The sequence below is a fragment of the Paracoccus sanguinis genome, from assembly GCF_900106665.1.
GTDB classification, from domain to species: domain Bacteria; phylum Pseudomonadota; class Alphaproteobacteria; order Rhodobacterales; family Rhodobacteraceae; genus Paracoccus; species Paracoccus panacisoli.
In genome coordinates this window covers 1-55266 of the sequence record NZ_FNNA01000007.1, presented here as the reverse complement: position 1 = coordinate 55266, position 55266 = coordinate 1, and the positions used below count along the sequence as shown (strand labels likewise).

The window sequence follows — 55266 nt, the reverse complement described above, 5'->3', positions numbered from 1 at the left end:
TGCCGCTGGAGCTGCTGGCCGAACTCGGCTGCGACCGGCTGATCCTGACCAACGCCGCCGGCAGCCTGCGCGAGGACATTCCGCCGGGCGAATTGATGCTGCTCTCGGACCACATCGCCTTTGCCGGGACCAACCCGCTGATCGGAGAGCGCGACGAGCGCCGCTTCGTCCCCCTGACCGACGCCCACGACCCCGGCATCCGCGCCGACCTGCGCGCCGCCGCCGCGGCCGAGGGGGTGGCGCTGCCCGAGGGGGTCTATGCCTGGTTCTCGGGCCCGTCGTTCGAGACGCCGGCGGAGATCCGCGCCGCCCGCGTCCTCGGCGCCGACGCGGTGGGGATGTCCACGGTGCCCGAAATCATCCTCGGCCGCTTCCTCGGCCTGCGCTGCGCGGCAGTGTCGGTGATCACCAACATGGGGGCGGGGCTCTCGACCGAGCGGATCAGCCACGACCACACCAAGCAGATGGCCCCGATCGGGGCGGAGAAGCTCGAACGGGTGCTGCGGCGGTTCCTGCGGGACTGAGCGCGGCGCGGGGTGGCGCGCGCCTGCCGCCGTCGACACCCCGACCGGACGGCGCCGTGACGCCGGACGGATGGGGGGCGCGTGGGCAGAAGCCCACCAAATCCTGTGTCATTGCGTGACATTGGCGGGGGCGGTCGCTATATGATGCGGGTCAATCGCAGGATACCAGACGCATGACCGCAGTCCCCGCGGCGCAGCCCGAATACGGCGCCGATTCCATCAAGGTTCTCAAGGGTCTCGAGGCCGTCCGCAAGCGGCCCGGGATGTATATCGGGGACACCGACGACGGCTCTGGCCTGCACCACATGGTATATGAGGTCGTGGACAACGGCATCGACGAGGCGCTGGCCGGCCACGCCGACGTCGTCTCGGTCAAGATCCACGCCGACAGCAGCGTGAGCGTGCGCGACAACGGTCGCGGCATCCCGGTCGACAAGCACCCCACCGAAGGCGTCAGCGCCGCCGAGGTCATCATGACCCAGCTTCATGCCGGCGGGAAGTTCGACCAGAACAGCTACAAGGTCTCGGGCGGCTTGCACGGGGTCGGCGTCTCGGTGGTCAACGCGCTGAGCGACTGGCTCGAGCTGCGCATCTGGCGGGGCGGCAAGGAACACTACGCCCGCTTCGAGCACGGCGACACGGTCGAGCATCTGCGCGTCGTGGGCGACGCGGCGCCGGGCGAAAAGGGGACCGAGGTGCGCTTCCTCGCCAGCTCGCGCGAGCATGGCGGGACGGGCACGTTCTCGAACCTCGACTACAGCTTCAAGACGCTGGAAAACCGGCTGCGGGAACTCGCGTTCCTCAACTCGGGCGTCCGCATCGTGCTTGAGGACGAGCGCCCGGCCGAGCCGCTGCGGACCGAGCTGTTCTACGAGGGCGGGGTGCGTGAGTTCGTCCGCTACCTCGACCGCTCGAAGAACCCGGTGCTGCCCGACCCGATCTTCATCACCGGCGAGCGCGGCGGGATCGGGGTCGAGATCGCCATGTGGTGGAACGACAGCTACCACGAGACGGTCCTGCCCTTCACCAACAACATCCCCCAGCGCGACGGCGGCACGCACCTTGCGGGCTTCCGCGGCGCGCTGACGCGGGTCATCAACGCCTATGCCCAGTCCTCGGGCATCGCCAAGCGCGAGAAGGTGGACTTCACCGGCGACGACGCCCGCGAGGGGCTGACCTGCGTGCTGTCGGTCAAGGTGCCCGACCCCAAGTTCTCGAGCCAGACCAAGGACAAGCTGGTCTCGTCCGAGGTGCGGCCGGCGGTCGAGACGCTGATGAACGAGAAGCTGGCCGAGTGGTTCGAGGAGAACCCGACCGAGGCCAAGGCCATCGTCGGCAAGATCGTCGAGGCGGCGCTGGCGCGCGAGGCGGCGCGCAAGGCGCGCGAGCTGACCCGACGCAAGACGGCGATGGACGTGGCGAGCCTGCCCGGCAAGCTCGCCGACTGTCAGGAGAAGGACCCGGCGCTGGCCGAGCTGTTCATCGTCGAGGGTGACAGCGCCGGCGGCTCGGCCAAGCAGGGCCGGTCGCGCCAGAACCAGGCGGTGCTGCCGCTCCGCGGCAAGATCCTGAACGTCGAGCGGGCGCGCTTCGACCGGATGCTGTCCTCCGAGATGATCGGCACGCTGATCACCGCGCTCGGCACCGGCATCGGGCGCGACGAGTTCAACCTCGGCAAGCTGCGCTACCACAAGATCGTCATCATGACCGACGCCGACGTGGACGGCGCGCATATCCGCACGCTGCTGCTCACGTTCTTCTTCCGGCAGATGCCGCAGCTGATCGAGGCCGGCCACCTCTACATCGCCCAGCCGCCGCTTTACAAAGTCGCGCGCGGCCGGTCCGAGGTCTATCTCAAGGACCAGCAGGCGCTTGAGGATTACCTGATCGCGCAGGGGATCGAGGGCGCCAGCCTGCGCCTCGGCTCGGGCGAAGAGATCACCGGCGCGGACCTCGCGCGGGTGGTGGACGAGGCGCGGCTCGCGCGGCGGGTGCTCAGGGCCTATCCGACCCACTACCCGGCGCACATCACCGAGCAGGCGGCGATCGCGGGCGCGATGGTCGCCGGCGCGCTCGAGGCGGATGCGGGTGCGGTGGGCGCCGCGGTGGCCGAGCGGCTGGACATGGTAGCCGAGGAGTATGAGCGCGGCTGGGCGGCCCGGCCGACGCAGGACGGCGGCCTGCGGCTGGCGCGGATGCTGCGCGGGGTCGAGGAGAGCCGGCTGCTCGACGGGCCGATGCTGCGCTCGGGCGAAAGCCGGCGGCTGGGGCAGATGACCGACGCGCTGCGAGAGGTCTATGGCCAGCGCGCGACGCTGGTGCGCAAGGACCGCGAGCTGCCGATCATGGGCCCGCTGTCGCTGCTGGACGCGATCTTCGCCGAGGGCGAGAAGGGCCTGAACCTGCAGCGCTACAAGGGTCTGGGCGAGATGAATCCCGAGCAGCTGTGGGAGACGACGCTCGACCCCGAGGCGCGCACCATGCTGCAGGTGCGGATCGAGGACGTGGCCGAGGCCGACGACATCTTCACCAAGCTGATGGGCGACGTGGTCGAGCCGCGGCGCGACTTCATTCAGCAGAACGCGCTGAGCGTGGAGAACCTCGACGCCTGACGGCGCGTCGGGGGCTGGGCGGGACGCAGGCGGCCGTCCCCCACGTCGGACGGCGCCGACCGGTTGCATTTTAGCAACGGCGCGCTGTTTCCGCAGCCGCTGATCGTGTAATCCGAAACCGCGCCATCTATGCGGCGTTATCCACAAGTTCGTGTCCCGCGCCGTCGCTCCCTTCAGAATCGGGGGGATGTATGGCATGGGGTGTTTACGACCATCGCAGCGATCCCGGATCTCTGCTGTCAGTTTCAGGAGTCGACCATGCGCCACGCCCTTCCCCTCGTCACCGGGTTTGCCCTTCTCGCCACCGGCGCCGCGCAGGCGGGCGGTTTCGCCGCCCCCGTGGTCGAGGTCGAGCCGGTCGTCGCCGTCACCCCGGCCCCTGCGCCGGCCTGGCAGGGCGGCTATGCCGGTGTGGCGCTCGGGTATGCGTTCAACGGCGACGACCGGATCGGCCGCCGCGGCGCCGGGCTTGACGATTCGATCGGCACCGCCGAGCTGTCGGGTGTGAACCTGTCGCTGCGCGCCGGCTATCGCTGGCAGCGCAACAACTGGGTGGTGGGGCCGGAACTGTCGTACACCGCCGGCGACATCAAGGACGGCTTCGACTTCGGCGCCGGCGGCTCGTTCGAGTCGAAGGTGAACAACCTCTTCGCGGTCAAGCTGAAGACCGGCTACCTCGCGCGTCCCGACACGCTCGTCTACGGCATCGCCGGGTGGCAGACGGGTGATTTCACCTACAACTACAACGGCACCGACATCGACTATGACGCCGACGGCTATGTGCTGGGCCTCGGGGCAGAAAAGATGATCACCGACCGGATCTCGGTCACCGGTGAGTACGAGTACTCGAACTTCGGCAAGACCACGGTGGACCTGGGCGGCGGCGTCATCTCGAAGGCGACGCCCGAGCACTCGAACGTCAAGCTGGGCCTGAACTTCAAGTTCTGAGGTCGCCCGCATTGCACAAAGGGCCGTCGGCGTGAGCCGGCGGCCTTTTCGCATGAGCCGTCAGGCGCTCATCCGGCGCGGCAGCGGCACCGGCAGGGCGCGGTGGACGCAGGCCACGGCAAAGCCCTCGGCCACCCAGGCCCGCAGCGCCGGGTCGGCTGCGTCGAGGCCCCCGGTGTAGGCGCCGAACGCCGGCAGGATCATGTGATCGGGGCCGACCAGCAGCGCACGGCGACGGGCGCCGGCCAGCCGCAGGACCGGGTGGAAATGCCCGGCGATGTCCGGGCCCTCGCCTTCGGGCTGGTGGCGCAGCACCGCCCCGCCCAGCACCGCCTCGGGCGCGCAGCGCCCGGGCAGCCGCCCCGCCGCCGGACGCGGGTCGTGGTTGCCCGCGATCCACAGCCAGTCGCGCCCCACCGCCAGCGCCGCGATCCCCGCCCTCACCTCGGGCTCGAGCGCCTCGGCGGCGGCATCGTCGTCGAACCCGTCGCCCAGGCTGACCACGCAGGCGGGGTCGAGCGCCGCGACCTCCTCGGAGAGCCGCCGCAGCGTCTCGCGCCCCTCATAAGGCGGCAGCAGCGCGCCGCCGCGGCGGGCCATGCGCTCGGACTTGCCGAGGTGCAGGTCGGCCACGATGAGCCGGCGGCCCTCGGGCCACCACAGCGCGCCGGAACAGCGCGCCTCGAGCACCAGCCCGTGCCAGCGGAAGGGGAACCCCGTCACGGCCTGCCCTCAGTGCGCCCGCGGCACCGTGGCCGGGCGCGGGCCGCGCCGGGGCCGGCGCGGCGCCTCCGGGTCGCGCGACTTCAGCCCGGTCGCGGGGCGGTTCACCCCGTCGCCGATCCCGGCCATCCTTGCCGCCTCGGCCGGGTCGGCCGACAGCGTCAGCCCCGCATCTGCCATCATCGCCTCTGCCTCTGCCTCGGCGAGCCGCATCCGGCCCTGCCCGTCGATCCTGACCCGCCCCATCTCGAGCATGAGCGGCGCGGCCAGCGGCGATACCCGGTCCAGCATCCGGTGGTCAAGCCGGGGCGAGCGGTCCAGCATCTCCTCGATCCGGCCGAAGTCCACGAGGCCGCGGCCCGCCTCGATCGCGGTGATCCTGAGCAGCAGGTGGTCGGGGTCGTGGCGGCGCAGCGTGTCATACAGGATGTCGCTGGAAAACGTCGCCTGCTTGCCCGAGCGCCGCCCGCCCGGCAGGTTGCGCTGGATCAGCCCGGCGACGATGGCCACGTTGCGGAAGGTCCGCTTCATCACCGCGTTGCCGCCGAGCCAGTCGCCCAACCCCTCGCGCAGCGCGGCGCGGTCGAGCAGCGTTTCGGTCTCGGTCACCGGGTCCACCGACCAGATCAGCAGCGCGTAATCGGTGGCGAGGAACCCGAGCGGGCCCAGCCCCGCCAGCTCCATCGTCCGGGTCATCAACAGCCCCAGCGTCTGCAGCGCGTTGCGCCCGGCAAAGCCGTAGAGCGCGAAGTGCCAGCGCCCGTCATAGCGGAAGCTTTCCGACAGGAGCGTGCCGGGCTGCGGCAGCGCCGACTGCTCGGCCTGCAGCGCCAGCCAGTCGCGGGTGTCGGGGGGCAGCGCCGACCAGCGCGCGGGGTCCCCGATCAGCGCCAGCACCCGGTGGCTGAGCTCGGTCGAGGTCGCCAGCTTCAGCCCGTTGAAGGTGGCGATGCGCGGCTCCTTGTGGGGGTTCGGCGTGACCTCGATGCTGAGTTCGCGCAGCCCCTCGTACCGCACCGTCTGGCCGCCGATGAGGAAAGTGTCGCCGGGGACGAGGGTGGCGGCGAACCCCTCCTCGATCTCGCCCAGAAGGCCCTTGCCGCGCTGCCAGCGGACCTTCAGCGTCTCGGGGTCGATGATCGTGCCGATGTTCATGCGCAGGTCGCGGGCGGCGCGGGGATCGCGCAGGCCCCACAACCCGCCGCGCTGGACGAGCCGCTGCCAGCGGTCATAGGCGCGCAGGGCATAGCCGCCGGTGGCGCAGAAGTTGAGGCAATCATCGAAATCGGCGCGGGTCAGCGTGGCGTAGGGGCCGGCGCCCGCGACCTCGGCATAAAGCGCGTCGGCGTCGAAGGGCGCGGCGCAGGCGGTCAGCAGGATGTGCTGGCAGAGCACGTCGAGCGGCCCCGGCCCGCGCGGATCGCCGTCCAGATCGCGGGCCCGCACGGCCTCCAGCGCGGCGATGCACTCGATCACCTCGAAGCGGTTGGCGGGCACGATGCGGGCGACCGAGGGGGCGTTGTAGCGGTGGTTGGCACGCCCGATCCGCTGCACCAGCCGCTTGACGTTCTTCGGCGCGCCGACCTGGATCACCAGATCGACGCCGCCCCAGTCGATCCCGAGATCGAGGCTGCCCGTCGCCACCACGGCGCGCAGCGCACCGGCGGCCATCGCCGCCTCGACCTTCTGGCGGGCCTCGCGCGAGAGGCTGCCGTGGTGCAGGCCGATCGGCAGGTTGTCCTCGTTCGCGGCCCAGAGCTGCTGGAAATAGAGCTCGGCCTGGGCGCGGGTGTTGATGAAGACGATGGTGGTGTTGGCCCCCCGGATCGCCGCGAGCACCTCGGGCACCGCGTAATGGCCGTTGCCGCCGGCCCAGGGGGCGGGGCGGGCGGTGGGGAGCATGGCGATGTCGGGATCGGGGCCGGGGTCGGCGTGGATCACCTCGGCCCCGCCCATGAACCGGGCGAGCGCGGCGGGGTCCTCGACCGTGGCGCTGAGGCCCGTGGCGCGCAGGCCCGGGGACAGCGTCCTGAGCCGTGCGAGGCCGAGCATCAGCTGGTCGCCGCGCTTCGATTCGGCCAGCGCGTGCAGCTCGTCCAGCACCACCCGGCGCACGCTGCCGAATATCTTCGGCGCCTCGGGGTAGCTGAGCATCAGCGCAAGGCTTTCCGGCGTGGTCAGCAGAATCTGCGGCGGGTCGGTGCGCTGCCGGGCGCGGGCAGCGGACTTGGTGTCGCCGGTCCGGTCCTCGACCCGGATCGGCAGGCCGAGCTCGGCCACCGGACGCGCGAGGTTGCGCCCGATGTCGGCGGTCAGCGCCTTGAGCGGCGAGACATAGAGCGTGTGCAGCCCCGTATGCCCCCCGGCGAGTTCCACCAGCGACGGCAGGAACCCGGCGAGCGTCTTGCCGCCCCCGGTCGGCGCGACCAGCAGGCTGTCGCCCGTCGTCTCGAGCAGCGCGAGCTGGTGCGGGTGCGGCGCCCAGCCCTGGCGCGCGAACCAGTCTTCAAAGGCGGGGGGCAGGCTGGTCACGCCGCGCCCCCGTCATCCGCCGGACCGGGGGCTTTGCGCCCCCGGACCCCCGCAGGATATTTGTCGTCAGGAGAACTTGGGGCGTCCGCGCGCCCCGCGGACCGTTCCGCACCGTCTGTCTGACCCAACTCGGGCACCTCCGCCCCTCCGGGCGGCTGGGCCTCGTCGCGGCGCTTCTTGCGGCCGTGGCGGGTGCCGGCGCGGGCGGTCTCGGCGTCGAAGGCGTTGGGCGTGTCGATCATCGCGGCCAGCGTCTCGAGCCGGTCGGCCTCGGCCGCGGGCTTGTCCCAGCGGATGCGGCTGATGCGGGGAAAGCGCATCGCCACGCCGGACTTGTGCCGGGCCGAGCTGTTCACCCCCTCGAACGCGACCTCGAGCACCAGCTTCGGCGCCACCGCCCGCACCGGGCCGAAGCGCTCGGTGGTGTGGTTGCGCACGAAGCGGTCGAGCTCGCGCAGCTCCTCGTCGGTGAAGCCGAAATAGGCCTTGCCGACCGGCACCAGCATCTCGCCGTCCCAGAGCCCGAAGGTGAAGTCCGAGTAGAACCCCGAGCGCTTGCCGTGCCCGCGCTGCGCATACATCAGCACCGCGTCCACCACCCTCGGGTCGCGCTTCCACTTGAACCACGGCCCGCGGGGGCGGCCGCCCACATAAAGCGAATCGCGGCGCTTGATCATCACGCCCTCGATCACCGCGTCGGGCGGATCGGCCCTGAGCGCGGCCAGGTCGTCCCACGTCTCGAACGACAGCAGCCCCGACAGGTCGATCCGGTCCGAGCCGAAATCCGCGCCCTCGAGCACCGCGCGACGCTCGGTGAAGGGAAGGCCGCGCAGGTCGCGGCCCTGCCAGATCAGCGCGTCATAGATCCGCAGCCCCGCCGGGTGGCTGGCCAGCATCGCCCGGCCCACCCCCTTGCGGTTCAGCCGCTGCTGCAGGTCGTTGAAGCTGGCCACCGCGCCGTCGCGGCGCACCACCAACTCGCCGTCCAGTGCGCCGTCATAGTTCATCGCCGCGATCACGTCCGGGAAGGCGGCCGAGATGTCCTCGCCCGTCCGCGAATAGAGGCGCCGCACGCCGCCGTCGCTGACCGCCTGCACGCGGATGCCGTCCCATTTCCACTCGGCGGCGTGCTCGGCCGGGTCGAGCGCGCGCAGCTCGTCGAGGTCGGTCGGGGTGGACAGCATCACCGGCCGGAACGGCGCCAGCGCCGCCTGTTCGGGGCGCGGGCCGCCCTCGATCCAGGCGAAAAGCTCGGTGAAGGGCGGGGTCAGGCCGTGCCACAGCTCCTCGATCTCGGCGAGGCCCGGCCCGCCCATCTGCGCCAGCGCCGTCCGCGCCAGCCGCCCCGAGAGCCCGATCCGCAGGTTGCCAGTGGCGAGCTTGAGGAACGCGAGCCGTTCCGACGCGCCGAGCCGGTCCAGCACCCCGGCGATGGCCGCGGGCAACCCCGCCTTGCCGGTGGTTTCCAGCAGATGCACCGCGTCGGTGACGCTGAGCGTGGCGCCGCCCTCGCCCTCCCACAAGAGCGCGATGGTCTCGGCGAGGTCACCGACGAAGTCGTAGCTGAGCGCGAACAGCTCGTCGTCGAAGCGCTCGACCGCCAGCCCGCGCAGCAGCGAGGGGGTGACGGTCCGCAGCTTCAGGTCGCCGGTCAGCGCGGCGAAGGCATAGCCGCGGTCGGGGTCCGGGGTGCGTTCGAGGTAATGCTGCAGAAGTTGCAGCTTGGCGTTGCGCGAGGGCGTGAACGCCAGCCGCTCGAGCAGGTCGGCGAACCCCTTCATTCCGCCTCGTCCTCATAGCCCACCAGCCGCAGCGGCCGGGCGCGCATCTGGTTCAGCGCGCACCAGCGCAGCACCCCCTCCTCGGCGCCGTGGGTGACCCAGACCTCTTCGGGGCGCAGCTCCTGCAGGGTCTGGGTGAGTTGCGGCCAGTCGACGTGATCCGAGATCACCAGCGGCAGCTCGACCCCGCGCTGGCGGGCGCGGGCGCGCACCGTCATCCAGCCCGAGGCGAAGCCGATCACCGGGTCGCGGAAGCGCTGCACCCAAGGCGAGGCGAACGCCGAGGGCGGGGCGATCACCACCTGCCCCTCGATGTCCTTCGGCGTGGTGGCCGGGCGCAGGTCGCCCAGCGCGATGCCTTGGGCCACGTGATACTCGGTCAGCCGCTGCGCCGCGCCGTGCAGGTGGATAGGGGCGTCATAGCCCTCGGCCCTGAGCAGCGCGATCACCCGCTGCGCCTTGCCCAGCGCATAGGCGCCGATCAGGTGCTTGCGGTCGGGAAACTCGGCCATACTGGCGAGCAGGCGGCGCGTCTCGGCGGCGGGGTCGGGGTGGCGGAAGACCGGCAGGCCGAAGGTCGCCTCGGTCACGAAGATGTCGCAGGCGACCGGCTCCCACGGGGCGCAGACGGGGTTCGGGGTGCGGCAATAGTCGCCCGAGACGACGATCACCGGCCCGTTCGCACAGCCGAGGCGGATCTGCGCCGAGCCGAGGATGTGGCCGGCGGGGTGAAAGCTCACCTCGACGCCGCCCAGCCGCAGGGGGCCGTCCGCGACCTGCCGCTGCGCCGTGAAGTCCTCGCCATAGCGGATCGCCATGATGTCGAGCGTCTGCGCAGTGGCCAGCACCGCGCCGTGGCCCGAACGGGCGTGGTCGCCGTGGCCGTGGGTGATCAGCGCGCGCGGCACCGGGCGCACCGGGTCGATGAAGAAATCGCCCAGCGGGCAGTAAAGCCCGGCATCGGTGGGATAAAGGCAGTCGTCGGCGCGCAGCATCCCGCCCAACGCCGGTGCGGCGGCTTGGTTCACCTATCGTTCACCCGCCCGGCGGGTCGGCAGCGGGCGGTCGGCGAAGATCGTCTCCATGCTGAACATCCCGGTGACGCGCTCGAGGTCCAGCCCCTCGATCAGCGCCTTGTAGACCCGGTCATACCCCGCCATCGAGCCGGTCGAGACCTGCGCGAGATAGTCCCACTCGCCGCCGATGCGGTGAAAGGCGGTGATCTCGGGGATCGACTCCGCCCGGCGGCGGATGCGGTCGGCCCAGCGGTCGTCGTGGTGGCGGGTGCGGATCAGCACGAACACCGTCAGCCCCAGCCCGACCGCGGGGGCGTCGATCACCGCGCGGCTGCCGCGCAGGACCCCCGCCGCGCGCAACTGCCCGATCCGCCGCCAACAGGCGTTCTGCGACAGCCCCAGCCGCTCGGCGAGTTCCCGCTGCGAGAGGCTTGCGTCGGCCTGAAGCTCGGCGAGGATGCGGTGGTCGGTTTCGTCAAGTCTGGGCGTTGAGGCGATCATATGACAACCAAACAGCTCTGCGAGTTATGACATTGATGATGATCCATCGCGTGGCATGGGTCAAACTGGATCGCATGACCCAGCCTGATCTCTTCACCCGCTTTCGCGCCGCGCTCGGCCCCGACCCGGCCCCTGCCCTTCACGCCGGGCTGATCGGCCACGGCGTCCCGGTGGACGGCCCGTTCGGCCCGCACCCGCTGGTCTATGCCGATTACGTCGCCTCGGGACGCGCGCTGCGGCAGGTCGAGCGGTTCGTCATGGACGAGATCCTGCCGTGGTACGCCAACAGCCACACCGAGGCCTCGGCCTGCGGGGCGGCGATGACCCGCGCCCGCCGGGCCGCGCGGGCCGAGATCCTGCGTTGCTGCCACGGCGACGACGCCCACGCGGTGATCTTTGCCGGGTCGGGTGCCACGGCGGGGATCAACCGGCTGGTGCATCTGATGGGCGTCGGGCCGGGGACGACGGTGATCCTCGGGCCCTACGAGCATCACTCGAACATCCTGCCGTGGCGCGAATCGGGCGCCACGGTGGTCGAGCTGCCCGAAGCGGCCTGCGGCGGCCCCTGCCCCGACGCGCTCGAGGCGGCGCTGGTGCCCGACACGGTGGTGGCGCTGTCGGCCTGTTCCAACGTCACCGGCATCACCTGCGACGTGGCGGCGCTGACCGCGCAGGTCCACGCGGCGGGCGCACGAGTGGTCTGGGACTACGCCGGCGGCGCCCCCTACCTGCCCATCGACCTGAGCCTGGGGATGGAGGCGGTGGTCGCCTCGCCCCACAAGTTCGTCGGCGGGCCGGGCGCCTCGGGCGTGCTGATCGTCCGCCGCGACGCGGTGCGCGCGGACCGGCCGAGCAGCCCCGGCGGCGGCACGGTGCGTTTCGTCTCGCCGCACGGCCACGACTATGCCGCGGGCGTCGAGGCGCGCGAGGAGGCCGGCACCCCCAACGTCATCGGCGACATCCGCGCGGCGCTGGCGTTTGCGGTCAAGGACGCCGTCGGGCAGGCGGCGATCGACGCGGCGCACGCGCGCTGGTGGGCGATGGCGCGGGCGCGGCTGGCCCGCGACCCCCGGATCGAGCTGCTGGGCAATCTCGACTGCCCGCGGGTGCCGATCCTGTCGTTTCGCCTGCGCGACGGGCAGGGCGGCCATGTCCACCAGCAGCTTGCCACCCGGATGCTGAGCGACCTGCACGGGGTGCAGGCGCGCGGCGGCTGCGCCTGCGCGGGGCCTTACGTGCACCGGCTGCTCGGGCTGGACCGCGATGCCTCGGACCGGCTGCGGGCCGCGATCCTCGCGGGGCACGAGGTCGAGAAGCCCGGCTTCGTGCGGCTCAACCTCTGCTGGCTCGCGCCTGAGGCCGAGGTCCGCTTCATCCTCGACGCCATCGCCGACGTGGCGGCCCGCGCCCCCGGCCTCGCCCCGCGCTACGCCTGCGACGAGAGCCGGGCGATCTTCTCGCCCGCTGCCTGAGGGGCCCGGTCGCGGGTCTTGCGCGAATCGGCGGGCCGCCCCACTCTTCACGGAAACGTGAGGCCGCGGCCCCTGCCCGGTGCGCCACCTTGAAGGTGACCGATGCCCCGCTTTTCCCTCTGTCTCGCGCTGGCGCTCGCCCTCGCCACCCCGGCCACCGCCCAGGTGACCGAAGAGGACGTGTGCGAGGTCGCGGGCGACCTGATGCACATCGCCGTCACCCAGCGCGAGGGCGGCGCCACCCAGCGCCAGGCCGCCCGCTACATCGCCGCCGGCATCGGCGAGGCGGCGAGCAACCAGTCCGGCAGCCGCGCCGACCGCCAGCACGTCGCCAACCTGCTGGGCGGGATGGCCACGACGCTGCTGCGGATCGCCTATTCGCTCGACCTCGACCCGCGCATCGACAACGCGCAGGTGGCCGCGCGCACCGTCTATGCGATGTGTCTAAAGGGCGAGCTTTAGGCCCCCGACCCCTCACCGCGCCGCTCACACATCCGCTGGGCCACGTAGTCGCGCAGCAGCGCCACCCGGCGCGGGCGAAAGCTGGTGCCGCCTGGGGACAGGCGCTCGATCCGCGGGATGTGGAAGATGCGGAAATCCATCCGCAGCCGGCAATGCGCCAGCAGCATGAGCGAGCGGTCGGCGTGGCTGATCCCCAGCGGCCAGACCTCGCGCTCGGTCACCGCGTCGTTCAGGTCACGGTAGCGGATCACGAGGCTGGTCTCGTCCCAGCACGCCTGCCGGATCGCGCCGAGGTCGAGATGCGGCGGCACAAGCTCGTTCGGCGCCGGGGTCCAGACGCGGGCCACCGCGTGCAGCGCCATCTGCGCCTGCCGCTCGGGCAGGGTGGCGATGATCCGCGCCAGCGCATCCTCGCCCGCCCGCGTCAGCGCCGGGTCGCCCAGCCGCGGCAACTGCGCCACCGCCAGCCGCAGCGCCTCGATCTCGAGCCGGTCGAAGCTCTGCGGCGGCAAGGCCGGGTCCTCGGTCAGGCGATAGCCCACCCCCGCCGCACCGTCGATCAGCGCCCCGCCGGCGCGCAGGCTGGCGATGTCGCGGTAAAGCTGGCGCAGCGAGACGCCGGTTTCCGCGGCCAGCCGCTGCGCGGTGACCGGCGCCGGCAGGCGGCGCAGCGCGTCCATCAGGCGCATCAGGCGGTCCGAGCGGGCCATGCCGCGACCTTCGGTGAGCGGACGGCGCCGCGCAAGCCGCCCGCCCGGCGGGCTGCTGCCCGATCCTGTCAGCAGCCCCGTGCGATGACGGGGCGAACCAACCTCAAGAGGCCCCGATGCTCACCCTCTACCACGCCCCGAACTCGCGCTCGACCTCGGTCGTGCAGCTCCTCCACGAACTCGGCATCACCGACCAAGTGACGGTGCGCGAGGTCACCATCCCGCGCCAGGACGGCACCGGCGGCCGTGATCCGGCCAATCCCCACCCCGAGGGCAAGGTGCCCTATCTGACCGACGGCACCGACCATGTGCGCGAGCGCGGGGCGATCATCCTCTATCTCGCCGACCGCTTCCCGGCCGAGGGGATCGGCCGCCCGGTCGGCGACCCGCAGCGCGGCGCGTTGCTGTCGTGGCTCTTCTGGTATCAGGGCGTGTTCGAGCCGCTGGCGATCCTGCACTGGGCCGGCATCGACCACCCGGCGATCGCCGCCAGCCTGCGCGACTTCGACACCGCGATCCGGCGGCTTGATGAGGTTCTCAGCCGCCAGCCCTATCTGCTGGGCGCCGGCTTCAGCGCCGCCGACCTGCTCTGCGCGGCGCCGTTCGCGTGGTTCGGCGACCGGCTGCCCGCGACCCCGGCGATCCGCGACTGGGCGGCGCGCTGTCAGGACCGCCCGTCGGTCCGCGCGGTGGGCGAGCGCTGAGCGGCGGGCGTCACCCGCGCCAGCTGCACCATCAGGATGCCGGCCGCGACGATGAGCGAGCCGATCACGTCCGACCAGCCGAAGCGCTCGCCCAGCGCGAGCGCCGCGATCGTGACCCCCAGCGGCGGCGACAGGAAATGGAACGCCGCCGCCCGCACCGCCCCGATCCGGGTGACCAGCCGAAACCAGATGAAGGTGGCGAGAATCCCGGGAATGAAGATCGAGAACGCCAGCGCCCCCACCAGCCGCGGCGTCCACCGCACCGGCTCGCCCCATTCGAGCAGCAACGAGGGAAGGGCCAGCGCCACCGCGCCGACCGCCATCTGCCAGCCGACGATGGCCATCAAGTTCGACCCGCCGCCGGTGCCGCGCACGACCAGCGTGGCGACGGTCAGCGCCACCACCGCCACAAGGCACATGGCGACCCCCACGAGGTCGAGCCCGTGGCGCAGCCGCACGCTCATGATGACGACGACGCCCGTCACCCCCAGCAGCAGGCCGAGGGCCGCCTGCGGGCGCAGCGGCTCGCGCCCCGCGGCCCAGCCGAAGAACGCCACCAGCAGCGGCATCATCGAGGCGATGATCGCGGCGGCGGACGCCTCGACCCGCTGCATCGCCATCCAGTTCAGCCCGAGGTAGAGGGCGTTCTGGCAGAGGCCGAAGATCACCACCGTCCGCGCCTCGTCCCGCGTCAGCCGCAGCGACTGGCCCATCGCCCGGGCGAGCCCGAGCGCGATCACCGCCGAGATGGCGAAGCGTACCACCAGCGCGAAGAGCGGCGGCATCTCGACCACGACGATCCGCGTCGCGGTGAAGGCCGAGGCCCAGATCGCCGCGAAGGCGAGGCCCATGAGGACGGACTTCAGGTCCATGCGGTCTCCTCACCCACGGCGAGGCGGCGGCGGGCCTCGGCCAGGTCCTCGGGGGTGTTGATGTTGAAGAAGGGGGCCGCGCCCGCAAAGGCGACGCGGGCGGCGCCGAGCGCCTCCATCACGCTGCGCATCCGCCGCTCGCCCTGCATCAGCGCGTCGCGCAGGGGCGCGCGCAGGGAGGTGTCCCAGGCGGCGAAGGCGGGGTGGTCGCGCCCGTCGTGGGTGGCGAGCGCCACGGGCGCCGGATCGGCGGCGAGCCGGGCGGCGAGGTCCGGGGGGAAGAACGGCGTGTCCCCGGCCGCGGTGACGACCCGGGCGTGCCCCTGAGCCGCCGCCCAGTCGAGCGCGGCGAGGACGCCGGCGAGCGGGCCGGGAAAGTCGGGCAGCGAATCGGGAAGGATCGGCAGGCCGAAGGCGGCGAGGCGCGCAGGGTCTCCGTTCGCGCTGATCGCCTGCGCGCAGCCCAGCCGGGCGAGGACATGGGCGAGAATCGGCCGCCCGCCGAGATCGAGCAGCGGCTTGTCGCCGCCCCCCATCCGCTGCGCGCGCCCCCCCGCCAGCACGACGCCGACCGGCGCGCCCCGGTCGGGCGCGGCGTCGGGGTGGGCAGGGGTAGAGGTCGGGCGCATGAGCGGCACCATGCGTTGCGCCCAAGCCCGCCGCAAGCGCCCCGCCCTCGGCGCCCCCCTCCGGTAGGCGCCCCGCGCTCGCTCGCCGGTTGTGCGCCGCTGCGGCCGATCCCCTGCGGCGGTCGGCTGCGGCAATGCTGTCCTTTACGCCGGCGGGGGCGAGCCGCTAGGGTGGTCCCATGCTCGGCTATGTGATCCACGAGGACCGCGGGGACCCCAACGCGCGCATGGCCGAGATCGCCATGTCGCTGATGGCGGACGGATTCCGGCTGGCCGGGGCGGTGCAGGCGAACCTCGACCCCCGCCACCGCCACGAGTGCGACGTCGAGCTGACGATCCTCGGCGCCTCGAGCGCGCCGCTGCGGATCTCGCAGTCGCTGGGGCGCGGCTCGCACGGCTGCCGGCTGGACAGCGACGCGCTTGAACGGGCGGTGGCGATGGTGGCGGCGCGGCTGACCCGGACGACCGACCTGCTGATCATCAACAAGTTCGGCAAGCAGGAGGCCTCGGGCCGCGGCTTCCGCGACCTGATCGGGCTGGCACTGTCCGAGGGCGTGCCGGTCCTGACCGCGGTGCCGCCCGCCTATTTGCCCGCGTTCCTCGAGTTTGCCGACGGCATGGCCGTGCGCCTCGACTGGGACGGCGCGACCGACTGGGCCCGCGGAAAGCGCCCGGCCGCCGCATGAGCGCCCCCGACGAGGCCGCCACCGCCACGGACGCAGTGGCCGAGATCGACGCCCGCCACCTGCTCTGCCCCCTGCCGGTCCTGCGGCTGCGCAAGGCGCTGCTGCCGCTGCCCCCCGGCGCCCGCGTGGCGCTCGTGGCGACCGACCCCGCGGCGGTGCTGGACGTGCCGCATTTCTGCGCCGAGGGCGGGCATCAGTTGCTCAGCACCACGCCGCTCTCCTGCGGGGCGCGGCGCTATCTGGTGCAACGCGGCTGAGACCCCGACCTTGCGCCCGCGCGCGCAGAGTGGTTCTGTCCCCGGCGGGAGGCGGATCTAGGGGGGGACGCCCATGCTGGCGATCTTTCTCAAGACGCTGCCGTTCTTTGCGCTGATCGGCACCGGCTGGCTGGCCGGGCGGCTGCGGCTCTTTTCGGCCGAGGCGACCGCGGCGCTGACCAACTTCGTCTTCTACTTCGCGCTGTCGGCGATGCTGTTCGGCTTTGCCGCGCGCCTCGACCTCGGCGCGCTTTTCGACCTGCGCTTCGTGCTGGCCTATCTCGCCGGGTCGCTGGCCGTCTGGGCGGTGGTCTTCGCCGTCGCCCGCAGCCGCGGCAGCGGGGCGGCCGAGGCGGCGATGCTGGCCCACACCGGGATGATCGGGAACACCGGCTTCCTGGGCGTGCCGATGCTGGTGGTGATCCTGGGCGAGGTCGCCATCGGCCCGGTGCTGATGGTGCTGACGCTGGACATGCTGGTGTTTTCCACCCTCATCACCCTGATCATCGCGGCCGTGCGGCACGGGCGCATCGGCCCCTCGACGCTCAGGCCGGTGCTGCGCGGGATCGTCGCCAACCCGATGATCGTGGCGATGCTCGCCGGCCTCGCCTGGGCGGGGCTCGACCTGCCGCTGCCCGCGCCCGCGGCCGAGTTCCTGTCGCTGCTGGGCGCCGCCGCCACCCCCGGCGCGCTCTTCGCCATCGGCGCCTCGCTGGCGCTGCGCCCGGCCCGGCGCGTCGGCCCGGCGCTGGCGCTGAGCGGGGTCAAGCTGGTCCTGCACCCGCTGGCCGTCGGCCTCGCGGCGCTGGCGTTCGCCGTCGACCCGGTCGCGGCCGGCGTCATGGTCGCCGCCGCGGCCCTGCCGGTGGCGGGCAACGTCTACATCCTCGCCCACCACTTCGGCATCGCCGAGGAACGGGTGTCGGCGGCGATCCTGATCTCGACCGCGCTCAGCGTGGCGACCCTTCCCCTTGTCATCCACCTGATCCCGAAAGGCTGATCCATGAAGAAGATCTCGCAACTCTCGCTCGAGAACGTGGTGCTGGACGTGGACGAGGACGGCATCGCCACCGTCACGCTGAACCGCCCCGCCAAGCGCAACGCGCTGGACGCGGCCACCATCGACGAGCTGATCGAGGTCTTCGCCACCCTGCCCCGCGCCGGCGTGCGCGCCTGCGTGCTGCGCGGCGAGGGCACGCATTTCAGCGCCGGGCTGGACCTGGTCGAGCACTACCACGCGGACCGCTCGGCCGCCGACTTCATGCACGTCTGCCTGCGCTGGCACGAGGCGTTCAACAAGATGGAGTACGGCGGCGTGCCGGTGATCGCGGCGCTGAAAGGCGCGGTGGTGGGCGGCGGGCTGGAGCTCGCCTCGGCGGCCCATATCCGGGTCGCCGACGAGACCACCTATTTCGGCCTGCCCGAGGGGCAGCGCGGCCTCTTCACCGGCGGCGGGGCGACGATCCGGGTCGCCGACCTGATCGGCAAGGCGCGGATGATCGACATGATGCTGTCCGGCCGCCTCTACCGCGGGCAAGAGGCGGTGGACGTGGGCCTGGCGCAGTATCTGGTGCCCGACTCCGAGGCCAAGGCCTACGAGATCGCCCGCGCGGCGGCGCAGAACCCGCCCTTGTCGAACTTCGCCATCTGTTCGGCCATCAGCCACATGCAGAACATGAGCGCGCTGGACGCGGCCTATGCCGAGGCGGTCGTCGCCGGCGTGGTCAACACGCAGGAGGCCGCGAAGGCCCGGCTCGAGGCCTTCGCCAAGGGCACCGCGGCGAAGGTGAAGCCGGAATGAGCGACCGGGTCGAGCAGATCACGGACTGGGACGACGCCTATGCCAACGTCGCCCACATCCCCGGCGGCGAGGACTTCGCCCCCCGGTGGGAAGGCGAGGCCGAGGCCTTCCGCGCCGCACACCCGCCCGAGACAGTGGGGCGCGGCGAGCTCTACCTTCCCGCCGGCACGCCCAGGGGCCTCGCCGTGTTCATCCACGGCGGCTACTGGCTGCGCTTCGGGCCCCGCTGGTTCTCGCACCACGCGGGCGGCGCGCTGGCGCGGGGCTGGGCGGTGCTGCTGCCCGGCTATCCGCTCGCGCCCGCCGCCAGCCTGCGGCAGATGCGCGACGCCGTGGCGGGCCAGATCGACGCTGCCGCCGAGCGGGTGGCGGGGCCGATCACGCTGAGCGGACACTCGGCGGGTGGGCATTTGGCCGCGCGAATGATCTGCGACGACACCCCGCTCAGGTCGCTCAGCCGGGTGGCGCGCTGCCTGCCAATCTCGGGCCTTTTCGACCTGCGCCCGTTGCAGCGCACGGCGATGGCGGGCGACCTCGGGCTGGACGACGCGACCGCGGCGGCGGAAAGCCCGCTCTTCCACCTGCCCGCGGCCCATGTCGATCTGCACGTCTGGGTCGGCGCCGACGAGCGCCCGGTGTTCCTGCGCCAGTCCCGCCTCATCGCCGACGCTTGGGCCGGGATGCCGCGCGCGACGCGGCTGACGGTGGAACCGGGCCGGCACCACATGGACGTGATCGCCGGGCTTACGCAGGCCGATGCGCCGCTGACCGAGGCGCTGGTTGGGGCGCTCTAGGAACCGGCGCGAGCGCCGGAGGGGGCTGTCTGCCCCCTGCGCGCGTTCCGCGCTCCCCCCGAGGATATTTGAGACCGCCTGAGTGGCCGATCCCTGCGCGGATCGGACAAGCCCCCCTCGGGCTGGACCCAAATATCCCGCGGGGGTCCGGGGGCGCGAAGCCCCCGGCTTGTCTCAGGACTCCTGCTGGCCCGGCGCCAGATCGCCGTCCTCCGCCGCCTGATGCGCCCCCGGCCCGCGGGCGGCGCGGATCGAGTCCTCGAGCAGCCCCAGCGCCTCGTCGAACACCGCATCCGGCACCGTCAGCGGCGGCAGGAAGCGGATCACGTTGCCGTAGACGCCGCAGGTCAGCAGGATCAGGCCGCGCGTCAGCGCCTCTTCCCGCACCTTGTTGGTGAACTCGGGCGAGGGCGTGTCGGTGCCCGCGACGTTGAACTCGACCGCGTTCATCAGGCCGGGGCCGCGGATGTCGATGATCTCGGGCACGTCGTCGCGCAGGCTGGCGAGCCGCTGCTTGAGGCGCTGGCCCAGCCGCTCGGCGCGCTCGGACAGGCCCTCCTCCTCGATCACGTCGAGGACGGCGTGGGCCGCGGCCACGCCCAGCGGGTTGCCGGCGTAGGTGCCGCCCAGGCCCCCGGGGTTCGGCGCGTCCATCACCTCGGCGCGGCCGGTGACGGCCGAGATCGGCAGGCCGCCGCCCAGCCCCTTGGCCATGGTGGTGATGTCGGCGGCGACGCCGTGATGCTCCATCGCGAACAGCTTGCCGGTGCGGGCGAAGCCGGTCTGCACCTCATCGGCGATCAGCAGCATCCCGTGCTCGTCGCAGAGCGCCCGCAGCTTCTGCATGAAGCCGGCGGGGACCGGGTAGAACCCGCCCTCGCCCTGCACCGGCTCGACGATGATCGCGGCGACGCGCCTGGGGTCCACGTCGGCCTTGAAGAGCTTGTCGAGCGCCGCGAGCGCGTCGTCCTGGCTGACCCCGTGGAGGTCGTTCGGGAACGGCAGGTGATAGACGTCGGGCATCATCGCCCCGAAGCCGGCCTTGTAGGGCTGGACCTTGCCGGTCAGCGTCATGCCCATGAAGGTGCGGCCGTGGAAGGCGCCGGTGAAGGCCACGATGGCGCTGCGCCCGGTGGCATAGCGGGCGATCTTGACGGCGTTCTCGACCGCCTCGGCGCCGGTGGTGGCGAAGATGGTCTTCTTCTCGAAATCGCCGGGCACGAGCCGGTTCAGCCGCTCGGCCAGCGCCACGTAGTTCTCATACGGCACGACCTGGTGGCAGGTGTGGGTGAAGCGGTCGAGCTGGTCCTTGACGGCCTGGATCACCTTGGGGTGGCGGTGGCCCGTGTTCACGACCGCGATGCCGGCAGCGAAGTCGATGTAGCGCTTGCCGTCCTTGTCCCAGATTTCCGCGTTCTCGGCGCGGTCGGCGTAGATCTGGGTGGTCATCCCCACGCCGCGCGAGATGGCGGCGTTCTTGCGGTCGGTCATCGTGGTCATCTGGCGGTCCCCCTCGCGGCTCGCGCGCCCCGGAACGGGCGCCGGGGCGCAATCTAGCCGCCCCGCCGAGGGGGGACAATCGCCCCGCCCCCGGCGTTCTGACGCACCGTGCCAACGGAACGCCCGGCAGGGCGGCATGGGGGGCCGCTTTACCTGCGCACGGGGTCAGGGCAGCATGGCCGCACCCCGTGTCCCAGCCAAGGCGCCGCCATGCGACTGCCCGTTCTGCCTGTCCTGATCCTGCCGCTGCTCGCCGCCTGCGCGCCGACCGGCCCCGCCGTGCCGGGCGGCCCCGAAGCCTGGCGAGTGCTGTCGGTGGGCGAGGCGCGGCCGCCGCAGGGCACCTTGCCGGTGATCCGGTTCGAGCCGGGCGGCCGAGTGAGCGGCACCGGCGCCTGCAACGGGTTCTTCGGTCCCGGCCAGATCACGCCGCCGGTCCGCATCGGCCCGTTGGGCGCCACGCTGATGGCCTGCGCCCCCGCGGCGATGGAGTTCGACGCCCTGCTGCACGCGGCCCTCGGTCGGGTGGATGGCGCGGCCCCGCAGCCGGGCGGGCAGCTCGACCTGACCGCGGCCGGGCGGCCCGTCGTCCGCCTCGGGCCCGCGCCTGCGCCCTGACCTCGTCAGGCCGGGACCGCGGCCCCGGCCTTGACGCCAGCCGCGCGCCGGTGCCGGATCACGCCGGGCGGGCACCGGACTGCAACCTTGCCGCCCCGCCCGCGTTCGCCCTGCACCCGTCAGCCCAAGGCCCCTCATGTTCCCGATCCGCGACCACAACCCCTCCGAGACGACGCCGTACGTCACCATCGGGCTGATCTTCGTCAACGTGGTGATGTTCCTGCTCACCATGCCATGGGGCGGCGGGATGGAGGGGCTGTGGGAGGATCTGGCCCTCTACCCCGTCGCCGTCACCAACGGCGCGCATCTGTGGGGCCTCGTCACCCACATGTTCCTGCACGCGGGGCTGCTGCACATCGCGGGCAACATGCTGTTCCTGTGGATCTTCGGCGACAACCTCGAGGACCAGATGGGGCATTTCGGGTTCCTCGCCTTCTACCTCGCCTGCGGGCTGGCGGCGGCGGGGTTCCAGATCGCCGCCGACCCGTCCGAAGGCATCCCGATGGTCGGCGCCTCGGGCGCCATCGCCGGGGTGATGGGAGGGTATCTGCTGCTCTTCCCCAAGGCCAAGGTGGACGTGGTGGCGATCATCATCATCCTGATCAAGGTGTTCACCATCCCCGCCTGGGTGATGCTGGCGGTCTGGTTCGGGGTGCAGGTGTTCTCGGGCTACGCCATGCACGGGGGCGAGGCCGGGGTGGCCTATTGGGCCCACGCCGGGGGCTTCGCCGCGGGCCTCGTGCTGACGCTGCCGCTGTTCTTCCGCCGCGGCGGCACCGTCTTCTGGGCGGTCACGCGGGGGCGGCCCCCGCACCTGCCGCTCGACTACGCGCCGACGCGCATCCCGCAGGTGCGCCGCTAGGCCAGCACGCCGCGGCTCATGTGGCGCTTGCCGGCGAAGCCCGGCGCGCGACTGACCGCGAACCCGGCCTCGGAGAGCGCGCGGCGGACGTGACCCGCGGCGGTGTAGGTGGCGAAGCTGCCGCCGGGAGCGGTGTGGCGCGCGACCTGCGCCATCAGGTCGGGGCCCCACAGCTCGGGGTTCCGGGCCGGTGAGAATCCGTCGAGGAACCACGCATCCGCCCGCCCGTCCCACGCCGCCAGCGTCTCGCGCGCGTCGCCCACGATCACCGTCGCCGTCACCGATCCCACGGTGAAGGTGGGCTGCCCCCAGCCCGCCTGCAGCTCGGCCGAGAGCGGCGCGAGGGCGGGAAAGGCGGCGTGGGCGCGGGACAGGTCGGCCGCGCTCAGCGGAAAGGCCTCGAAGCTGGTGAAGCGGACCGGGACGCGCGCCACCTCGGCCAGCGCGAGCAGGTTCAGCCCGGTGCCGAACCCCGTCTCGGCGACGTGGAAGCCGGGCACCAGCCGGGCGGGCAGGTCGTTGCCCGAAAGGAACACGTGCCGCGTCTCGTCCAGCCCCCCGGCAAGGCTGAAGAACGGGTCGTCGAAGCGGCGCGAGACGGGAATCTCGCCCGCCCCGGTCGCCCGCCAGTCGAGGCCAGATTCCTCGCCCGACGCCCCGCCCATCTGGTCGCCCGATTGCTCGCTGGGGGTCATTCGCGCTACTCCTGCCGCCTTGGGTGGCATTGGCGGGGACGCGCGGCGGTGGCAAGCGGGATCACAGTGGTCGGCGGCGGGATCTTCGGCTTGGCCTGCGCGTGGGAACTGGCGCGCCGCGGCGCGCGGGTGCGGCTGATCGAGGCCGACCGGCTCGGCGCGGGCTCCTCGGGCGGCACGGTGGGGGCGCTCGCGCCGCATGTGCCCGAGCCGTGGAACGACAAGAAGGCGCTGCAGCGCGACGCGCTGGTGGCCGCTGAGGGCTGGTGGGCCGAGGTCGCCGCCGCGGGCGGGGTCGATCCGGGTTACGGCCGCACCGGGCGGCTGCAACCGCTGGTCGAGGGGCCGGCGCTGGACGACCGCATCGCCGCGGCCAGGGCGCGGTGGCGCGGGTTCGCGATGTGGCGCGAGGCCGCGCCGCGGGGGCCGCTGGTCCCGGACAGCGCGACCGGATGGCTGGCCGACGACATCACCGCGCGGATCGCGCCGCGCCGGGCGCTGGCGGCGCTGGCGGCGGCAATCCGGGCGGCGGGCGGAGAGATCGTCGAGGGCGCGGGCGCGCAGCACCCCGACCGGCTGGATGCAGGCGGCGGGCCGGTGATCTGGGCCACGGGCGCGCCGGGGCTGGCGGACCTCTCGGCCGATCTGGGGCGGGCGATGGGAAACGGTGTCAAGGGCCAGTCGGCGCTGCTGGGCTTCGCCGCGCCCGACGCGCCGCAGGTCTTCGCGGACGGGCTGCACATCGTGCCCCACGCCGACGGCACCGTGGCCATCGGCTCGACGAGCGAGCGGGACGCGGTGACCCCCGGCCCCGACGCGCAGCTTGATGCGCTGATCGCCAGGGCGGTGGCGATCTGCCCGGCGCTGGCAGGGGCCGAGGTGATCGACCGCTGGGCGGGGGTGCGGCCGCGCGCCCTCTCGCGCGCGCCGCTGGTGGGCGCGTGGCCGGGGCGGCCGGGGCATTTCATCGCCAACGGCGGGTTCAAGATCGGCTTCGCGATGGCCCCGCCGGTGGCCGGGATGCTGGCTGACCTGCTGCTGACCGGCGCGGACCGCATCCCCGCCGGGTTCCACCCAGATGAGCGCCCCGCCTAGCGCATCGCCCGGCGGCGGGCGTCGGCGGCGACGTTGCGCTTGAGTTCCATCAGCGCGATCCGGCGTTGCAGCGCGCGGCGCTCGGCCTCGTCCTCGATCTGGTCCAGCACCGCCCGCTGCGCCTCGATCTCGCGGGCGAGCGTCACCTCGGGCGGCAGGAAGCCGCCGTCGGCCATCATCCGGTGCAGCACGTCGTCGGCGCTTTCGCGCAGCCGCTCGGGGTCGAGCGGCCGCCCCTCGCCGGCCAGACCCGACAGCTTGCCCTCGGCCGCCGCCTTGTCGATGGCCCGCTGGGCGATCCGCTCGAACCAGTGCATCAGAAGGCGGAGAGCTGCGCGACGGCGGCGTTGAGGCGGGCGATCTCCTCGTCCAGATCGGCGAGCTTGGCGCGCGTCTCCTCGATCACCTCGGGGTCGGCGTTCTCGACGAACTTCGGGTTGCCGAGCCGGCCGCGCAGCCCGCCCGCGTCCTTCGCGGCCTTCTCGGCGGCCTTCCTGAGGCGCGCGGTCTCGGCGGCGGCGTCGATCACCTCGCCGATGGGCAGGGCGAAGGACGCGCCGGGTGCCGCGACCGCGATCATCCCGCGGCCGGGCGCGCCGTCGCGGGCCGGGTTCACCCGCGCCAGCCGCTCGATCAGCGGGGCGTTGGCGGAAAGCGCAGCGCGGGCCGCGGCATCGGCCTCGGTCACGATCAGGTCGAGCTTGGCGCCCGCCGGCACCCCCATCTGTGCCCGGGCCGAGCGCAGCGCCTCGATCAGCCCGATCACCCAGTTCATCTGCCGGTCGGCCTCGGCGTCGATCAGCTCGGCCCCATACTCGGGCCAGTCGCCGTGCACGAGCATCCGGTCGCGGGTGCCGGTCAGGGCCCAGATGTCCTCGGTGACGAAAGGCATCACCGGGTGCAGCAGCGTCACCGCCTGGTCGATGACCCAGGCCATCGTGGCGCGGGTTTCCGCGGCGTGGTCGCCATCGAACAGGGGCTTGGCGAACTCGACATACCAGTCGCAGAGCTTGCCCCAGACGAAGGCGTAAAGCCCCTGCGCCGCGTCGTTGAAGCGATAGGCGGCCAGCGCCTCGTCAAAGGCGAGGCGGGCGCGCGCCGTCTCGCCCATGATCCAGCGGTTGACGGTGTGCCGGGGGGTGGGCGTGCCCGCGCGGGGGGCGGCGAAGACGCCGTTCATCTCAGCAAAGCGGGTGGCGTTCCAGATCTTGGTGACGAAGTTGCGGTTCGCCTCGACGTGCTTCGGACCCAGCTTCGGATCGCGGCCCATCGCCGCCATCGAGGTCAGCGTGAAGCGCAGCGCGTCGGCGCCGTAATCGTCGATCAGCGTCAAGGGGTCGATCACGTTGCCCTTGGACTTGGACATCTTGGCGCCCTTTTCGTCGCGCACCAGCCCGTGGACATAGACGGTGCGGAACGGCACCTCGCCGGTCAGCTCGAGCTGCATCATCATCATCCGGGCGACCCAGAAGAAGATGATGTCGAACCCGGTGATGAGCGTGTCGGTGGGGAAATAGCGGCGCAGCTCGGGCGTGTCGGCGGGCCATCCGAGCGTCCCGATGGGCCAGAGGCCGGACGAGAACCACGTGTCGAGCACGTCGGGGTCGCGCCAGACTGGATAGACCAGCCGGGTCGGGTCGCGGTCGATCTCGTATTCGCCCAAGCCCAGCGCGAAGGCGTGGACCGCCGCCGCGCGGTCGGCGACCTCGATCACCCGCGCGCCGTGCAGCGGGGCGGGCAGCCCGGCCAGCACGTCGTCGAAGCGCGGCGCGACCTCGGCGAAGCTCGCGGCGCAGTGCTGGACCTCGCCCGGGCGCACCAGCCGGTCCTCGTTCAGCAGGCGGAACATCTCGGACGGGTCGATGGCGCTGTCGCCCTCGTCGTCGTGATAGGTCTCGGCGCCGAGGCTGAGGCCATACCACACCGGGATCTGGTGCCCCCACCAGAGCTGGCGGCTGATCGTCCACGGCTCGATGTTCTCGAGCCAGTGGAAATAGACCTTCTCATGCTGCTCGGGGATGATCCGGGTGCGCCCGTCGCGGACCGCATCGATGGCGGGCTGCACGATCCGGGCGGTGTCCACGAACCACTGGTCGGTCAGCATCGGCTCGATCACCACGCCCGAGCGGTCGCCGAAGGGCTGCATGATCTTCTTCTGCTCGACGTAGGGCGCGCCCTCGGCGTCGGTGACGGCCAGCCCCTCGGCGTTGATCTCGTCCACCACCAGCTTGCGTGCCGCGTAGCGGTCGAGGCCACGCAGATGCTCGGGGACGAGGTTCACCTCGGTCACGTCGCCCACGTCCTCGCCGCGGGCGGCGCGGGTGGCGATGGCGGCGCTGTCGGCATAGGACAGCCCGTCGTCGCGCATCGCCCCCTTGCCGTCCATCAGCGCGTAAAGCGGGATGCCGTTGCGCTGCGCCACGCCGTAGTCGTTGAAGTCATGCGCCCCGGTGATCTTCACCGCGCCCGAGCCGAAGCTGGGGTCGGGATAGTCGTCGGTGATGATCGGGATGAGCCGGCGGTGTTCCTTGGGCCCCACCGGGATCTCGCAGAGCTTGCCCACGATCGGCGCATAGCGCGCGTCCGAGGGGTGTACGGCCACCGCGCCGTCGCCCAGCATCGTCTCGGGCCGGGTCGTGGCGATCGAGATGTAGTCGCGCGTCTCGCGCAGGGTCACGTTCCCGTCGGCGTCGCGCTCCACGTATTCGTAGGTCTCGCCGCCCGCGAGCGGATAGCGGAAGTGCCACATCTGCCCGTCCACCTCGCGGTTCTCGACCTCGAGATCGGAAATCGCGGTCTCGAAATGCGGGTCCCAGTTCACCAGCCGCTTGCCGCGGTAGATGATCCCCTTGTCGTAGAGCGCCACGAACACGCGGATCACCGCGTCGTGGAAGTTCCCCTCTTCGCCCGCGGGCGCGCCGGGGGCGCCGGACATGGTGAAGGCGTTGCGCGACCAGTCGAGCGAGGCGCCGAGCCGCTTCAACTGCCCGATGATCGTGCCGCCCGACTCGGCCTTCCAGTCCCAGATCGCGCGGGTGAAGGCCTCGCGGCCGATCTCGCGCCGGTTCGGCTCGCCGCGCTCGGCCATCCGGCGCTCAACCACCATCTGGGTGGCGATGCCGGCGTGGTCCTGTCCGGGCTGCCACAGCACGTCGAAGCCGCGCATCCGGTGCCAGCGGACAAGGATGTCCTGCAGCGTGTTGTTCAGCGCGTGGCCGATGTGCAGGCTGCCGGTGACGTTCGGCGGCGGGATGACGACCGAGAACGCCGGGGCCCCCGGCCGGGCGTTGGCGCCTGCGGCAAAGGCGTTGGAGCGTTCCCACTCGGCGGCGATGCGCGCCTCGGCGGCGGGGGCGTCGAAACTCTTGTCCATGGTCATCGGTCGGCATCCTTTCGGTCGCCGACCGGATTAGCCGCTGGGGCGGGAAACGCCAAGCCGCGACGGGGGCGTCGAAACTCTTGTCCATGGTCATCGGTCGGCATCCTTTCGGTCGCCGACCGGATTAGCCGCTGGGGCGGGAAACGCCAAGCCGCGACGGGGGCGGCGACGGGGGGGCGTCAGGGCGCCTCGGCCGCCGCGATCCGTGCGGCGATCAGGCCGGGCAGCTCGGGGCGGGCGAGGATGGTCAGGTGCGTGGTGTCGGGCAGGATGCCGAGCCACGCGCCGGGCAGGGTGCGGGCCATGTGGACGGCGAACTCGGGCCGGATGAAGTCGCGGTCGCCGATCAGGATCAGCGTGGGCGCCGTCACCGCCGCCAGCCGCGCGTCGGGCGCCCCCCAGTCCGAGCCGATGAAGGCGGCCGTTTCCGTCATCGTCCGCGCCACCGCCGCCGCGCCGCCGGGGTTCTTGGCGGCCAGGTCCGCCGACATGGCGGCGAAGTCGGCCGGCGTCGGCAGCAGCGCCGCGACCTCGGGCGGCGGGGTGAAGCCCGGCTCGCGGTTCATCCGCACCAGTTCGGGCAGGAACCCCTCGGGCTGGTGGCTGGCCGAGATCGCGGTGAGCGAGGCGACCCGCTCGGGCGCGCTCATGGCGAGGTCCAGCCCCAGCATCCCGCCCATCGAGAAGCCCACGACATGGGCGCGCGGCACCTTCAGCGCGTCCAGCACCGCCAGCGTGTCGTCGCGCATCGCGGCGAAGCTCATCGGGCCGTCGTAGTCGGAGGTGTGGCCGTGGCCCTGCTGCTCGACGCCGATCACCGGGCGGTCCTGCGCGAGGCCGGGGATCAGCGCGCCGAAGCTCGACTCGATGGTCATCATGCCGCCGTGCAGCACCAGCACCGGGGTCCTGCCGGAGCCGAGGTCGCCGTGGACCTCGTACCAGACCTCGTGGCCGTTCACGGCGACCGTCTCAGCCGCGGCGGGCGCGGCGAGCAGAAGGGCGGCGAAGAGGGCGGGTTTCATGACGGCACCTTGTCCTGCGCCCCGGCAGGCGCGTTGGTGGGCGCCTTCGCGGCGGCGAAATGGGCGAGCTGGTCGGCCAGCGCCTTGCGGAACGCCGGCCGCGCCGTCATCCGCGCGACATAGTCGGTCAGGGCGGGATGGGGGGCGAGCTTCCCCTCGTCACCCGCCATCCGCACGGCCTCGGTCATCAGGATGTCGGCGGCGGTGAACCGCCCCGCGGCGATGAACGCGCGGGTCGAGAGCACCGCGTCGAGCTGCGCGAGGCGCTGGGTCATCCACTCCTCCCACCGGGCGGCGCTGGCCTCGTCGCGGTGGAAGAACCGGGCGACGGCCCAGCCGGTGACCGGCGGCTCGATCGAGTTCAGCGCGGCAAAGGCCCATTGCAGCACCTCGATCCGCCCGTCCTCGTCGGCGGGCATCAGGACCGGCGATTTCTCACCCAGATAGAGGGTCATCGCGCCCGATTCGAAGATCGTGCGGTCGTCGTCCTGCAGCACCGGCACCTGGTGAAAGGGCTGGATCGCCAGATGCGCCGCGCTCTTGTCGGTCGAGGGCACCGTGGCGATGCGGTAGGGCAGCCCCGCCTCTTCGCAGGCCCAGCGGGGACGGATGTCGCGGACATAGCCGCGCGGCATCTCGGGCACCCAGTCAAAGGTGGTGATGGTCAGCATCGCGCCTCCTCGCGCCTATGGCGTCGTCTGGCAGGAAGTCTGAAGGGGGGCAGCCGCGGCCGCCGGTCAGTCGAGCGGCCCGACGACCGCGAACCACGCCCCCTGCGGGTCGGTGGCGACGGCGATGTGCATCCCGCCCGGCACCTCGTGCGGGCCGTGGTGGACCGTGCCGCCCGCGGCCTCGATCCGCGCCATCGCGGCGCGTACGGGGTCGGCGCCGAAATAGGGCAGCCACGCCGGCACCGGGGCGTTGCCCATCCCCATCACCGCGCCGATGTCGCGGCCCTTGTGGCTGAGGATCCGGTAGGTGCCCGCCTCGCCCATGTCGAGCGTCCGGGCCTTCGTCCAGCCGAAGAGCCCGGCATAGAACCCCTCGGCCGCGGCGGGGTCGGAACTCATCAACTCGTTCCAGGCCCCGTGGCCGGTCTTTGCGGGATCGAAGGCGCCGGTCGTCAGCGCCTTTTTGCGCTCGGCCTCGGTCATGCGGCGCATGTCGGGCTCGAGCAGGCCGAACACCGCCCCCTGCGGGTCCGCGACCACGGCGAAGCGGCCGGTGCCGGGGATGTCGGCGGGCGCGACGAGCACGCGGCCGTCCGCCGCCTCGGCCGCCGCCGCGGTCGCGTCGCAGTCGTCGGCGGCGAAATAGGTCAGCCAGTTCGGCGGCGGCGCCCCGGCCTGACCCGCGTTCGAGGTCAGCCCGGCGACCATCTCCTCGCCCGCGCGGGCGAGGAGGTAGACCATCCCCTCCATCCCCGAATCGCTCACAGCCCAGCCCAGCACGTCGGCATAGAACCGCCCCGCCGCCGCGGGATCGGTCGTGCCGAGCTCGTACCAGCAGGGATTGCCCTGAAATCCGCTCACGGTCGTCTCCTTTCGGTCGGTTGCGATCAGTCGGCTGCGCTGATCATCCAGTGTGTGCCGAAACGGTCGCGGCACATGCCGAAGCCCTTGGCGAAGAACGTCTCGCCAAACGGCATCGTCACGTCGCCACCGGCGGCCAGGCGGTCGAACAATATGCGCGCCGACGCTGGGTCGGGGCGTGATACGGCAACAGACACGCCCGATTGCCGCTGACCGTCGGGCTCTGTCGGGTCGGCGAACTGCGGCGGCGCGTCCGACCCCATCAGAACGCCACCATCCGCGGCCTCGAGCCGCGCGTGCATCAGCCAGTCCCTCTGCTCGGCCGGCAGCTCCGGTGCACCCGCGCCGGGCGGAATGTCCGAAAAGCGGCTGGTTTCGAGCGTCCCGCCGAAGATCTCGGCATAGGCTGCGAAGGCTTGAGCGGCGTGGCCGGGAAACATGAGGTAGGGGACGAACATCACCGTCCCTCACGCGAATCGAACAGCGGCGCGAAGCCGCCCCAGAACATCCGCTTCCCGTCGAACGGCATCTCGGGCATCGGCTGGCCGCCCGCGTCCGCCTGCATCGCGCGGGCGGCGGCGTCGCAGGTCGCGCGGTCGGGCCACTCGATCCAGGCGAAGACCGGCACTTCGCCCGCCTCGGCCTGGGTGGCGCGATAGAAGTCGGTGGTCTTGCCGTGCGGCACGTCCTCGCCCCACAGCTCGGCCTGGCGCAGCGCGCCGCGGGCGCGGAACCCCTCCCACGAGGCGCGGGCCAGCGCCGCGAAGGCGTCGCGGTTGGCCTCGGGCACGGCGAGGACGAAGCCCTGCACCCAGGCGCCGGGGCGCGTCTCGCCCTCGTCCAGCACGGTCGAGAACCCGCCCCAGAACATCCGGTGCCCGTCGAAGGGCATCTCGCCCATCTCGGCGCCCATCGATTCGTCGGCCATCATGTCGCCCCAGGCGGCGTCGCAGGTGGCGCGGTCGGGCCATTCGATCCACGAGAACACCACCGTCTCGTCGGGCGTGGCCTGAACCGCGCGGCGAAAGTCGGTGCGCGTGCCGTCCGGCACGTCCTCGCCCCAGGTCTCGACCATGCGCAGCGCGCCGCGGCGCTGGAAATGCGGCCAGGCCCGGGCGGCGTGGGCGCGGTAGGCCTCGCGGTTGGCGGTCGGCACGGCGGCGACCGAACCCGTGTGGTAAGACATCGCGACTCTCCCTTGTGCTTGTCCTGTCGGTAGCTGACCGGCATCACGCCGCAGCCCCGCTGGACACAGCGTGGCAGGATACTTGCATTTTGCAACCGAAAACTTTAGTTATGAAACTGACACGGAGGCCCTGTTGGCGGAAACCCGCAAATCCTATGGCGAGGGGTGCCTCGCCGCCCACGCGCTCGACCTGATCGGCGACCGCTGGGCGCTGCTGATCGTGCGCGAGCTGATGCTCGGGCCGCGCCGCTTCGGCGCGATCAAGGCGCGGCTGCCGGGGATCGCCACCAACATGCTGACCCGCAGGCTCGCCGACCTCGAGGCCGCGGGGGTGCTGACCCACACCACCCTGCCGCCGCCCGCGGCGGTCCCGGTCTACCAGCTGACGCCGCAGGGCCTGGGCCTGTGGCCGATCCTGCGCGAGCTCTGCCGCTGGGCCGTCACCGTGCCCGGCCACGACCCGCGGCTGCCGATCAGCCCGGTGGCGCTGATGCTGTCGATGCAGACCATGCTGCGCCCTGCCCCCGGCGTGATCGCGGCGGGGTTCGGGATGGAGGACGAGAGCTTCCTCGTCACCACCGACGGCGAACGGATCGAGACGGTGCGCGCCCTCTTGCCCGCCGGCGAGATGCAGTTCGAGGCGCCGCCGAACCTCATGGCTGCGATGATCTATGGCCCCCAGCCGCTCGCCGCGCAGATCGCCGCGGGGACGCTGCGGTTCACCGGCGACCCCGCGCGGGGGCAGGCGTTCGTGGACCGCTTCCGGCTTGGGCCGGTCTGACGTTTAACCTCAGGCGGGCGTGACCTCGACGCGCAGCCGCTGGCCCCCCAGCGGCGCAAAGGCGCGCTGACGGCAGGTGAAAACGAGGATCTGCTGGTCCTGCGCCACCCGGTGCAGCGCCGTGAACATCGCCTCGATCCGGTCGTCGTCGCTGTGGACCAGCGCATCGTCCAGCACCACCGGCACCGGCTGGCCGCGCCGCAGGAACAGCCGCGCAAAGGCCAGCCGGGTCAGGACCGCCAGTTGCTCGCGCGTGCCGCCCGACAGGATGTCCAGCGCCTCGTCCTGCCCGGCGCGGGTCAGCGTCGCGGGCAAGAGGCTGGTGTCGTCGAAGCCGAGTTCGGCGCCGGGGTGCAGGATGTCCAGCAGCGGCCGCAGCTCGTCCATGACCGGGCGCAGATACTGCTCGCGCGCCGCCGTGCGGGCGTCCTCGAGCGCGCGGCGCAGCCGGTCGAGCGCGCCCACCTCGCGTTCGTAGCGCGCGGCGCGGGCGGCGGCCTCGGCGGCGCGGCCGGTGATCTCGTCCAGCGCCTCCTCGATGCCCTGATCGGCCAGCGCGCCGATCGAGCCGTTGACCTCGGCCAGTTCGCGGTCGAGCCGGGTGCGCTCTTGCGCCCGGCCGGCGAGGACCGAGCCGAGCCGCGCGACCTCGGCCCGCGCGGTGGCCTCGTCGGGGGCATCGGCGGCCAGCGCGGCGCGCCGCGCCTCGGCGTCGGCGAGCGACGCCTCGAGCGCCGGTTGCGCCGTGCCGAGCGTCAGCAGCCGCGCGGCCAGCGTCACCGCGTCGCCGGCCTCAGCCCGGACGCGGCCGAGCGCATCCTGCGCCGCCACCGCCGCGGCCTTGGCCGAGGCGAGATCCTCGCGCGCCTGCCCCTGCCGGGCGGTCGCCGCGGCCAGCGCCTGCGCCGCCGCGGCCTCATCCGCGCGGGCGGCGGCCAGCGCGGCCTCGAGCGGCGCGGGGTCGTCGGGCGCGTCGTCGGCGCCCGCGCCCGCTGCCTCGCGCGCCTGCGCGAGCTTGACGCGCAGCGACTCGATCCCGTCGGGCGCGCTCTCGGCCAAGGCCGCCGCGCCGTCGCGGATCGCGCCGTCGAGATGCCGGGCCTCGTCCGCCGCCCGCTGCGCGCCGCGCAGGTCCGGCGCCCCGCAGGCGGCCAGCGCGTTGGCGAGCGCCGCTTCGGCCGCGGTGAGCCGGGGGGCGAGCGCGCCCTCGCCCGCCGCGCCCGGATCGACGGTCATGCGGCCGATGCCCGGCAGCTCGAAGGTCGTGGCGCCGGTGAGCCGCACCCCCTCCGGCCCCAGCGGCCGGCCCGCGAGCGTCACCCGCGCGGCGCCGTCATAGTCGAACCGCACCGCCACCTGCTGCGCCTCGGCCTGCGCCCTGAGGCGGTCGAGCGCCGCCTGCGCGGTCTCTGCGGCGGAAAGGGTCTGGTCCGTCACCACCAGCGCCTTGCGGCGGGCGCGCTGCTCTTCCAGCGCGCTGCGCTGCGCCTCGGCGCGGGCGAGGGTCTGGGCGAGCGTCTGGGCCAGATCGCGGGCGGTGCGCGCGTGGGCGGCCCGCTGCGCCGCCTCAAGCCGCGCGGTTGCGGCCTTGGCGGCGGCCGCGGCGGTGTCCTGGGCGCGCGTCGCCTGCGCGACCTCGGTGGCACGGTCGCCCGCGGTAGCCTCGGCGGTCGTGACCACCGCGGCGGACCGGGTGGCGCGGGTCTCGGCCTCGGCCAGCCGGTCGCGCAATGCGGTCAGGGTCTCGGCGTCGCTGCGGCCCTTCTCGACGTCGCGCAGGGCCAGCTTGCAGGCGCTGTCGGCGGCCCGGATCTCGTCGGCGCGGCGGGTCGCGGCCTCGAGCGCCGCTTCGGCCGCGCGCAGCGCCGCGGTGTCGCGGGCGTCCGCCTCGGGGTCCGTCAGGGCCTTGCGCTCGCGCCCGAGCCGCGCGCGGGTCTGCAGTTGCGCCGCGAGCCCGCGCGCCTTCGCCTCCAGCGCCGCCCGCTCGGCTTCGAGCGCCTCGGCCTCCTCGACCGCCCGCGCCCACGGGCCGCCCGATTTCGGGCGCAACGTGCGGGTCGCCAGCCGGTCCAGCGCCTCGCGGACCCGGATCAGCACCGCGTCCATCCGCCGCCCGCCAGTCATCAGCTCGATCTCGCCCGCGACCGAGGACAGCAGGTCGCGGCGGACCGAGAGGCCGCTCTTCGGGTCGCCGGCATCGCCTTTGGCGTCCGGCTCGATCCCCAGCAGCCCCTGGCGCACCCACAAGAGCCCGCTCGGCCCGGCGAGCCCGCCCTGCGTCAGCCCGTCGATCCACGCCTCGGCTTCGTCGTCGCGCGCCACCATCCGGCCCGAGGCGTCCATGACCTGCGCCGTGGGGCGCGAGAGCCAGCGCTTCTCGATGCGGAACCGGCCCTGGGGCAGGTCGATCTCGACCGCCGCCTCGGGGGCGCCGCCGCCGTGGGGTTGCAGGCCGCGGATCGCCGCCCGCGTCCCGCGGTGGGGCTCAAAGAACACCGCCCGCAGCCCGTCGAAGAAGGTGGATTTGCCGTATTCGTTGCACTCGGACAGCACCGAGATGCCGTCGCCGATCCCGTCGATCCGGGCCCGCTGGCCGGCAAAGCGGCGCAGGTTGGTCAGCTCGATGGCGCGCAGCTTCATGGCTGCACCTCTTGCGCGAGCGCGTAGAGCCGGGCGAGCGCCGCCGCCGCCACGTCGCGGTCGTCCCGCGCCAGCGCCGCGTCGGCGCTTTCGGCCAGCAGCGCCTCGGCCGCACGCCGCAGCGCGCCGCCGCGCTCGATCTGGTCGAGGTCGTCGGGCGCGACATCGGCGGCAAGGCCCGAGAGATCGGACTGGAACCAGCCGAAATCCGGCGCGAGCGCCGTCAGCGCGGCCTCGAGCGCCGCGCGTTCCGCCAGCGCGAGCCGCCCGCGCGGGGCAACCCGGACCAGCGCGTTGCGACGCAGCGCCCCGGCGGGCAGCAGCGCCGTCAGCCGCGCCGCGCCATCCTCGCCCGGCAGCAGGTCGAGGTCGGGGCGCACCCACGCGAACTGCCCGATCGGCACCGGCGTCACCTGCGGCGGCGCGCCCGCCGCCAGCGTCACCACCAGCGCGCCGGGCGCGGTGGCATGCTTGAAGCCGTCGGCCTCGGGCGTGCCGGCGTACCACGTCGCGGGGCCGACCTGCATCTGCCCGTGCCAGTCCCCGATGGCGAGGTAGTCGAGGCCCGAGCGCGCCGCCCGGTCCGGCGGGATGATGCCGGGGCTGCCCTCTTCGCCGGTGAAATCGACGATCGCCCCGTGGCCGAGGCCTATGCGGATCGCGCCTTCGGCGGTGGGGGCGGACATCGCCTCGGTCAGGTCGCGGCCCGGGCGGCGCTGGGTGACGGGCGCGGGCAGCAGCCACACGCCCTCGGCCAGCGCCACCGGCGCGGGGGTGTCGAGCACGGTGACGTTCGCGGGGCAGGCCGCCGCCACCCGCTGCCACAGCTCGGACGCGGCGAGGCTGTCGTGGTTGCCGGGCAGCAGATACCAGCGCAGGTCCGCCTCATGCGCCATCGCGCCCAGCGCCTGCCGCAGCGTGGCGGGCGCCGGGGTCTCGGCGTCGAAGCTGTCGCCGGCCAGCAGCACGTCGCGCGCGCCCGCCTCGCGCGCCGCGGCGGCCAGCCGGGCGATGGCGGCGTGGCGGGCCTCGCGCAGGCGGTGGCGGATGTCCTCGGGGTAGGTGCCGAAGGCGCGGCCAAGATGCAGGTCCGAGCTTTGCAGGAAACGATAGATCATGGCTCCGCCGGGCGAGGGATGGGCCGCACTCTAGGGGGGCCGCGGCGGGGGCGGCAAGCCGGGGGGCCGGGCCCGCCCCGACGCGGGCCCGGGATTTTTTTCGCGCCGCCCACTAGACGACTGGTCTAATCACCCCATATCGGAACCATGGACCAGCCACACGACACTCGCACCCAGATCCTCTCGACCGGCCGCCGCCTGACCGCGCAGCAGGGCTATACCGGCGTCGGGCTGAGCGAGCTGCTCAAGCAGGCCGGGGTGCCGAAGGGGTCGTTCTACCACTACTTTCCCTCGAAAGAGGCTTACGGCTGCGCGCTGCTCGAGGATTTCGTGACCGAGTACGGCACCCGCCTCGACGGGTCGCTGACCCATCCGGCGTGGGACGCGCGGGCGCGGCTGCTGGCCTATTTCGCCGACTGGCAGCGCAAGCAGGTCAGCCCCGATCCGGCCGAACGCTGCCTGATCGTCAAGCTTTCCGCGGAAATCGCCGATTTGTCGCCGGACATGAGCCGCATCCTGCGCGACGGGGTCGAGTCGATCACCGGCCGCCTGGCGGCGACGCTGCGCGAGGGGCTGGCCGACGGCTCGATCGCCGCGATCGACGACCCCGAGGCCACGGCCGAAGCGATCTATCACCTGTGGCTGGGGGCGAGCCTCGTCGCCTCGCTGGCCCACGACGACGCCGCGCTGGTCGCCGCGATGCGGACCACCAAGCGGCTGGTTCCCCCCGGGCCGAGCGCCTGACGGGGCCGACCCTCCCATGAGACGACTGGTCTAATCAGAAAGGACAGATGCCATGAAAATCTTCTACAAGACCTCGGCCACCGCCACCGGCGGGCGCTCGGGCCGCTCGGCGCTCGACGATGGCAGCTTCGCCGTGGACATGGTGCGCCCCGACGCCGCCGCGACCGGCGACAAGACCGGCGTGAACCCCGAGCAGCTCTTCGCCCTCGGCTATGCCGCCTGCTTCGACAGCGCGATGGAGATCGCGGCCAAGCAGCTCAAGCTGTCGCCCGAGGGCGCCCGCACCAGCGTCGCGGTCGGCATCGGCCAGCAGGCCGCCGGGGGCTATGCGCTCGACCTCGACATCACCGCGCATCTGCCGGGCATGGACGACGCCGACGCGCAGAAGCTCGTCGAGGCGACCCACCAGCTCTGCCCCTATTCCAACGCCACCCGCGGCAACATCGACGTGCGCCTGCACATCGACACCGCCGCGGCCTGACAGAAAGACCCCAGATGACACAGACCGACACCACCAACCGCCAGTTCCTGCTGGCCGAGCGCCCGAAGGGCGAGCCGACGGACGCGACGCTGAAGCTGACCGAGACCCCCGTCCCCACCCCCGGCCCCGGGCAGATGCTGCTCAGGACCGAATATCTCTCGCTCGACCCCTATATGCGCGGCCGGATGAGCGCCGCGGAATCCTATGCCGACCCGGTCGAGCTGGGCGCGGTGATGGTCGGCGGGACCGTCGCGCGGGTCGTGACCTCGAACGTCGAGGGCTTCGCCGAGGGCGACTGGGTGCTCAGCTTCAACGGCTGGCAGGATTACGCGCTGTCGGACGGCAAGGGCGTGACCAACCTCGGGGCCTCGCCCGACCGTCCGTCGTGGGCCCTGGGCATCCTCGGGATGCCGGGGTTCACCGCCTGGGCCGGGCTGACGCAGATCGGCGCGCCGAAACCGGGCGAGACGATCGTGGTCGCCTCGGCCACCGGGCCGGTCGGCGCGACGGTGGGGCAGATCGGCAAGATCCTCGGCTGCCGCGTGGTCGGCGTCGCCGGTGGACCCGAGAAATGCGCGCTGGCGGTGGACGAGCTGGGCTTTGACGCCTGCATCGACCACAAGGCCGACGACTTCGCCCAGCAGCTCGCCGCCGCCTGCCCCGATGGCATCGACGTCTATTTCGAGAACGTCGGCGGCAAGGTGCTGGACGGCGTGATGCCGCTGCTCAACGCCAACGCGCGGGTGCCGGTCTGCGGGCTCGTCTCGCAGTACAACGCCACCAGCCTGCCCGAGGGGCCGGACCGGCTCAACTGGCTGATGGGCCTGATCCTGCGCAAGAAGCTGAAGGTGCAGGGCTTCATCATCTTCGACGACTTCGGCCACCTCTACCCGGACTTCGCCAAGGCGATGACCGGCTGGATCGGCGAGGGCCGCATCGCCTACCGCGAAGAGGTCATCGACGGCCTCGAGAACGCGCCGGCCGCCTTTGTCGGGCTGCTGCGCGGTGAAAACCTCGGCAAGCGCGTGATCCGCGTCGGCCGCAACTGAAGGGAAACGACATGAACATCCTGATGGTCCTGACCTCGCACGACCAGCTTGGCGACACCGGCAAGAAGACCGGCTTCTGGCTCGAAGAGTTCGCCGCGCCCTACTATGTCTTCAAGGACGCGGGCGCCTCGGTCACGCTGGCCTCGCCCAAGGGGGGGCAGCCGCCGCTCGACCCCATGAGCGACGCGGCCGACGCCCAGACCGACGCCACCCGCCGCTTCAAGGACGACGCGGACGCGCAGGCGCAGCTGGCCAGCACGAAGCGGCTGTCCGAGGTGACGATCGACGGGTTCGACGCGGTGTTCTTCCCCGGCGGGCACGGGCCGCTGTGGGACCTGGCCGAGGACGCCGACGCCCGCCGCCTGATCGAGAGCTTTGCCGCCGCCGACCGCCCGGTGGGCGCGGTCTGCCACGCCCCGGCGGTGTTCCGCCACACGCAGGGGCCAGACGGCAAGCCGCTGGTCTCGGGCCGCCGGGTGACCGGCTTCACCAACACCGAGGAGGACGGCGTCGGCCTGACGGACGTGGTGCCGTTCCTCGTCGAGGACATGCTCAAGGCCAACGGCGGCAATTACGAGAAAGGCGCCGACTGGGCGAGCTTCGTGCTGACCGACGGCAAGCTGGTCACGGGGCAGAACCCGGCCTCGTCCGAGGATGCCGCGAAAGCGCTGCTGAAGCTGCTCGCCTGATCCGGCCCTGAGCCGATCCCGAAGGCCCGCCGGTTCCCCCCGGCGGGCCTAACTCATGGGCCCTCACCCATGTCGTCGCCCGCCCGCTCGGCCAGCACCCAGTCGCGGAAGGCGCGGGCGTGACCGGGGGCGACCGCCGCCGCCGGGCCTTGCAGCAGGTAATAGGCCGACCCCTCGGCCACCGCCGTCTGCGACAGCCGCACAAGGCGACCGGCGGCCAGGTCGTCGCGGATCATCGCCTCGGGGCAGAGCGCCACCCCCTGCCCGGCCAGCGCCGCGGCGCGCAGCAGGTTGAAATCCTCGAACACCGGCCCCGTCGCCAGGCCGCGGCCCGGCAGGCCGGCGCGGGCAAACCACGTCGCCCAGCCGTCGTGGTCGGTGTCGTGCAAGAGCGCCATCCCCGCGATCCCCCGGTCCCCCTCACCGGCCGCCCGCGTCGCGGCCAGTTGCGGGCTGCACACCGGCACGGCGGCCCCCGGCAGCAGCCGCAGCGAATCGGCACCGCGCGCCGCGGGGGGCTGGGCGGCGAAGACGAAGGCGAAATCGACCTCGGCGAAGTCGATCTCCTGTCCGTGGAGTGCGTAGACGATGCGCATCTCGACGCCCGCGTGGGCAGCCCGGAAGGAACCGAGCCGGGGGATGAGCCAGCAGACCGCGACCGAGGGGATCGCCGCGACCACCAGGGGGCGAGTCTGGCTGTACCCCCGCGCCGCGCGGCAGGCCGCGTTGATGGAGTCGAACCCGAGCGACAGACTGCGCGCAAGCTGCTGCGCGTGCGGCAGCGGGCGCGGCCGCGGCCCCTCGCGGTCGAAGAGGGGCGCGCCGAACCACTGCTCCAACCCCTTGATCTGATGGCTGATCGCGCTTTGCGTGACGTGCAGCTCACTGGCCGCGGCCGCGAACGAGCCCGAGCGGACCACCGCCTCGAAGGCGCGCAGCGCGTTCAGCGGCGCAGGACCGGACATCGCGGGACCCCCATGAGGTTTTCTCATCCTGGGGTGAGAAACACTCTTTTGACAAGGGCCGCGGACGGGGCGGATCGTGAGGGCAGGTTCAAGCGCCCGCGGGGCGCGGCGGTCAAGGGAATCAGGGGACGGATGGAACGCGAACGGCTTCAGAACTACGTCGGCAACGGCACCCCGGTGCAGCCGACCTTTTCGGCGGGCGAGATGCAGCGGCGCCTCGACGGGATCCGCGCGGCGATGGCCGAGCGCGGCATCGATGCGGCGCTGTTCACCAGCTATCACAACATCAACTACTACGCGGATTTCCTGTACTGCCAGTTCGGGCGCCGCTACGGGCTGGTCGTCACCCCTGACGCGAGCACCTCGATTAGCGCCGGGATCGACGGCGGCCAGCCGTGGCGCCGCACCTTCGGCGGGCGCAACCTGACCTATACCGACTGGCAGAAGGACAATTATTTCCACGCCATCCGCCAGCTCACCGGCGGCGTGCGGCGGCTGGGGATCGAGTTCGACCACGTCAACATCGACCTGCTGAACCTGCTCAAGGCCGAGTTCCCGGGGATGGAGTTCGTCGACATCGCCCAGCCCGCCATGCAGCTGCGGATGATCAAGTCGGCCGAAGAGATCGCCCACATCGAGAAGATGACCCGGATCGCCGACATCGGCGGCGCCGCGGTGGTCGAGGCGGTGGCGGTCGGCGTCCCCGAGCACGAGGTGGCGCTGCATTCCACAGCGACGATGGTGCGCGAGATCGCCCGCGTCTGGCCGCACGCCGAACTGCTGGACACCTGGACCTGGTTCCAGTCGGGGATCAACACCGACGGCGCCCACAACCCCGTCACCTCGCGCCGGATCGAGCGCGGCGACATCCTGTCGCTCAACTGCTTCCCGATGGTCGCGGGCTATTACGTCGCGCTGGAACGGACGCTGTTTGCGGAGACCGCCAGCGACGCGCACCTGCGGCTGTGGGACTTCAACTGCCGCGTCCACGACCGCGGCAAGGAGCTGCTGGTCCCCGGCAACCGCTGCTCGGACATCGCCCGCGAACTGAATGAGATGTACGCGGCCGAGAACCTGCTGCAGTACCGCAGCTTCGGCTATGGCCACAGCTTCGGGGTGCTGTGCCACTATTACGGCCGCGAGGCGGGGCTGGAGCTGCGCGAGGACTGCGACACGGTGCTGGAACCCGGCATGGTGGTCAGCATGGAGCCGATGATCACCATCCCCGACCACCTGCCGGGCGCCGGCGGCTACCGCGAGCACGACATCCTCGTGATCACGCCCGAGGGCAACCGCAACATCACCGGGTTCCCCTATGGGCCTGAGCACCTGATCGTCGGCAGCGCGGCGGGCCACGCCCCGGCGCCTCAGGCCGCCCGGCAGGCAGACACGCCGGCCCTCGTCGGCTGACCCGGCGGGCGCGCGGGGGCGCCCATGCCCCCCCGCGCCCGGACCGGACCTCAAGCGCCCCCGGCAGAAGGGGCCTTCACGCCCGGCAAAGACCGGGACCACGACAACCACAACAGGGAACGAAGCCATGAAATCCACATCCGGCCCGATCACCCCCGTCCTGCGGACGCTCGGCCTCGTCTCGGCGCTGGCGCTGAGCGCGGGGGCGGCGCAGGCCGCGCAGATCACCGTCATGTCCTGGGGCGGCACCTACACCAAGAGCCAGGTCGAGGCCTACTACACCCCCTTCACCGCCAAGACCGGGATCAACGTCGTGTCGGTGGACAGCGACAACCCGGCGATCCCGGTCAAGGCGCAGGTCGAGGCGGGCAACGTCACCACCGACGTGGTGGACATCGAATACCCCGACGCGATCCGCCTGTGCGACGAGGGGCTGCTCGAGCCGATCGACCCGGCCGGCCTGCCCGCGGCGCCCGACGGCACGCCCGCGACCGAGGATTTCCTGCCCAACGCGCTGGCGGAATGTGCGGTCGGCTCGATCGTGTTCTCGACGGTCTATGCCTATGACACCACCAAGATCACCGCCGACCCGCCCACGACCATCGCGGATTTCTTCGACACCGCGAAATATCCCGGCAAGCGCGGCCTGAAGCGCGCGCCCAAGGCGCTGCTCGAGATGGCGCTGATGGGCGACGGGGTGCCCGCGGACGAGGTCTACAAGGTGCTCGGCACGCCCGAGGGGGTGGACCGGGCGTTCAAGAAGCTCGACACCATCAAGAAGGACGTCGTCTGGTGGGAATCGGGCGCGCAGGCGCCGCAGCTTCTGGCCGATGGCGAGGTGGTGATGACCACCGCCTACAACGGCCGGATCTTCAACGCGACAGTCAGCGAGGGCAAGCCGTTCAAGATGGTGTGGGACGGGCAGGTGTACGAATACAACCTGTTCGCCATCCCAAAGGGCGCGCCGAACGCCAAGGACGCGCTCGAGTTCATCAAGTTCGCCACCTCGACCCAGCCGCTGGCCGACCAGGCCAAGTGGATCAGCTATGGCCCGGCGCGCAAGTCCTCGGCGCCGCTGGTCGGGCTCTACAACGACGGCAAGACCGAGATGGCGCCGAACATGCCGACCAACCCCGACAACATGAAGAAGGCGCTCGGGTCGTCCTATGATTTCTGGGTCGATCACGAGGCCGAGCTGACCGAGCGCTTCAACGCCTGGCTGAGCGCGAGCTGACCGCGCGGGCGGGGCGCGCGTCGGCCGCGCCCCGCCCCTCGTCAGATCAGGAACCCGTCGAAGAACGCGGCGAGCTCGTCCGTCGCATCGAGCGGCAGGACATGGGCCACGTGCTGGTCGGGGCGCACCACCACCAGCGCGCCTTGCGCCCGGTCGATGCCGCGCAGCGCGTAGATGTCGCGGCTTGGATCGGCGCAGAAGATCTTCTCCGCATCGACCAGCCCCAGCCGCCCCACCCGCGGGCGCAGCAGCGCGGGCAGCGTCTCGAGCGCCACGTCGCGGAACCCCTGCGGCAGCACCGCGCGCAGGTCGATCTGGGCGTCGGCATCCTCGCCCGGGCGGTTGTGGCGCAGGGGCGAGGCCGGGTCGTCGGCCAGAAAGCCGCAGAGCCGGTTCAGCGCCGCGCCCTCGGCCGCGTGATCCTCGTCCGGGGCAAAGGCGATCAGCCGCCAGCGCCCGTCCGCGGTGAAGGCATGACCGAGGTGCATCGGCAGGGCGTCCGCGAGCCGCACCACCGGGGCCGAGTGCAGCCGCGCGCCGACCGGAAACCCGGTCGCCAGATGCTGGTGCGTCGCCGGGCCGATCAGCGCCGAGAGCGCGTAGGTCACCTGCATCCCCGCGGTGTAGCGGCCGTTCTCGATGAAGCTGCGCTGGAACTGCGGGGTGTCGGCGCCGTCCTCGGGGCGCTCGCTCATGATCCGCGCCCAGCGCCGGTCGAAGTCGATGAGGTCCTGCGCCACCCCCTGCCGCTCGGCCGAGTAGCTGTGCAGGATCGCCGGATCGGCGCGGCCGCGCAGCACCGCCGCCAGCTTCCAGCCGAGGTTGAAGCCGTCGCCCATCGAGACGTTCATCCCCTGCCCCGCCTTGGGGCTGTGGGTGTGGCAGGCGTCGCCGGCGATGAACACCCGCGGCAGGCGGTCCGCCCCCTCGGGCACATCGTCGAAGCGGTCGGTCAGGCGCTGGCCGATCTCGTAGACCGACCACCAGGCCACGTCCCGGACGGTCAGCGTGAAGGGCGCGAATACCGCCTGCGCCGCCGCCACCAGCCGGTCGAGGGTGTTGGCGCGGTCGGCCACCCGCTCACCCGCGGCGAGCTTGTCGAGTTCGATGTAGATGCGGGTCAGGAAGCCGCCCTCGCGCGGGATGATCAGGACGCTGCCGCGGTCGGACTTGAGGATCGACTTCATGCGGATGTCGGGGAAATCGGTGTCGCAGAGCACGTCCATCACGCCCCACGCCTGATTGGCCGAATCGCCCCTCAACTCGCGCCCGATGGCCCGCCGCACGGCGCTACGCGCCCCTTCGCAGCCCACCGCATAGCGCGCCCGGACCGTGCGGCGGGTGCCGTCCGCGGCCTCCAGCTCGGCCACCACGGGATGCTCGGCCCCTTCCTCGACGGTCAGGCCGACCAGCGTCAGGCCATAATCGGGGCTCAGCCGGCTGGGGCTGTGGCGCATGATCTCAAGGTAGAAGTCATGCACCCTTGCCTGATTCAGGATGACGTGCGGCATCTCGGACAGCCCGTCCTCGACATCCTGCACCCGGCCGGCGCGTACCAGCCGCGCGGGATCGGCGGGATCGGCCTTCCAGAAGGTCGCCTCGTTCACCCAGTAGCCCTGTTCCTTGACCGTGTGGGCGAAGCCGAAGGCCTGGAACATCTCCATCGAGCGGCACGAGATGCCGTCCGCCTGCCCCTTCTCAAGCGGGCCGTCGCGGCGTTCCACGACGCGGGTGGTGATCTCGGGAAAGGCCGAAAGCTGGGCGGCGAGCGTCAGCCCCGCGGGGCCGCTGCCGACAATCAACACGTCCATGCGGTCGGGCAAGGGCGTCCCGCCCTCGGGCACGCCGGGGGCGGCGGGATGCACCCGCGGGTCGCCGGGCCGGAAACCGTCACGATGATACTGCATGAACCCCTCCCAAGGTCGTAAGTCGTCTTACGATGCTGTGTGTGACATACGGCATCCTTGGCGCCGGCGTCAACAGGAAGTATGTGCAGATACGATCTGCCGCTTGCGCGAGGGGACGCTCATGGACGCCACGCCGCCGACGCCGCCGCTGTCGCTGTCGCTGATGCCCGGGCATCTGATCCGGCGGCTGCACCAGCACTCCACCCAGGTCTTCGCCGCGGCGATGGCCGAGGCGGGCGAGGACCTGACGCCGGTGCAGTTCGCCATGATCGACGCGCTCGCGGCCGAGCCGGACCGCGACCAGGCCTCGCTCGCCCGCGCCATCGGCAAGGACCGGGCGACGGTCGGCGCCGTGGCCGAGCGGCTCGAGAAGAAGGGGCTGATCGCCCGGCGGGGCAGCGAGACGGACCGCCGCGCCATCCTGCTGTCGCTGACCGATTCGGGGCAGGCGCTGCACGGGCGGCTGGCGCCGGTCGTGGCGGCGCTGCAGGCCGCGATCCTGCCGGGGCTGGACGAGGCCGAGTGCGCGGCGTTCGTGGCCCTCGCCGCACGGGCACTCGCCGCGGCGGGCGAGGGCTGAGGGTCAGGCCCCGCCGCCCGCATCGTGACGGGTCACGATGTCCAGAAACAGCGTCCCGGCCAGTGTCCGGGGGGCGTTGGCGCGGGTCATCACGCCCACCGGCCCCTCGGTCAGCCGGGTCGCCACCGGCAGGCGCACCAGCCGCCCCTCGGCCACGTCGCGCGCCACCACCCCGGCCGAGATGAACCACACCGCGTCGCTGTCGCGGGTGAAGGCGCGGCCGAAGGCGCCCGAGACCGTCTCGATCCGGCGCGGCGGCAGCGACTGCCCAAGGCTCAACAGCAGCCGGTCCACCAGCGGCCGGATCGCGGCCACCTCGGTCGGATACAGCACCAGATGCTCGCCCACCCGGCGCAGGTCGGGATCGGCGAGGATCGGGTGGCCGGGCCGGACGACGACCGCCACCTCCTCGAGGTAAAGCTGGGTGAAGCTCAGCCCCTGCATGGTCTGCGGCGCGCCCAGCCGGCCGATCACCGCCTCGAGGTCACCCGCCCGCAGCGCCTTGGTCAGATGCTCGTGCGAGCCGTCCGACACCTCGAGCATCACCCCCGGCGCGACGGCCAGCAGCTCGGCCGCGACGGCCGGCATCAGCCGCGCCGCGACCGAGGGCAGGACCCCGACCCTGAGCCGGTCCCCGGCCCCGCCCGCAAGCCCGGCGAGCCCCGTCGACAGCGCCGCCAGCCCGTTGAGCGCATGGCCGTGCAGGAACTGCCCCTCGGGCGTCAGGCGCACGCCGCCCCGGCCGCGGATCAGCAGCGGGCTGCCGACGATCTCCTCGAACTCGGCCAGCGTGCGCGAGATGGCAGGCTGGGTCAGGAACAGCTCTTCGGCCGCCCGCTTGAGGCTGCCCTGGCGGACGATCTCGACGAAAGCCTGAAGGTGGCGCAGGCGGATGCGGCGGTCCATGACTTACCGGATTTGATAACCAAACGGCCTGATTAATCATTTTACTTGAGGGTCGCGGCAGATCAACCTGCCTGCAGGGGGAGGATCGTTGATGCGCACTCAAGTGGTGATCGTCGGGGGCGGGCCGTCCGGGCTGCTGCTCGGGCAGCTTCTGCACCGCGCGGGCATCGAGGCGGTGGTGCTCGAGCGCAAGACCCGCGCCTATGTGCTGGGCCGCATCCGCGCCGGCGTGCTCGAGACCGGGCTCGTGCGGCTGATGGAGCGCGCGGGCGTCGCCGACCGGCTGCACGCCGAGGGTTTCGTCCACGACGGCACCGAGATCGCCTGGGAGGGCGGCAGCTTCCACGTCGACTTCAAGGCCCTGACCGGCACCCCGGTCATCGTCTACGGCCAGACCGAGGTGACGCGGGACCTGTATGACGCCCGCGAGGCGGCGGGCGCGCAGACGATCTTCGAGGTCGAAGACGTGGTCATCCACGACGCCGACACCGACCACCCGTTCGTGACCCTGACGCGCGCCGGCCAGAGCCTGCGGATCGACTGCGACTTCGTGGCCGGCTGCGACGGGTTCCACGGCATCAGCCGCCAGACCATCCCGCTGTCGGTGCGGCGCGAGTATGAAAAGACCTATCCCTTCGGCTGGCTGGGCGTCCTGTCCGAGACGCCGCCGGTCCATGACGAGCTGATCTACGCCAACTCGGCGCGCGGCTTCGCGCTGTGCTCGATGCGCAACGCGAACCTCTCGCGCTACTACATCCAGTGCGCGCTGTCGGATCACCCGGGCGACTGGACCGACGACGCCTTCTGGGCCGAGCTGAAGCGCCGCCTGCCCCCGGACGTGGCCGAGCGGCTGGTCACCGGCCCGTCGATCGAGAAATCCATCGCCCCCCTGCGGTCCTTCGTGACCGAGCCGATGCGCTGGGGGCGGCTGTTCCTGTGCGGCGACGCCGCCCACATCGTGCCGCCGACCGGCGCCAAGGGGCTGAACACGGCGGCGAGCGACGTGCATTACCTCATCGACGGGCTGGTGCGGCACTACCACGACGGCGACGACGAGGGGCTGGAGCGCTATTCGGAGCGCGCGCTCTTGCGGGTCTGGAAGGCCGAGCGCTTCAGCTGGTGGTTCAGCGGGCTTCTGCACCGCTATCCCCACATGGCGCCGTTCGACCTCAAGATGCAGCAGGCCGATATCGCCTTCCTGCGCGACAACGAGGCCCAGCAACGGGCATTTGCAGAAAACTATGTGGGGCTGCCTTACTGATGCGGATCATCGAAGCCAACGGCGCGGCGCTGCACGTCGCAGACAGCGGTCCGACCGGGGGACCGGCGGACGGGCCGGCGCTGGTGTTCGCCAACTCGCTCGGCACCGATCTGCGGCTGTGGGACGCGCTGATCCCGCACCTGCCGGACGGGCTGCGGCTGGTGCGCTATGACAAGCGCGGCCACGGGCTGTCCGAGGAAACCCCCGGCCCCTACAGCATCGCGCAGCTGGCCGACGACGCGGCTGCGCTGATCGAGGCGCTGGGGCTGCGCGACGTGGTGTTCGTCGGCCTGTCCATCGGCGGGCTGATCGGCCAGAGCCTCGCGGCCCGGCGGCCCGAGCTGCTGCGCGCGCTGGTCATCTCGAACTCGGCGGCCAAGATCGGCGAGGCGGCGATGTGGCAGGACCGGATCGCGGCGATCCGCAAGGGCGGCATCGCCGCCATCGCCGCCCCGACGATGGAGCGCTGGTTCTCGCCCGCCTTCCGCGCGACGCCGGAACTGGCCGCATGGCAGGCGATGCTCGAACGCCAGCCGGTCGAGGGCTACGTCGCCTGCTGCGCGGCCATCGCGGGCGCCGACCTGCGGGACAGCACCGCAGGGCTGACCCTGCCGGTGCAGCTGATCGCGGGCAGCGCCGACGGCTCGACCCCGCCCGAGCTGGTGCAGGGCACCGCCGGGCTGATCGCGGACGCCCGCTTCGAGGTGATCGACGGCGCCGGCCACCTGCCCTGCGTCGAGGCGCCCGCCGACTACGCCCGCATCCTCACCCGCTTCCTGACGGAGATCGGCCATGTCTGATGAGTTTGCTTCCCGCCGCCACGACCGCGGGATGCAGGTCCGCCGCGAGGTGCTGGGCGACAGCCACGTGGACCGCGCCGAGGCCGGGAAAAGCGACTTCGACAGGCCGTTCCAGGACCTCATCACCGAAAGCGCATGGGGCACGGTCTGGGCCTCGGACGGGCTCAGCCGGCGGGAACGCTCGATGATCACGCTGGGGTTGCTGGCGGCGATGGGGAACTTCGACGAAATCCCGATGCACATCCGTGCCACCGTCCGCACCGGCGCCACGCCCCGCGACGTGCAGGAGGTGTTCCAGCACGTCGCCATCTACTGCGGCGTGCCGCGCGCCAACCATGCGCTGAAGCTCGCCAAGGATACCTATGCCGAGATGGAGGGCGCGCGATGATGCAGCCGGCCGAGTTGTACCAGCGCGACCGCCGCACCCATCCGCCGGCGCTGACGCCCGACTACAAGACCAGCGTGGCGCGCAGCCCGCGGTTCGCGCTGATCTCGCTGCAGGGCTCGGTGTCCGAGACGACGGGGCCGGTGTTCGGGCACGACGACATCGCCCCGATCGACAACGACCTGATCAAGAACTACGCCAAGACCGGCGACCCGGTGGGCGAGCGGATCATCGTCCACGGAAGGGTGCTGGACGAGAACGCCCGCCCCGTCCCCGGCACGCTGGTCGAAATCTGGCAGGCCAACGCGGGCGGGCGCTATCGCCACAAGAAGGACAGCTACCTCGCCCCCATCGACCCGAACTTCGGCGGCTGCGGGCGGACGCTGACGGACGAGACGGGCTACTACGCCTTCCGCACCGTCAAGCCCGGCGCCTATCCGTGGCGGAACTGGGTGAACAACTGGCGCCCGGCGCATATCCACGTCTCGGTCTTCGGTCATGCCTTCTGCCAGCGGCTCATCACCCAGCTCTACTTCGAGGGCGACCCGCTGATCCCGCTTTGCCCCATCGTGCAGACGATCCCGGATGCGGACGCCATCGACCGGCTGACCGCGAAGCTCGACATGAACGCGACCGTGCCGCTCGACGCCATCGCCTATCGCTTCGACATCGTGCTGCGCGGGCGCCGCTCGACTCTGTTCGAGAACCGGCTGGAGGGGAACTGATGGTCATCGACGCCCGGAACAACGCGCCCGGCTATCTGCGCGAGACCGCCTCGCAGACCGCGGGGCCCTATGTCCACATCGGCCTCGCCCCCGGGGCGGCGGGGTTCCAGATCTTCGACCGCGAACTCGGCTGGGACATCGCCGGCGAGGGGGCGAAGGGCGAGCGCATCCGCGTCGAGGGCGTGGTGATCGACGGCACCGGCAGCCCGGTCAAGGACGTGCTGATCGAGGTGTGGCAGGCCGACGCAGACGGCAACTACGTCCGGCGCGAGGACAGCCGCACCGCCGACGGCTTCCGCGGCTGGGGCCGGGTCATCACCGATTTCGAGACCGGCGAATGGGGCTTTGACACCATCAAGCCGGGCCGGGTCCGGGCGCGGCGCAAGATGGCCTCGGGCGTCAGCGACAGGGTGCGCGCGAGCCACCCCGATTGGCAGGGGCGGATGGACGAGGACATGGCGCCGATGGCGCCGCACCTGAACCTCTGGATCGTCGCCCGCGGCATCAACATCGGGCTGAACACGCGGATGTATTTCGACGACGAGGCCGAGGCGAACGCCGCCGACCCGGTGCTGAACCTGATCGAGTGGGAAAACCGCCGCGCGACGCTGATCGCCACGCGCTCCGACCGGGACGGCACGCCCGTCTATCGCTTCGACATTCGCCTGCAGGGCGAGAACGAGACGGTGTTCTTCGATGTCTGAAACCAACCCTCACGCGGGCAAGCCCTGCATCCTGTGCGTGGCGATCACCGGCTCGCTGCCGACGAAGGAGAACAACCCGGCGGTGCCGATCACCATCGCCGAGCAGGTGGAGTCGACGCAGGAAGCCTTCGAGGCCGGCGCCACCATCGCCCATTGCCACGTTCGCGACGACGCGGGGAAACCCACGTCCGACCCCGAGCGCTTCGCCCGCCTCAAGGAAGGGATCGAGACCCATTGCCCCGGCATGATCGTCCAGCTCTCGACCGGTGGCCGCTCGGGCGCGGGACAGGCGCGGGGCGGGATGCTGCCGCTTTCGCCGGACATGGCCAGCCTCTCGGTCGGGTCGAACAACTTTCCGACGCGGGTCTATGAGAACCCGCCTGACCTCGTGGACTGGCTCGCCGCCGAGATGCGGGCCTATGGCGTCAAGCCCGAGATCGAGGCCTTCGACCTCTCGCATATCCTTCAGGCCAAGAAGATGGCGGATGACGGGCGGCTGGAGGGCACACCCTACGTCCAGTTCGTGATGGGGGTGAAGAACGCGATGCCCGCCGACCGGGACGTGTTCGACTATTACATCCGCACGGTGCAGCGGCTCTTCGGGGCGGATGCGCCGTGGTGCGCGGCGGGGATCGGGCCGGCGCAGATCGTGCTGAACGAGTGGGCGATCTCCTCGGGCGGGCACGCGCGCACGGGGCTCGAGGACAACGTGCGGCTGGACCGCGACCGCCTCGCGCCGTCGAACGCGGCGCTGGTGCGGCGGGCGGCGGAGCTGTGCGACCGCTACGAGCGCCCGGTGGCGAGCTGGCAGCAGGCCCGCGCGATCCTGGGGCTGCGGGCCGCATGAGCGAGGGCGGTCTCTACGCCTCGCTCTATGGCGATGCCGGGATGGCGGCGATCCTGTCGGACGCCGCCACGCTCGCCGCCATGCTGCGGGTCGAGACCACGCTCGCCACGGCGCAGGCCGGGCTGGGGATGATCCCCACGGCCGACGCGCAGGCCATCGCCGAGGCCGCCGCCACGCTGCACCCCGGGGCGGACGCGCTGCGGGCCGAAGTGGACCGCGCCGGGATCGCCGCGCAACCGCTGATCGCGGCGCTGAAGCGGGCGGCGGGCGAGGCGGGCGGCGCGGTCCATCTCGGCGCGACCTCGCAGGACATCACCGACAGCGCGCTGGCGCTGCAACTGACCGAGGCGCTGGCGCTGCTCGAGGGGCGGCTTGCGGCCCTCGACGCGACGCTGGCGGCCAAGGCGGCGGCTCATGCCGACCAGCCGATCCCGGCCCGCACCCGCCACCAGATCGCGGCGCCGACGACGCTCGGGGCCAAGATCGAAGTCTGGCGCGGGATGGTGAAGCGCAACCGCGCCCGGCTGACCGAGCTGCGCCCGCGGGTGCTGCGGCTCGCGCTGCACGGCGCGGCGGGCACCAGCGCGTCGTTCGGCGGCCACGGCCCCGCCTTGCGCACGGCGGTGGCCGAGGCACTAAGCCTCGGCGTCCCCGACGGTCCGTGGCACGCGGCGCGCGACAGGATGGCGGAACTCGCCGGCTGGCTGTCGCTGGTCACGGGGGGCCTGGGCAAGATGGGCCTCGACCTGATCCAGCTCGGCCAGTCGGAACTGGGCGAGGTCACCGCGGGTACTGGCGGCGGCTCGTCGGCGATGCCGCAGAAGTCGAACCCGGTCGCCGCCGAGGCGCTGGTGACGCTCGCGCGGCTGAACGCTGGCGACCTGGCCGGGATGCACCACGCGCTGATCCACGCGCAGGAACGCGACGGCAGCGCGCTGGGGCTGGAATGGACCCTGCTGCCGCAGATGCTGACCCGCACGGCGGCCAGCCTGCGGCTGGCGCAGGGTCTGGCCGAGACGCTGACCCCCGACCCGGCCCGCATCGCCTCGACCTTCGCCGCCGACCGGGGCCGGATGTGCGCCGAGGCCGCCGGCCACCTGCTGTCCCGCACCCTGCCCCGGCCCGAGGCGCAGCGGCTCGTGGCCGAGGCGCTGGCCCGCGTCGGCGCCGACCCGACCCTGACCCTCGCGGCGGCGCTCGACGCGCTGGCGCCGGGGACGGACTGGACCCACGAACTCGACCCGGCACGGCTTGCCGGCTCGGACTGACACCAACACCGGAGGAGACCAACCATGAAATCCATCCTGCTGGGCGCCGTCGCGGCGCTCGCCCTTGCCAGCGCGGCGCAGGCCGCCGACGTCACGCTGCGCGTCCACCACTTCCTGTCGGGCGAGTCGCCCCTGCACAAAGGCATCCTCGAACCGTGGGAGAAGGCGGTCGAAGAGCAGTCGGGCGGCCGCATCGACGTGCAGCTGTTCCCCTCGATGCAGCTGGGCGGCAAGCCGCCGCAGCTGTTTGACCAGGCGCGCGACGGGATCGTGGACATCTCGTGGACGCTGCTGAGCTACACCCCCGGCCGCTTCCCGGTCGCCGAGGTGTTCGAGCTGCCGTTCATGGGCGGCACCGCGACCCAGACCACGATGGCCCTGCAGGAGTTTCAGGCCAAGCACCTGGGCGACGAGCTGGCGCAGGTCCATCCGCTGCTGATCCACGCGCCCGCGGCCTACAAGATCCACATGAAGACCAAGCCGGTCGCGGGCCTGCCCGACCTGGCCGGTATGAAGATCCGCGCCCCCTCGCGGCAGATGACCGAGGCGCTGAACGCGCTCGGCGCGACGGCGGTCGGGATGCCGGTGCCCGAGGTGGCGCAGGCGCTGACCACCGGAGTGATCGACGGCGCGGTGATCCCGTGGGAGGTGTTCGGCTCGCTTCGGATCGAGTCGGTGGCCAAGAACCACACCGAGATGGGGGTCGAGAACGGCGGGATGTCCACCTCGGTCTTTGCGCTGGTGATGAACAAGGCCAAGTACGAGGGGCTGCCCGACGACCTGAAGAAGGTGATCGACGACAACTCGGGCGCCAATCTCACGCCGTTGGCCGGCAAGGCGCTGGACGAGGCCGAGGCCGCCGAGCGCCAGAAGGCGCTGGACGCGGGCGGCACGGTGACGGTGATCCCCGAAGCCGATCTGGCCGCGTGGAAAGAGCGTACGCAGCCGGTCTTCGACGCCTGGGTCAAGACGGTGACCGACGCCGGCCAGAACGGGCAGGCGATCCTCGACGACGCTCGCGCGGCGCTGGCCGCGGCGGGCGTGAAGTAAGGGCGGGCCGGCGATGGCCGAGGCCGAACCGCTCACCGAACACGCCCACCCGGTCCCCGTGCCGGGCTGGCTGGTCGCGCTGTGCCGGTGGTTCGCCACCATCGGCGGGATGGTGCTGATGGCGATGCTGTTCATGACGGTCGCCAGCATCACCCGCCGCTCGCTGCTGGGCGCGCCCATCGCCGGCGACTTCGAGATGGTCGAGCTCGGCTCGGCCATCGTCGTGGCCTGCTTCCTGCCGTGGTGCCAGATCACCGGCGGCAACGTGCTGGTGGATTTCTTCACCATGAAGGCGGGCGCGCGGACCAACCACGCGCTCGAGGCGCTGGGTGACCTCGTCTATCTGGTCCTCGGCATCCTGCTGACCTGGCGGATGTGGCACGGCGCGTCCGAGTTCCGGCTGTACGGCGAGCAGTCGATGGTGCTGCGCATCCCGGTCTGGTGGGTCTTCACCCTCGTTTTGCCGGCGATGACGCTGCTGATCGTCACCACCTTCTTCACCATGATCGGACATTGGCGCGAGGCGCGGAGATGACGGGGATTGCCGCCGGGCTGACGGGGTTTGCGGTGCTGCTGGCACTGATGGCGATCCGCATCCCCATCGCCGTCGCCATGCTGGCGGTCGGGGTCGGAGGCTACGGGCTGGTCAACGGCTGGATGCCGCTGCTCGCCTATCTCAAGACCAACACCTACTACCAGTTCTCGACCTACTCGCTGTCGGTCATTCCGCTGTTCGTGCTGATGGGCGAGTTCGCCACCCACGCCGGGCTGAGCCGGGCGCTCTACCGCTCGGCGGCGGCGTTCCTCGGGCATCTGCGCGGCGGTCTGGCGATGGCCTCGATCGGCGGCTGCGCGGCCTTCGGCGCGATCTGCGGCTCGTCGCTGGCCACCGCGGCCACCATGGGGCAGGTCGCCCTGCCCGAGATGCGGCGCTACAACTACTCCGGCGCCTTGGCGACCGGCTCGCTGGCCGCGGGGGGCACGCTCGGCATCCTGATCCCGCCCTCGGTGATCCTCGTTCTCTATGCGCTGATGGCCGAGCAGAACATCGCCAAGATGTTCGTGGCGGCGATGGTGCCGGGGATCCTCGCCGCCATCGGCTACATGATCGCGGTGGCGGTGTTCGTCCGGCTGCGGCCCGACGCCGGCCCCGCCGCCCCGGCGGCGAGCTGGGGCGAGCGCCTCGCCAGCCTCAAGGAAACCTGGTCGATCATCGTGATCTTCGGCGTCGTCATCGTCGGGATGTATCGCGGCTGGTTCACCCCGACCGAGGGCGCCGCCGTCGGCGCCTTCGGTGCCTTCGTGCTGGCCGTGGTGCATGGCGGGATGCGGCTCTCGGGGCTGATCGAGTGTCTGCAAGGGACCGCCAAGACGACCGGCATGATCTTCCTGATCATGCTCGGCGCCGAGATGTTCAACGCCTTCCTCTCGGCCACCCAGGCGCCGATGCTCGCCGCACAGATGATCGTTGAGGCGGGTCATTCGCCGATGCTGATCCTGCTGGCGATCCTCGTCCTCTACCTGGCGATGGGCTGCGTGATGGATTCGATGTCCATGCTGCTGCTGACGATCCCGATCTTCTATCCGATCATCGGCGGTCTGGATTTCGGCATGAGCCGCGAGGACACGCTGATCTGGTTCGGCATCCTCGCCGTGGTGGTGGTCGAGGTCGGGCTGATCACTCCGCCCGTGGGGATGAACGTCTTCGTCATCAACGGCATGGCCCGTGACGTCCCGATGTGGGAGAGCTTCAAGGGCGTGATGCCCTTCCTGATCTCGGACTTCATCCGCATCGGGATCCTGATCGCCTTTCCGGCGATCACGCTGGGGCTGGTGCGGGTCTTTGGGTGAGGGGGCTGGACCGGTTGTGACGTCGATAACGCGGCCCTTGTCAGGGGCCGCGTTAACGTTTTTCCGCGGTTGTGGGCCGAGGTCTGGACTTGCGCCTTTCTGCAGTAGCTAGTTGCGTGGCCGGCTGCCTCCGGAGAGAGTCTGCCTACCGTTGCCAATCGGTCGGCCAGCGCGGCGAAGGGGCAGCGGCAAAGCGCATGTCCGGACGCGAGCACGATAATGCCTCCGATGGGGTGGCCTTGGTCTGGAACTGGTGTCGGGGCACTTTTCCTAACCATACCGGCACGTCGATCAGCGTGCGCCGCTCGCAAAACTGACTGCCGCCGGACTGGCCGTCGCTCAGCGACAGGCGGCTTATGGGCGCGTTACGCTGGCTGGAGGTAGCTGCTGTCGCCAGCTTGCTGACAATCTTGGTGAAGACTGAGACCAGCGGCTGCCCCGGGTGGACTTACGCGGACTGCAGCGCCTTTACGGCGTGAGGTTCGGCCGGTGTTCTCGCCGCTGACCTTTCGCGAGAGTGCACGGAGCGTCCGCCCGCCATGGATCAGAGAGCCCACACCAGCGGGACTGCCCCGCTCGGGGCTCAACTACCCGCTCGATAACCCTTGGGGTGGTGGATTCCGCGCCGGTTGCACTGGCTGGCAACCTGCCTAAGGCCGCCTTTGTGAGGCACCGCCAGATGCTCGCCGCAAGGGCTGCCCGGCCGACGCTCGGCTGTCTGGCATTAGCGACGCCTGCGCTTCGGCACGCCCGGAGTCAGCCGCTCCCCCCTCGCCTACAAACGCAAATGCCGCCCTTGGGGGCGGCGTTTGGGTGTGCGGACCTGTGGGGAGATTTGGTTGCGGGGATAGGATTTGAACCTATGACCTTCAGGTTATGAGCCTGACGAGCTACCGGGCTGCTCTACCCCGCGACCGTGCCGCTTGTGCGGCGGGGGTTTCCCCGTGGGATCCGTTGA

At 71.9% G+C, this 55266-nt stretch carries 53 protein-coding genes, 1 tRNA gene and 1 pseudogene (1 of these 55 only partly in view); 32 read left to right on the top strand and 23 right to left on the bottom strand.

Annotated elements, in window-relative coordinates; translation table 11 throughout:
* The 3 genes from BLW17_RS15350 to BLW17_RS15340 all read left to right on the top strand — a co-directional run.
* Positions 1 to 524 carry the 3' portion of a purine-nucleoside phosphorylase gene (locus BLW17_RS15350; protein ID WP_036733920.1) on the top strand. 274 nt of this gene lie to the left of the window's left edge, so the window shows 524 of its 798 coding nt (coding positions 275–798); its start codon lies beyond the left edge, outside the window; its stop codon occupies positions 522 to 524.
* 173 nt (positions 525 to 697) lie between these two features.
* Positions 698 to 3136 (top strand): DNA topoisomerase (ATP-hydrolyzing) subunit B, encoded by a 2439-nt coding sequence (gene gyrB / locus BLW17_RS15345; protein ID WP_036733922.1) that lies wholly within the window; start codon positions 698 to 700, stop codon positions 3134 to 3136.
* Positions 3137 to 3394: 258 nt separating this feature from the next.
* On the top strand, positions 3395 to 4084 hold the full coding sequence (locus BLW17_RS15340) for an outer membrane protein (RefSeq protein ID WP_036733924.1): 690 nt from the start codon (positions 3395 to 3397) through the stop codon (positions 4082 to 4084).
* Between the two features lie 60 nt (positions 4085 to 4144).
* Here the strand turns inward: BLW17_RS15340 and pdeM are convergent, their stop codons facing one another.
* The 5 genes and pseudogenes from pdeM to BLW17_RS15315 form a co-directional block, all read right to left on the bottom strand.
* On the bottom strand, positions 4145 to 4807 hold the full coding sequence (pdeM, locus tag BLW17_RS15335; RefSeq protein ID WP_036733926.1) for a ligase-associated DNA damage response endonuclease PdeM: 663 nt from the start codon (positions 4805 to 4807) through the stop codon (positions 4145 to 4147).
* A 9-nt stretch (positions 4808 to 4816) separates the two neighbouring features.
* Entirely contained in the window at positions 4817 to 7339 is a 2523-nt protein-coding gene (locus tag BLW17_RS15330; RefSeq protein ID WP_083388389.1) for a ligase-associated DNA damage response DEXH box helicase, read from the bottom strand.
* A gap of 236 nt (positions 7340 to 7575) precedes the next feature.
* Positions 7576 to 9120, bottom strand: a pseudogene (locus tag BLW17_RS15325) (cisplatin damage response ATP-dependent DNA ligase); the annotation flags it as partial.
* Positions 9117 to 10112 carry a ligase-associated DNA damage response exonuclease gene (locus BLW17_RS15320; protein WP_074827004.1) on the bottom strand — a complete coding sequence of 332 codons (996 nt, stop codon included), beginning with the start codon at positions 10110 to 10112 and terminating at the stop codon, positions 9117 to 9119. The pseudogene BLW17_RS15325 and the gene BLW17_RS15320, both read right to left, overlap by 4 nt.
* Positions 10113 to 10148: 36 nt before the next feature.
* On the bottom strand, positions 10149 to 10637 hold the full coding sequence (locus BLW17_RS15315) for an Lrp/AsnC family transcriptional regulator (RefSeq protein ID WP_036733323.1): 489 nt from the start codon (positions 10635 to 10637) through the stop codon (positions 10149 to 10151).
* Between the two features lie 74 nt (positions 10638 to 10711).
* Here BLW17_RS15315 and BLW17_RS15310 point away from each other — a divergent pair, with 74 nt between their 5' ends.
* Positions 10712 to 12109 (top strand): aminotransferase class V-fold PLP-dependent enzyme, encoded by a 1398-nt coding sequence (locus BLW17_RS15310; protein WP_036733359.1) that lies wholly within the window; start codon positions 10712 to 10714, stop codon positions 12107 to 12109.
* A 102-nt stretch (positions 12110 to 12211) separates the two neighbouring features.
* Positions 12212 to 12571, top strand: a complete 360-nt coding sequence (locus BLW17_RS15305; protein ID WP_036733326.1) for a hypothetical protein — start codon at positions 12212 to 12214, stop codon at positions 12569 to 12571.
* Here BLW17_RS15305 and BLW17_RS15300 read toward each other — a convergent pair.
* Complete coding sequence (locus BLW17_RS15300) at positions 12568 to 13281, bottom strand: helix-turn-helix transcriptional regulator (protein WP_036733329.1); 714 nt, start codon at positions 13279 to 13281, stop codon at positions 12568 to 12570. The two genes, BLW17_RS15305 and BLW17_RS15300, sit on opposite strands and share 4 nt — an antisense overlap.
* 116 nt (positions 13282 to 13397) lie before the next feature.
* On the opposite strand from BLW17_RS15300, the gene BLW17_RS15295 reads away from it, so the two are divergent.
* Positions 13398 to 13985, top strand: coding sequence for a glutathione S-transferase family protein (locus BLW17_RS15295; protein WP_036733332.1), 588 nt, complete (start codon positions 13398 to 13400; stop codon positions 13983 to 13985).
* On the opposite strand, the gene BLW17_RS15290 is transcribed toward BLW17_RS15295, so the two are convergent.
* The gene (locus tag BLW17_RS15290; protein WP_036733335.1) at positions 13946 to 14857 is read right to left on the bottom strand and encodes a DMT family transporter; all 912 of its coding nucleotides are present in this window, start codon (positions 14855 to 14857) and stop codon (positions 13946 to 13948) included. The genes BLW17_RS15295 and BLW17_RS15290 overlap by 40 nt on opposite strands.
* The gene (gene mobA / locus BLW17_RS15285; RefSeq protein ID WP_052176371.1) at positions 14848 to 15486 is read right to left on the bottom strand and encodes a molybdenum cofactor guanylyltransferase MobA; all 639 of its coding nucleotides are present in this window, start codon (positions 15484 to 15486) and stop codon (positions 14848 to 14850) included. The genes BLW17_RS15290 and mobA overlap by 10 nt, the downstream gene beginning before the upstream one ends.
* A gap of 179 nt (positions 15487 to 15665) precedes the next feature.
* On the opposite strand from mobA, the gene BLW17_RS15280 reads away from it, so the two are divergent.
* The 5 genes from BLW17_RS15280 to BLW17_RS15260 all read left to right on the top strand — a co-directional run bounded on the left by BLW17_RS15280 (position 15666) and on the right by BLW17_RS15260 (position 19024).
* Positions 15666 to 16172 carry a DUF2478 domain-containing protein gene (locus tag BLW17_RS15280; protein ID WP_036699943.1) on the top strand — a complete coding sequence of 169 codons (507 nt, stop codon included), beginning with the start codon at positions 15666 to 15668 and terminating at the stop codon, positions 16170 to 16172.
* Positions 16169 to 16429: a sulfurtransferase TusA family protein gene (locus tag BLW17_RS15275; RefSeq protein ID WP_052176366.1), complete on the top strand. Its 261-nt coding sequence runs from the start codon at positions 16169 to 16171 to the stop codon at positions 16427 to 16429. Before BLW17_RS15280 ends, BLW17_RS15275 begins: the two co-directional genes overlap by 4 nt.
* Before the next feature lie 73 nt (positions 16430 to 16502).
* The gene (locus BLW17_RS15270; RefSeq protein ID WP_036733338.1) at positions 16503 to 17429 is read left to right on the top strand and encodes an AEC family transporter; all 927 of its coding nucleotides are present in this window, start codon (positions 16503 to 16505) and stop codon (positions 17427 to 17429) included.
* A 3-nt stretch (positions 17430 to 17432) separates the two neighbouring features.
* Entirely contained in the window at positions 17433 to 18230 is a 798-nt protein-coding gene (locus BLW17_RS15265; protein ID WP_036707738.1) for a crotonase/enoyl-CoA hydratase family protein, read from the top strand.
* Positions 18227 to 19024 (top strand): alpha/beta hydrolase, encoded by a 798-nt coding sequence (locus BLW17_RS15260; protein ID WP_036733340.1) that lies wholly within the window; start codon positions 18227 to 18229, stop codon positions 19022 to 19024. Before BLW17_RS15265 ends, BLW17_RS15260 begins: the two co-directional genes overlap by 4 nt.
* Before the next feature lie 174 nt (positions 19025 to 19198).
* On the opposite strand, the gene BLW17_RS15255 is transcribed toward BLW17_RS15260, so the two are convergent.
* Complete coding sequence (locus BLW17_RS15255) at positions 19199 to 20524, bottom strand: 4-aminobutyrate--2-oxoglutarate transaminase (protein WP_052176367.1); 1326 nt, start codon at positions 20522 to 20524, stop codon at positions 19199 to 19201.
* Positions 20525 to 20734: 210 nt separating this feature from the next.
* Here BLW17_RS15255 and BLW17_RS15250 point away from each other — a divergent pair, with 210 nt between their 5' ends.
* Entirely contained in the window at positions 20735 to 21142 is a 408-nt protein-coding gene (locus tag BLW17_RS15250; protein WP_036733342.1) for an META domain-containing protein, read from the top strand.
* A gap of 136 nt (positions 21143 to 21278) precedes the next feature.
* Entirely contained in the window at positions 21279 to 22004 is a 726-nt protein-coding gene (locus tag BLW17_RS15245) for a rhomboid family intramembrane serine protease (RefSeq protein WP_036733344.1), read from the top strand.
* On the opposite strand, the gene mnmC2 is transcribed toward BLW17_RS15245, so the two are convergent.
* A complete protein-coding gene (mnmC2, locus tag BLW17_RS15240; RefSeq protein WP_036700009.1) occupies positions 22001 to 22669 on the bottom strand; it encodes a tRNA (5-methylaminomethyl-2-thiouridine)(34)-methyltransferase MnmC2 in 669 nt (222 codons plus the stop codon). The genes BLW17_RS15245 and mnmC2 overlap by 4 nt on opposite strands.
* A 78-nt stretch (positions 22670 to 22747) precedes the next feature.
* On the opposite strand from mnmC2, the gene BLW17_RS15235 reads away from it, so the two are divergent.
* Positions 22748 to 23794 carry an NAD(P)/FAD-dependent oxidoreductase gene (locus tag BLW17_RS15235; protein ID WP_036733346.1) on the top strand — a complete coding sequence of 349 codons (1047 nt, stop codon included), beginning with the start codon at positions 22748 to 22750 and terminating at the stop codon, positions 23792 to 23794.
* Here BLW17_RS15235 and BLW17_RS15230 read toward each other — a convergent pair.
* The 7 genes from BLW17_RS15230 to BLW17_RS15200 form a co-directional block, all read right to left on the bottom strand.
* Positions 23791 to 24111, bottom strand: a complete 321-nt coding sequence (locus BLW17_RS15230; RefSeq protein ID WP_036699930.1) for a DnaJ family domain-containing protein — start codon at positions 24109 to 24111, stop codon at positions 23791 to 23793. The genes BLW17_RS15235 and BLW17_RS15230 overlap by 4 nt on opposite strands.
* The gene (locus BLW17_RS15225) at positions 24111 to 27173 is read right to left on the bottom strand and encodes a valine--tRNA ligase (protein ID WP_036733349.1); all 3063 of its coding nucleotides are present in this window, start codon (positions 27171 to 27173) and stop codon (positions 24111 to 24113) included. The genes BLW17_RS15230 and BLW17_RS15225 overlap by 1 nt, the downstream gene beginning before the upstream one ends.
* 179 nt (positions 27174 to 27352) lie before the next feature.
* Positions 27353 to 28195 (bottom strand): alpha/beta fold hydrolase, encoded by an 843-nt coding sequence (locus tag BLW17_RS15220; protein WP_052176368.1) that lies wholly within the window; start codon positions 28193 to 28195, stop codon positions 27353 to 27355.
* Positions 28192 to 28866 carry a glutathione S-transferase family protein gene (locus BLW17_RS15215; protein WP_052176369.1) on the bottom strand — a complete coding sequence of 225 codons (675 nt, stop codon included), beginning with the start codon at positions 28864 to 28866 and terminating at the stop codon, positions 28192 to 28194. Before BLW17_RS15215 ends, BLW17_RS15220 begins: the two co-directional genes overlap by 4 nt.
* A 66-nt stretch (positions 28867 to 28932) precedes the next feature.
* Positions 28933 to 29727 (bottom strand): VOC family protein, encoded by a 795-nt coding sequence (locus tag BLW17_RS15210; protein WP_036733351.1) that lies wholly within the window; start codon positions 29725 to 29727, stop codon positions 28933 to 28935.
* A 26-nt stretch (positions 29728 to 29753) separates the two neighbouring features.
* Positions 29754 to 30185 (bottom strand): VOC family protein, encoded by a 432-nt coding sequence (locus BLW17_RS15205; RefSeq protein ID WP_036699922.1) that lies wholly within the window; start codon positions 30183 to 30185, stop codon positions 29754 to 29756.
* Positions 30185 to 30913 carry a DUF1428 domain-containing protein gene (locus tag BLW17_RS15200; protein ID WP_036733352.1) on the bottom strand — a complete coding sequence of 243 codons (729 nt, stop codon included), beginning with the start codon at positions 30911 to 30913 and terminating at the stop codon, positions 30185 to 30187. Before BLW17_RS15200 ends, BLW17_RS15205 begins: the two co-directional genes overlap by 1 nt.
* A gap of 133 nt (positions 30914 to 31046) precedes the next feature.
* Here BLW17_RS15200 and BLW17_RS15195 point away from each other — a divergent pair, with 133 nt between their 5' ends.
* A complete protein-coding gene (locus BLW17_RS15195; RefSeq protein WP_052176370.1) occupies positions 31047 to 31694 on the top strand; it encodes a winged helix-turn-helix transcriptional regulator in 648 nt (215 codons plus the stop codon).
* Between the two features lie 9 nt (positions 31695 to 31703).
* Here the strand turns inward: BLW17_RS15195 and BLW17_RS18205 are convergent, their stop codons facing one another.
* Positions 31704 to 34334: an AAA family ATPase gene (locus BLW17_RS18205; RefSeq protein ID WP_036733354.1), complete on the bottom strand. Its 2631-nt coding sequence runs from the start codon at positions 34332 to 34334 to the stop codon at positions 31704 to 31706.
* Entirely contained in the window at positions 34331 to 35452 is a 1122-nt protein-coding gene (locus BLW17_RS15185) for a metallophosphoesterase family protein (protein WP_197055271.1), read from the bottom strand. Before BLW17_RS15185 ends, BLW17_RS18205 begins: the two co-directional genes overlap by 4 nt.
* Before the next feature lie 147 nt (positions 35453 to 35599).
* Between BLW17_RS15185 and BLW17_RS15180 the strand changes: the two genes are divergently transcribed.
* Genes BLW17_RS15180 through BLW17_RS15165 form a run of 4 tightly spaced genes read left to right on the top strand, consistent with a single transcriptional unit; the run spans position 35600 to position 38415 of the window.
* Positions 35600 to 36196: a TetR/AcrR family transcriptional regulator gene (locus BLW17_RS15180; protein WP_036699913.1), complete on the top strand. Its 597-nt coding sequence runs from the start codon at positions 35600 to 35602 to the stop codon at positions 36194 to 36196.
* A 52-nt stretch (positions 36197 to 36248) separates the two neighbouring features.
* Positions 36249 to 36677 (top strand): organic hydroperoxide resistance protein, encoded by a 429-nt coding sequence (locus BLW17_RS15175; protein ID WP_036699911.1) that lies wholly within the window; start codon positions 36249 to 36251, stop codon positions 36675 to 36677.
* Between the two features lie 14 nt (positions 36678 to 36691).
* On the top strand, positions 36692 to 37726 hold the full coding sequence (locus BLW17_RS15170; protein WP_036734269.1) for an NADP-dependent oxidoreductase: 1035 nt from the start codon (positions 36692 to 36694) through the stop codon (positions 37724 to 37726).
* A gap of 11 nt (positions 37727 to 37737) precedes the next feature.
* Positions 37738 to 38415 carry a type 1 glutamine amidotransferase domain-containing protein gene (locus BLW17_RS15165; RefSeq protein ID WP_036734270.1) on the top strand — a complete coding sequence of 226 codons (678 nt, stop codon included), beginning with the start codon at positions 37738 to 37740 and terminating at the stop codon, positions 38413 to 38415.
* A 53-nt stretch (positions 38416 to 38468) separates the two neighbouring features.
* Here BLW17_RS15165 and BLW17_RS15160 read toward each other — a convergent pair whose 3' ends face one another.
* Positions 38469 to 39380 (bottom strand): LysR family transcriptional regulator, encoded by a 912-nt coding sequence (locus BLW17_RS15160; RefSeq protein WP_036734271.1) that lies wholly within the window; start codon positions 39378 to 39380, stop codon positions 38469 to 38471.
* A 132-nt stretch (positions 39381 to 39512) separates the two neighbouring features.
* Between BLW17_RS15160 and BLW17_RS15155 the strand changes: the two genes are divergently transcribed.
* The gene (locus tag BLW17_RS15155; protein WP_052176451.1) at positions 39513 to 40790 is read left to right on the top strand and encodes an aminopeptidase P family protein; all 1278 of its coding nucleotides are present in this window, start codon (positions 39513 to 39515) and stop codon (positions 40788 to 40790) included.
* 127 nt (positions 40791 to 40917) lie between these two features.
* Positions 40918 to 42024, top strand: a complete 1107-nt coding sequence (locus tag BLW17_RS15150) for an ABC transporter substrate-binding protein (protein ID WP_036708340.1) — start codon at positions 40918 to 40920, stop codon at positions 42022 to 42024.
* Positions 42025 to 42065: 41 nt separating this feature from the next.
* On the opposite strand, the gene BLW17_RS15145 is transcribed toward BLW17_RS15150, so the two are convergent.
* The gene (locus tag BLW17_RS15145) at positions 42066 to 43931 is read right to left on the bottom strand and encodes an FAD-dependent monooxygenase (protein WP_036734272.1); all 1866 of its coding nucleotides are present in this window, start codon (positions 43929 to 43931) and stop codon (positions 42066 to 42068) included.
* Between the two features lie 121 nt (positions 43932 to 44052).
* Here BLW17_RS15145 and BLW17_RS15140 point away from each other — a divergent pair, with 121 nt between their 5' ends.
* On the top strand, positions 44053 to 44511 hold the full coding sequence (locus BLW17_RS15140) for a MarR family winged helix-turn-helix transcriptional regulator (protein WP_231572799.1): 459 nt from the start codon (positions 44053 to 44055) through the stop codon (positions 44509 to 44511).
* Between the two features lie 3 nt (positions 44512 to 44514).
* Here the strand turns inward: BLW17_RS15140 and pcaQ are convergent, their stop codons facing one another.
* Positions 44515 to 45417 carry a pca operon transcription factor PcaQ gene (gene pcaQ, locus BLW17_RS15135; protein ID WP_036734274.1) on the bottom strand — a complete coding sequence of 301 codons (903 nt, stop codon included), beginning with the start codon at positions 45415 to 45417 and terminating at the stop codon, positions 44515 to 44517.
* Positions 45418 to 45508: 91 nt separating this feature from the next.
* On the opposite strand from pcaQ, the gene pobA reads away from it, so the two are divergent.
* The 10 genes from pobA to BLW17_RS15085 are packed head-to-tail and all read left to right on the top strand — an operon-like array spanning position 45509 to position 54308.
* Positions 45509 to 46678, top strand: a complete 1170-nt coding sequence (gene pobA / locus BLW17_RS15130) for a 4-hydroxybenzoate 3-monooxygenase (RefSeq protein ID WP_036699898.1) — start codon at positions 45509 to 45511, stop codon at positions 46676 to 46678.
* Positions 46678 to 47478, top strand: coding sequence for a 3-oxoadipate enol-lactonase (gene pcaD / locus BLW17_RS15125; protein ID WP_036734276.1), 801 nt, complete (start codon positions 46678 to 46680; stop codon positions 47476 to 47478). The genes pobA and pcaD overlap by 1 nt, the downstream gene beginning before the upstream one ends.
* Positions 47471 to 47866, top strand: a complete 396-nt coding sequence (gene pcaC / locus BLW17_RS15120) for a 4-carboxymuconolactone decarboxylase (RefSeq protein WP_036734279.1) — start codon at positions 47471 to 47473, stop codon at positions 47864 to 47866. The genes pcaD and pcaC overlap by 8 nt, the downstream gene beginning before the upstream one ends.
* Entirely contained in the window at positions 47866 to 48588 is a 723-nt protein-coding gene (gene pcaH / locus BLW17_RS15115) for a protocatechuate 3,4-dioxygenase subunit beta (protein WP_036734296.1), read from the top strand. The genes pcaC and pcaH overlap by 1 nt, the downstream gene beginning before the upstream one ends.
* On the top strand, positions 48588 to 49292 hold the full coding sequence (locus tag BLW17_RS15110; RefSeq protein ID WP_036734281.1) for a protocatechuate 3,4-dioxygenase subunit alpha: 705 nt from the start codon (positions 48588 to 48590) through the stop codon (positions 49290 to 49292). Before pcaH ends, BLW17_RS15110 begins: the two co-directional genes overlap by 1 nt.
* Positions 49285 to 50139: a 3-oxoadipate:acetyl-CoA acetyltransferase gene (locus tag BLW17_RS15105; RefSeq protein ID WP_036734283.1), complete on the top strand. Its 855-nt coding sequence runs from the start codon at positions 49285 to 49287 to the stop codon at positions 50137 to 50139. Before BLW17_RS15110 ends, BLW17_RS15105 begins: the two co-directional genes overlap by 8 nt.
* On the top strand, positions 50136 to 51407 hold the full coding sequence (locus tag BLW17_RS15100) for a lyase family protein (RefSeq protein ID WP_052176452.1): 1272 nt from the start codon (positions 50136 to 50138) through the stop codon (positions 51405 to 51407). The genes BLW17_RS15105 and BLW17_RS15100 overlap by 4 nt, the downstream gene beginning before the upstream one ends.
* Positions 51408 to 51431: 24 nt before the next feature.
* Positions 51432 to 52457 carry a TRAP transporter substrate-binding protein gene (locus BLW17_RS15095; protein WP_036734286.1) on the top strand — a complete coding sequence of 342 codons (1026 nt, stop codon included), beginning with the start codon at positions 51432 to 51434 and terminating at the stop codon, positions 52455 to 52457.
* A 13-nt stretch (positions 52458 to 52470) separates the two neighbouring features.
* A complete protein-coding gene (locus BLW17_RS15090; RefSeq protein ID WP_036734288.1) occupies positions 52471 to 52992 on the top strand; it encodes a TRAP transporter small permease in 522 nt (173 codons plus the stop codon).
* Positions 52989 to 54308 carry a TRAP transporter large permease gene (locus BLW17_RS15085; protein ID WP_036734290.1) on the top strand — a complete coding sequence of 440 codons (1320 nt, stop codon included), beginning with the start codon at positions 52989 to 52991 and terminating at the stop codon, positions 54306 to 54308. Before BLW17_RS15090 ends, BLW17_RS15085 begins: the two co-directional genes overlap by 4 nt.
* Positions 54309 to 55144: 836 nt before the next feature.
* On the opposite strand, the gene BLW17_RS15080 is transcribed toward BLW17_RS15085, so the two are convergent.
* Positions 55145 to 55221: transfer RNA gene (locus tag BLW17_RS15080), tRNA-Met, on the bottom strand.
* Between the last annotated feature and the right edge of the window lie 45 nt (positions 55222 to 55266).

Coding starts and splice junctions, on each gene's coding strand:
- gyrB (WP_036733922.1), top strand. CDS start 698: ATGACCGCAGTCCCCGCGGCGCAGCCCGAATACGGCGCCGATTCCATC.
- BLW17_RS15340 (WP_036733924.1), top strand. CDS start 3,395: ATGCGCCACGCCCTTCCCCTCGTCACCGGGTTTGCCCTTCTCGCCACC.
- BLW17_RS15315 (WP_036733323.1), bottom strand. CDS start 10,637: ATGATCGCCTCAACGCCCAGACTTGACGAAACCGACCACCGCATCCTC.
- BLW17_RS15310 (WP_036733359.1), top strand. CDS start 10,712: ATGACCCAGCCTGATCTCTTCACCCGCTTTCGCGCCGCGCTCGGCCCC.
- BLW17_RS15305 (WP_036733326.1), top strand. CDS start 12,212: ATGCCCCGCTTTTCCCTCTGTCTCGCGCTGGCGCTCGCCCTCGCCACC.
- BLW17_RS15300 (WP_036733329.1), bottom strand. CDS start 13,281: ATGGCCCGCTCGGACCGCCTGATGCGCCTGATGGACGCGCTGCGCCGC.
- BLW17_RS15295 (WP_036733332.1), top strand. CDS start 13,398: ATGCTCACCCTCTACCACGCCCCGAACTCGCGCTCGACCTCGGTCGTG.
- BLW17_RS15290 (WP_036733335.1), bottom strand. CDS start 14,857: ATGGACCTGAAGTCCGTCCTCATGGGCCTCGCCTTCGCGGCGATCTGG.
- mobA (WP_052176371.1), bottom strand. CDS start 15,486: ATGCGCCCGACCTCTACCCCTGCCCACCCCGACGCCGCGCCCGACCGG.
- BLW17_RS15280 (WP_036699943.1), top strand. CDS start 15,666: ATGCTCGGCTATGTGATCCACGAGGACCGCGGGGACCCCAACGCGCGC.
- BLW17_RS15275 (WP_052176366.1), top strand. CDS start 16,169: ATGAGCGCCCCCGACGAGGCCGCCACCGCCACGGACGCAGTGGCCGAG.
- BLW17_RS15270 (WP_036733338.1), top strand. CDS start 16,503: ATGCTGGCGATCTTTCTCAAGACGCTGCCGTTCTTTGCGCTGATCGGC.
- BLW17_RS15265 (WP_036707738.1), top strand. CDS start 17,433: ATGAAGAAGATCTCGCAACTCTCGCTCGAGAACGTGGTGCTGGACGTG.
- BLW17_RS15260 (WP_036733340.1), top strand. CDS start 18,227: ATGAGCGACCGGGTCGAGCAGATCACGGACTGGGACGACGCCTATGCC.
- BLW17_RS15255 (WP_052176367.1), bottom strand. CDS start 20,524: ATGACCACGATGACCGACCGCAAGAACGCCGCCATCTCGCGCGGCGTG.
- BLW17_RS15250 (WP_036733342.1), top strand. CDS start 20,735: ATGCGACTGCCCGTTCTGCCTGTCCTGATCCTGCCGCTGCTCGCCGCC.
- BLW17_RS15245 (WP_036733344.1), top strand. CDS start 21,279: ATGTTCCCGATCCGCGACCACAACCCCTCCGAGACGACGCCGTACGTC.
- mnmC2 (WP_036700009.1), bottom strand. CDS start 22,669: ATGGGCGGGGCGTCGGGCGAGGAATCTGGCCTCGACTGGCGGGCGACC.
- BLW17_RS15230 (WP_036699930.1), bottom strand. CDS start 24,111: ATGCACTGGTTCGAGCGGATCGCCCAGCGGGCCATCGACAAGGCGGCG.
- BLW17_RS15225 (WP_036733349.1), bottom strand. CDS start 27,173: ATGACCATGGACAAGAGTTTCGACGCCCCCGCCGCCGAGGCGCGCATC.
- BLW17_RS15220 (WP_052176368.1), bottom strand. CDS start 28,195: ATGAAACCCGCCCTCTTCGCCGCCCTTCTGCTCGCCGCGCCCGCCGCG.
- BLW17_RS15215 (WP_052176369.1), bottom strand. CDS start 28,866: ATGCTGACCATCACCACCTTTGACTGGGTGCCCGAGATGCCGCGCGGC.
- BLW17_RS15205 (WP_036699922.1), bottom strand. CDS start 30,185: ATGTTCGTCCCCTACCTCATGTTTCCCGGCCACGCCGCTCAAGCCTTC.
- BLW17_RS15200 (WP_036733352.1), bottom strand. CDS start 30,913: ATGTCTTACCACACGGGTTCGGTCGCCGCCGTGCCGACCGCCAACCGC.
- BLW17_RS18205 (WP_036733354.1), bottom strand. CDS start 34,334: ATGAAGCTGCGCGCCATCGAGCTGACCAACCTGCGCCGCTTTGCCGGC.
- BLW17_RS15185 (WP_197055271.1), bottom strand. CDS start 35,452: ATGATCTATCGTTTCCTGCAAAGCTCGGACCTGCATCTTGGCCGCGCC.
- BLW17_RS15180 (WP_036699913.1), top strand. CDS start 35,600: ATGGACCAGCCACACGACACTCGCACCCAGATCCTCTCGACCGGCCGC.
- BLW17_RS15175 (WP_036699911.1), top strand. CDS start 36,249: ATGAAAATCTTCTACAAGACCTCGGCCACCGCCACCGGCGGGCGCTCG.
- BLW17_RS15170 (WP_036734269.1), top strand. CDS start 36,692: ATGACACAGACCGACACCACCAACCGCCAGTTCCTGCTGGCCGAGCGC.
- BLW17_RS15165 (WP_036734270.1), top strand. CDS start 37,738: ATGAACATCCTGATGGTCCTGACCTCGCACGACCAGCTTGGCGACACC.
- BLW17_RS15160 (WP_036734271.1), bottom strand. CDS start 39,380: ATGTCCGGTCCTGCGCCGCTGAACGCGCTGCGCGCCTTCGAGGCGGTG.
- BLW17_RS15155 (WP_052176451.1), top strand. CDS start 39,513: ATGGAACGCGAACGGCTTCAGAACTACGTCGGCAACGGCACCCCGGTG.
- BLW17_RS15150 (WP_036708340.1), top strand. CDS start 40,918: ATGAAATCCACATCCGGCCCGATCACCCCCGTCCTGCGGACGCTCGGC.
- BLW17_RS15145 (WP_036734272.1), bottom strand. CDS start 43,931: ATGCAGTATCATCGTGACGGTTTCCGGCCCGGCGACCCGCGGGTGCAT.
- BLW17_RS15140 (WP_231572799.1), top strand. CDS start 44,053: ATGGACGCCACGCCGCCGACGCCGCCGCTGTCGCTGTCGCTGATGCCC.
- pcaQ (WP_036734274.1), bottom strand. CDS start 45,417: ATGGACCGCCGCATCCGCCTGCGCCACCTTCAGGCTTTCGTCGAGATC.
- pobA (WP_036699898.1), top strand. CDS start 45,509: ATGCGCACTCAAGTGGTGATCGTCGGGGGCGGGCCGTCCGGGCTGCTG.
- pcaD (WP_036734276.1), top strand. CDS start 46,678: ATGCGGATCATCGAAGCCAACGGCGCGGCGCTGCACGTCGCAGACAGC.
- pcaC (WP_036734279.1), top strand. CDS start 47,471: ATGTCTGATGAGTTTGCTTCCCGCCGCCACGACCGCGGGATGCAGGTC.
- pcaH (WP_036734296.1), top strand. CDS start 47,866: ATGCAGCCGGCCGAGTTGTACCAGCGCGACCGCCGCACCCATCCGCCG.
- BLW17_RS15110 (WP_036734281.1), top strand. CDS start 48,588: ATGGTCATCGACGCCCGGAACAACGCGCCCGGCTATCTGCGCGAGACC.
- BLW17_RS15105 (WP_036734283.1), top strand. CDS start 49,285: ATGTCTGAAACCAACCCTCACGCGGGCAAGCCCTGCATCCTGTGCGTG.
- BLW17_RS15100 (WP_052176452.1), top strand. CDS start 50,136: ATGAGCGAGGGCGGTCTCTACGCCTCGCTCTATGGCGATGCCGGGATG.
- BLW17_RS15095 (WP_036734286.1), top strand. CDS start 51,432: ATGAAATCCATCCTGCTGGGCGCCGTCGCGGCGCTCGCCCTTGCCAGC.
- BLW17_RS15090 (WP_036734288.1), top strand. CDS start 52,471: ATGGCCGAGGCCGAACCGCTCACCGAACACGCCCACCCGGTCCCCGTG.
- BLW17_RS15085 (WP_036734290.1), top strand. CDS start 52,989: ATGACGGGGATTGCCGCCGGGCTGACGGGGTTTGCGGTGCTGCTGGCA.